General features: G+C 32.2%; 51 protein-coding genes, 2 pseudogenes and 1 riboswitch (1 of these 54 running past the window's edge). Of the genes and pseudogenes, 39 read left to right on the top strand and 14 right to left on the bottom strand.

The features are described 5' to 3' along the window. The 5 genes and pseudogenes from glmS to ER639_RS10550 form a co-directional block, all read left to right on the top strand. Positions 1 to 1,577: the 3' portion of a glutamine--fructose-6-phosphate transaminase (isomerizing) gene (gene glmS / locus ER639_RS10570; protein ID WP_129065760.1), read on the top strand. 226 nt of this gene lie to the left of the window's left edge; only the last 1,577 of its 1,803 coding nucleotides appear in the window; the start codon falls outside the window, past its left edge; its stop codon occupies positions 1,575 to 1,577. A gap of 292 nt (positions 1,578 to 1,869) precedes the next feature. Beyond that, positions 1,870 to 2,742 carry a helix-turn-helix transcriptional regulator gene (locus ER639_RS10565; protein ID WP_129065759.1) on the top strand — a complete coding sequence of 291 codons (873 nt, stop codon included), beginning with the start codon at positions 1,870 to 1,872 and terminating at the stop codon, positions 2,740 to 2,742. 31 nt (positions 2,743 to 2,773) lie between these two features. Beyond that, positions 2,774 to 3,454, top strand: a complete 681-nt coding sequence (locus tag ER639_RS10560; protein ID WP_129065758.1) for a DUF805 domain-containing protein — start codon at positions 2,774 to 2,776, stop codon at positions 3,452 to 3,454. A gap of 235 nt (positions 3,455 to 3,689) precedes the next feature. Beyond that, on the top strand, positions 3,690 to 4,535 hold the full coding sequence (locus tag ER639_RS10555) for a glycerophosphodiester phosphodiesterase family protein (RefSeq protein WP_164993429.1): 846 nt from the start codon (positions 3,690 to 3,692) through the stop codon (positions 4,533 to 4,535). A 21-nt stretch (positions 4,536 to 4,556) separates the two neighbouring features. Next, positions 4,557 to 4,796 (top strand): annotated as a pseudogene (locus tag ER639_RS10550) (oleate hydratase); the annotation flags it as partial. Between the two features lie 53 nt (positions 4,797 to 4,849). Here the strand turns inward: ER639_RS10550 and ER639_RS10545 are convergent. After that, positions 4,850 to 5,236, bottom strand: coding sequence for a hypothetical protein (locus tag ER639_RS10545; protein WP_129065755.1), 387 nt, complete (start codon positions 5,234 to 5,236; stop codon positions 4,850 to 4,852). Between the two features lie 89 nt (positions 5,237 to 5,325). Between ER639_RS10545 and ER639_RS10540 the strand changes: the two genes are divergently transcribed. From ER639_RS10540 to ER639_RS10525, 4 genes are all read left to right on the top strand, one after another. After that, entirely contained in the window at positions 5,326 to 6,444 is a 1,119-nt protein-coding gene (locus tag ER639_RS10540; RefSeq protein ID WP_129065754.1) for a glycerate kinase family protein, read from the top strand. Positions 6,445 to 6,703: 259 nt separating this feature from the next. Then, positions 6,704 to 7,552, top strand: coding sequence for a glycerophosphodiester phosphodiesterase family protein (locus ER639_RS10535; RefSeq protein ID WP_129065753.1), 849 nt, complete (start codon positions 6,704 to 6,706; stop codon positions 7,550 to 7,552). Positions 7,553 to 7,714: 162 nt separating this feature from the next. Then, a complete protein-coding gene (locus ER639_RS10530) occupies positions 7,715 to 8,752 on the top strand; it encodes a hypothetical protein (RefSeq protein ID WP_129065752.1) in 1,038 nt (345 codons plus the stop codon). A gap of 656 nt (positions 8,753 to 9,408) precedes the next feature. Next, on the top strand, positions 9,409 to 10,353 hold the full coding sequence (locus ER639_RS10525; RefSeq protein WP_240664056.1) for a PfkB family carbohydrate kinase: 945 nt from the start codon (positions 9,409 to 9,411) through the stop codon (positions 10,351 to 10,353). A gap of 450 nt (positions 10,354 to 10,803) precedes the next feature. Here the strand turns inward: ER639_RS10525 and ER639_RS10520 are convergent, their stop codons facing one another. From ER639_RS10520 to ER639_RS10505, 4 genes are all read right to left on the bottom strand, one after another. After that, entirely contained in the window at positions 10,804 to 11,214 is a 411-nt protein-coding gene (locus ER639_RS10520; protein WP_129065751.1) for a hypothetical protein, read from the bottom strand. Between the two features lie 18 nt (positions 11,215 to 11,232). Beyond that, on the bottom strand, positions 11,233 to 11,631 hold the full coding sequence (locus tag ER639_RS10515) for a hypothetical protein (RefSeq protein ID WP_129065750.1): 399 nt from the start codon (positions 11,629 to 11,631) through the stop codon (positions 11,233 to 11,235). A gap of 236 nt (positions 11,632 to 11,867) precedes the next feature. Continuing rightward, positions 11,868 to 13,592 carry a glycoside hydrolase family 3 protein gene (locus ER639_RS10510; RefSeq protein WP_129065749.1) on the bottom strand — a complete coding sequence of 575 codons (1,725 nt, stop codon included), beginning with the start codon at positions 13,590 to 13,592 and terminating at the stop codon, positions 11,868 to 11,870. Between the two features lie 2 nt (positions 13,593 to 13,594). Then, complete coding sequence (locus tag ER639_RS10505; protein ID WP_129065748.1) at positions 13,595 to 14,440, bottom strand: HAD family hydrolase; 846 nt, start codon at positions 14,438 to 14,440, stop codon at positions 13,595 to 13,597. A 54-nt stretch (positions 14,441 to 14,494) separates the two neighbouring features. Here ER639_RS10505 and ER639_RS10500 point away from each other — a divergent pair, with 54 nt between their 5' ends. From ER639_RS10500 to uidA, 8 genes are all read left to right on the top strand, one after another. Continuing rightward, the gene (locus ER639_RS10500; RefSeq protein ID WP_129065747.1) at positions 14,495 to 15,706 is read left to right on the top strand and encodes a helix-turn-helix domain-containing protein; all 1,212 of its coding nucleotides are present in this window, start codon (positions 14,495 to 14,497) and stop codon (positions 15,704 to 15,706) included. A gap of 385 nt (positions 15,707 to 16,091) precedes the next feature. After that, positions 16,092 to 16,730, top strand: coding sequence for a bifunctional 2-keto-4-hydroxyglutarate aldolase/2-keto-3-deoxy-6-phosphogluconate aldolase (locus tag ER639_RS10495; protein ID WP_129065746.1), 639 nt, complete (start codon positions 16,092 to 16,094; stop codon positions 16,728 to 16,730). Positions 16,731 to 16,734: 4 nt separating this feature from the next. Continuing rightward, positions 16,735 to 17,742 carry a sugar kinase gene (locus ER639_RS10490; protein WP_129065745.1) on the top strand — a complete coding sequence of 336 codons (1,008 nt, stop codon included), beginning with the start codon at positions 16,735 to 16,737 and terminating at the stop codon, positions 17,740 to 17,742. 16 nt (positions 17,743 to 17,758) lie between these two features. Next, positions 17,759 to 19,174 (top strand): glycoside-pentoside-hexuronide (GPH):cation symporter, encoded by a 1,416-nt coding sequence (locus tag ER639_RS10485; RefSeq protein WP_129065744.1) that lies wholly within the window; start codon positions 17,759 to 17,761, stop codon positions 19,172 to 19,174. Positions 19,175 to 19,186: 12 nt separating this feature from the next. Continuing rightward, on the top strand, positions 19,187 to 20,584 hold the full coding sequence (gene uxaC / locus ER639_RS10480; RefSeq protein WP_129065743.1) for a glucuronate isomerase: 1,398 nt from the start codon (positions 19,187 to 19,189) through the stop codon (positions 20,582 to 20,584). Between the two features lie 12 nt (positions 20,585 to 20,596). After that, positions 20,597 to 21,652: a mannonate dehydratase gene (gene uxuA / locus ER639_RS10475; protein ID WP_129065742.1), complete on the top strand. Its 1,056-nt coding sequence runs from the start codon at positions 20,597 to 20,599 to the stop codon at positions 21,650 to 21,652. Beyond that, a complete protein-coding gene (locus ER639_RS10470; protein WP_129065741.1) occupies positions 21,649 to 22,497 on the top strand; it encodes an SDR family oxidoreductase in 849 nt (282 codons plus the stop codon). Before uxuA ends, ER639_RS10470 begins: the two co-directional genes overlap by 4 nt. Before the next feature lie 17 nt (positions 22,498 to 22,514). Beyond that, positions 22,515 to 24,302, top strand: a complete 1,788-nt coding sequence (gene uidA / locus ER639_RS10465; RefSeq protein WP_129065740.1) for a beta-glucuronidase — start codon at positions 22,515 to 22,517, stop codon at positions 24,300 to 24,302. Positions 24,303 to 24,346: 44 nt separating this feature from the next. Here uidA and ER639_RS10460 read toward each other — a convergent pair whose 3' ends face one another. The 8 genes from ER639_RS10460 to ER639_RS10425 are packed head-to-tail and all read right to left on the bottom strand — an operon-like array spanning position 24,347 to position 30,484. Further along, complete coding sequence (locus tag ER639_RS10460; RefSeq protein ID WP_368665665.1) at positions 24,347 to 24,718, bottom strand: Na+/H+ antiporter subunit G; 372 nt, start codon at positions 24,716 to 24,718, stop codon at positions 24,347 to 24,349. Then, positions 24,693 to 24,971 carry a monovalent cation/H+ antiporter complex subunit F gene (locus tag ER639_RS10455; protein ID WP_129065738.1) on the bottom strand — a complete coding sequence of 93 codons (279 nt, stop codon included), beginning with the start codon at positions 24,969 to 24,971 and terminating at the stop codon, positions 24,693 to 24,695. Before ER639_RS10455 ends, ER639_RS10460 begins: the two co-directional genes overlap by 26 nt. Next, positions 24,971 to 25,453, bottom strand: a complete 483-nt coding sequence (locus tag ER639_RS10450) for a Na+/H+ antiporter subunit E (protein ID WP_129065737.1) — start codon at positions 25,451 to 25,453, stop codon at positions 24,971 to 24,973. Before ER639_RS10450 ends, ER639_RS10455 begins: the two co-directional genes overlap by 1 nt. Positions 25,454 to 25,457: 4 nt before the next feature. Continuing rightward, positions 25,458 to 26,918: a proton-conducting transporter transmembrane domain-containing protein gene (locus ER639_RS10445; protein WP_129065736.1), complete on the bottom strand. Its 1,461-nt coding sequence runs from the start codon at positions 26,916 to 26,918 to the stop codon at positions 25,458 to 25,460. After that, the gene (locus tag ER639_RS10440; RefSeq protein WP_129065735.1) at positions 26,911 to 27,240 is read right to left on the bottom strand and encodes an NADH-quinone oxidoreductase subunit K; all 330 of its coding nucleotides are present in this window, start codon (positions 27,238 to 27,240) and stop codon (positions 26,911 to 26,913) included. The genes ER639_RS10445 and ER639_RS10440 overlap by 8 nt, the downstream gene beginning before the upstream one ends. Then, a complete protein-coding gene (locus ER639_RS10435; RefSeq protein WP_129065734.1) occupies positions 27,237 to 27,659 on the bottom strand; it encodes an MnhB domain-containing protein in 423 nt (140 codons plus the stop codon). The genes ER639_RS10440 and ER639_RS10435 overlap by 4 nt, the downstream gene beginning before the upstream one ends. After that, positions 27,646 to 29,937, bottom strand: coding sequence for a hydrogen gas-evolving membrane-bound hydrogenase subunit E (mbhE, locus tag ER639_RS10430; protein WP_129065733.1), 2,292 nt, complete (start codon positions 29,935 to 29,937; stop codon positions 27,646 to 27,648). Before mbhE ends, ER639_RS10435 begins: the two co-directional genes overlap by 14 nt. 16 nt (positions 29,938 to 29,953) lie before the next feature. Continuing rightward, a complete protein-coding gene (locus tag ER639_RS10425) occupies positions 29,954 to 30,484 on the bottom strand; it encodes a tyrosine-type recombinase/integrase (protein WP_129065732.1) in 531 nt (176 codons plus the stop codon). A gap of 235 nt (positions 30,485 to 30,719) precedes the next feature. Here ER639_RS10425 and isaB point away from each other — a divergent pair, with 235 nt between their 5' ends. The 7 genes and pseudogenes from isaB to ER639_RS10385 all read left to right on the top strand — a co-directional run bounded on the left by isaB (position 30,720) and on the right by ER639_RS10385 (position 43,203). Then, positions 30,720 to 31,295, top strand: a complete 576-nt coding sequence (gene isaB, locus ER639_RS10420; protein ID WP_129065731.1) for an immunodominant staphylococcal antigen IsaB family protein — start codon at positions 30,720 to 30,722, stop codon at positions 31,293 to 31,295. Between the two features lie 114 nt (positions 31,296 to 31,409). Beyond that, positions 31,410 to 31,507: riboswitch (SAM riboswitch) on the top strand. Between the two features lie 50 nt (positions 31,508 to 31,557). Beyond that, positions 31,558 to 32,898: an amino acid permease gene (locus ER639_RS10415; protein ID WP_129065730.1), complete on the top strand. Its 1,341-nt coding sequence runs from the start codon at positions 31,558 to 31,560 to the stop codon at positions 32,896 to 32,898. Further along, positions 32,882 to 33,772: a homocysteine S-methyltransferase gene (mmuM, locus tag ER639_RS10410; protein WP_129065729.1), complete on the top strand. Its 891-nt coding sequence runs from the start codon at positions 32,882 to 32,884 to the stop codon at positions 33,770 to 33,772. The genes ER639_RS10415 and mmuM overlap by 17 nt, the downstream gene beginning before the upstream one ends. Before the next feature lie 76 nt (positions 33,773 to 33,848). Beyond that, a pseudogene (locus ER639_RS12590) lies at positions 33,849 to 34,375 on the top strand (glycerol-3-phosphate responsive antiterminator). A gap of 191 nt (positions 34,376 to 34,566) precedes the next feature. Beyond that, positions 34,567 to 35,712: an Ig-like domain-containing protein gene (locus ER639_RS10395; protein ID WP_129065726.1), complete on the top strand. Its 1,146-nt coding sequence runs from the start codon at positions 34,567 to 34,569 to the stop codon at positions 35,710 to 35,712. A 156-nt stretch (positions 35,713 to 35,868) separates the two neighbouring features. Beyond that, the gene (locus tag ER639_RS10390; RefSeq protein ID WP_129065725.1) at positions 35,869 to 38,622 is read left to right on the top strand and encodes a hypothetical protein; all 2,754 of its coding nucleotides are present in this window, start codon (positions 35,869 to 35,871) and stop codon (positions 38,620 to 38,622) included. A 3-nt stretch (positions 38,623 to 38,625) separates the two neighbouring features. Further along, a complete protein-coding gene (locus tag ER639_RS10385; protein ID WP_129065724.1) occupies positions 38,626 to 43,203 on the top strand; it encodes a DEAD/DEAH box helicase in 4,578 nt (1,525 codons plus the stop codon). A 125-nt stretch (positions 43,204 to 43,328) separates the two neighbouring features. Here the strand turns inward: ER639_RS10385 and ER639_RS10380 are convergent, their stop codons facing one another. After that, entirely contained in the window at positions 43,329 to 45,266 is a 1,938-nt protein-coding gene (locus ER639_RS10380) for a DUF2075 domain-containing protein (protein ID WP_129065723.1), read from the bottom strand. 63 nt (positions 45,267 to 45,329) lie between these two features. On the opposite strand from ER639_RS10380, the gene ER639_RS10375 reads away from it, so the two are divergent. The 15 genes from ER639_RS10375 to ER639_RS12325 all read left to right on the top strand — a co-directional run bounded on the left by ER639_RS10375 (position 45,330) and on the right by ER639_RS12325 (position 57,507). Then, on the top strand, positions 45,330 to 45,623 hold the full coding sequence (locus tag ER639_RS10375) for a nucleotide pyrophosphohydrolase (RefSeq protein WP_129065722.1): 294 nt from the start codon (positions 45,330 to 45,332) through the stop codon (positions 45,621 to 45,623). Between the two features lie 200 nt (positions 45,624 to 45,823). Beyond that, positions 45,824 to 46,345, top strand: a complete 522-nt coding sequence (locus tag ER639_RS10370) for a hypothetical protein (protein WP_129065721.1) — start codon at positions 45,824 to 45,826, stop codon at positions 46,343 to 46,345. Between the two features lie 228 nt (positions 46,346 to 46,573). Beyond that, positions 46,574 to 47,602: a MupG family TIM beta-alpha barrel fold protein gene (locus tag ER639_RS10365; protein WP_164993428.1), complete on the top strand. Its 1,029-nt coding sequence runs from the start codon at positions 46,574 to 46,576 to the stop codon at positions 47,600 to 47,602. Between the two features lie 4 nt (positions 47,603 to 47,606). Next, entirely contained in the window at positions 47,607 to 48,506 is a 900-nt protein-coding gene (murQ, locus tag ER639_RS10360; RefSeq protein WP_129065719.1) for an N-acetylmuramic acid 6-phosphate etherase, read from the top strand. Beyond that, positions 48,507 to 49,925: a PTS transporter subunit EIIC gene (locus ER639_RS10355; protein ID WP_129065718.1), complete on the top strand. Its 1,419-nt coding sequence runs from the start codon at positions 48,507 to 48,509 to the stop codon at positions 49,923 to 49,925. A gap of 18 nt (positions 49,926 to 49,943) precedes the next feature. Continuing rightward, positions 49,944 to 50,789, top strand: a complete 846-nt coding sequence (locus ER639_RS10350; RefSeq protein ID WP_129065717.1) for a MurR/RpiR family transcriptional regulator — start codon at positions 49,944 to 49,946, stop codon at positions 50,787 to 50,789. 226 nt (positions 50,790 to 51,015) lie between these two features. Beyond that, entirely contained in the window at positions 51,016 to 51,810 is a 795-nt protein-coding gene (locus tag ER639_RS10345) for an SDR family oxidoreductase (RefSeq protein ID WP_129065716.1), read from the top strand. 19 nt (positions 51,811 to 51,829) lie between these two features. Beyond that, complete coding sequence (locus tag ER639_RS10340) at positions 51,830 to 53,710, top strand: BglG family transcription antiterminator (RefSeq protein WP_129065715.1); 1,881 nt, start codon at positions 51,830 to 51,832, stop codon at positions 53,708 to 53,710. A 1-nt stretch (position 53,711) separates the two neighbouring features. Next, on the top strand, positions 53,712 to 54,167 hold the full coding sequence (locus ER639_RS10335; RefSeq protein ID WP_129065714.1) for a transcriptional regulator GutM: 456 nt from the start codon (positions 53,712 to 53,714) through the stop codon (positions 54,165 to 54,167). Further along, complete coding sequence (srlA, locus tag ER639_RS10330) at positions 54,168 to 54,722, top strand: PTS glucitol/sorbitol transporter subunit IIC (protein ID WP_129065713.1); 555 nt, start codon at positions 54,168 to 54,170, stop codon at positions 54,720 to 54,722. A 5-nt stretch (positions 54,723 to 54,727) separates the two neighbouring features. Further along, positions 54,728 to 55,723 carry a PTS glucitol/sorbitol transporter subunit IIB gene (gene srlE, locus ER639_RS10325; protein WP_129065712.1) on the top strand — a complete coding sequence of 332 codons (996 nt, stop codon included), beginning with the start codon at positions 54,728 to 54,730 and terminating at the stop codon, positions 55,721 to 55,723. A gap of 21 nt (positions 55,724 to 55,744) precedes the next feature. Next, on the top strand, positions 55,745 to 56,092 hold the full coding sequence (locus ER639_RS10320) for a PTS glucitol/sorbitol transporter subunit IIA (protein ID WP_129065711.1): 348 nt from the start codon (positions 55,745 to 55,747) through the stop codon (positions 56,090 to 56,092). A gap of 160 nt (positions 56,093 to 56,252) precedes the next feature. Continuing rightward, on the top strand, positions 56,253 to 56,495 hold the full coding sequence (locus ER639_RS10315; protein WP_129065710.1) for a hypothetical protein: 243 nt from the start codon (positions 56,253 to 56,255) through the stop codon (positions 56,493 to 56,495). Positions 56,496 to 56,810: 315 nt separating this feature from the next. Then, positions 56,811 to 57,188 (top strand): hypothetical protein, encoded by a 378-nt coding sequence (locus tag ER639_RS10310; RefSeq protein ID WP_164993427.1) that lies wholly within the window; start codon positions 56,811 to 56,813, stop codon positions 57,186 to 57,188. A gap of 172 nt (positions 57,189 to 57,360) precedes the next feature. Further along, complete coding sequence (locus ER639_RS12325) at positions 57,361 to 57,507, top strand: PTS glucitol/sorbitol transporter subunit IIA family protein (protein ID WP_164993426.1); 147 nt, start codon at positions 57,361 to 57,363, stop codon at positions 57,505 to 57,507. Positions 57,508 to 57,671: the final 164 nt, after the last annotated feature.

Below are 57,671 nucleotides of genomic sequence, written 5' to 3'. Positions count from 1 at the left end.
ACGGTGTGCCTAACCATGACAATTCTCACCCTCACCAATCTGAAACTGGTCGTTTCACTTTAGTACATAACGGTGTTATCGAGAACTACGAACAATTAAAGAAAGAATATTTATCAGACGTGACTTTCAAATCTGAAACAGATACTGAAATTATCGTTCAATTGGTTGAATACTTCTCTAAACAAGGCTTAGAAACAGAAGCTGCGTTTGTAAAAGTATTAGAATTATTACACGGTTCTTATGCATTAGGTTTATTAGATGCACAAAACCCAGATGTTATTTATGTAGCTAAAAATAAATCACCATTATTAGTTGGTTTAGGCGAAGACTTTAACGTAATCGCTTCTGATGCAATGGCGATGTTACAAGTTACAGATACATATGTTGAATTACATGACGGAGAAATCGTTATCGTAACTAAAGACGACGTTGAAATTAAAGACATTAAAGGTAACGTTATCGAACGTGCTCCTTACAAAGCTGAAATCGATGCATCTGATATCGAAAAAGGTACTTATGCGCACTACATGTTAAAAGAAATTCACGAACAACCAGGTGTTATGCGTAACATCATTCAAAAATACCAAGACGAAGCGGGTAACTTATTAATCGATCCAGCAATCGTTAAAGCAGTACGTGAATCAGATCGTATTTACATCGTTGCTTGTGGTACATCTTACAACGCTGGTTTAGTAGGTAAAGAATTCTTAGAAAAATGGGCAGGTGTACCAACTGAAGTACACGTTGCATCAGAATTCGTATACAACATGCCATTATTATCACAAAAACCATTATTCATCTACATTTCACAATCAGGTGAAACTGCAGATAGCCGTGCAGTGTTAGTTGAAACGAACCGTTTAGGTCATACATCATTAACAATTACAAACGTACCTGGTTCAACATTATCACGTGAAGCAGACCACACGTTAATCTTACATGCTGGCCCAGAAATTGCAGTAGCATCTACAAAAGCGTACACTGCACAAATCGCAGTATTATCAATCTTAGCGCAAGTAGTTGCTAAAGATGCTGGTATCGAAACAGGTGTTGATTTATTACCTGAATTAGCAAAAGTTACAGCAGCAATCACATCAATCGTAGATGATGCTGAAACAATGGAACAAATCGCTAAAGATTTCTTATCAACAACACGTAACGCATTCTTCATCGGACGTGGTATGGACTACTATGTAGGTGTTGAAGGTTCATTAAAATTAAAAGAAATCTCTTACATCCAAGCAGAAGGATTTGCGGGTGGAGAATTAAAACACGGTACAATCGCGTTAATCGAAGAAGGTACACCTGTTATCGCATTAGCAACACAAGAAAACGTGAACTTATCAATTCGCGGTAATGTGAAAGAAGTAGTAGCACGTGGAGCGAACCCATGTATCATCTCAATGGAAGGTTTAGAAGCTGAAGGTGACACATACGTAGTACCACACGTACACGAAATGTTAGCACCATTAGTATCAGTAGTAACAACACAATTAATCGCATACTATGCAGCATTACACCGTGGTTGTGACGTAGATAAACCACGTAACTTAGCAAAATCAGTAACAGTAGAATAAGAGGCAGTCGAACTTGCGTTCAGACACGAGTAAACTGGAAGAAATCCAAAGAAATCGTTCTTTGATTTCGAAAGGATTTCTGAAGTTTACCAAGTGTCTGCAAGAGAGACGCCGTTTGAATAAAAGTTGCTGCTTTTGTTCCGCTGATTATCGAACTTGCGAGTGAGATACTGAAATTATAAATCCGAGCCATTAGGCTCGGATTTTTTTGTTTTTATGTATTATAAAATGACAAATTTTATCAAGTATGTCATGCTATAAATGGTTATTCTAGTTTATGGGGTGAAATACGATGTACAGTCAAATCGTTAATGATATTATTACTTATTTAGAAACGCATATATCAGAAGATTTAGATCTAGATGATTATGCTGTGGAAATAGGCTATTCAAAGTTTTATTTAACAAGACAATTTAAAAAAGAAACAGGCACTTCAATTGGAGAATACGTGAGAAATCGTAAATTATCACTTGCTGCGAGTGATTTGATTCATACGAATGAACCAATCATTGATATTGCTGTGAAATATCATTTCCAATCACAGGAAGCTTTTTCACGAAGCTTCAAAGATCTATACAAATTACCACCTGGGAAATATCGCAATACGATGCGCAGTTTATTAATCATTGAAGATGATTATGAAGAGAATGATGTTAAAGGATGGTTCTTAAGTGGCTCTCACCCTGAGCATTTTGAAATTAAAACAGACAGTAAAGTCTTTCATTCAGGTAATCAATCAGGATATCTAGGTGCAACACACGAGAATAGTGATGAGATGTTTGGGACATTAATGCAACAATTCCAAGCAGAGCATTACAAAGGAAAACGTATACGTGTTTCATGCTATTTAAAGTCAAAAGACGCAACACGTGCAGCGATATGGACGCGTATTGATAATATTGAGAATCGCGTATTACAGTTTGATAATATGCAAAATAGACAAGTAACAGGGACGAAGGATTGGAACTATTATCAAAACGTTTTAGATGTACCAACAGACAGTGCAGTCATTAATTTCGGCGTCTTATTATATGGCAACGGAAGTGTTTGGGTTGATGGATTTAAAGTTGAAGAAGTAGATGAAGCCATTGAAACGACAACAGAAACACATCATATTCATTTATTACCACTGGAACCTACGAATTTAGGATTTGATGAATTATAATAAATCACTATAATAGTTGGAGGATGGAAAAATGAACGAACAAGAAATGAGTATGTTTGAGGCGTATAAACGTTATTGGAAAAATGCATTTAACTTTACCGGTCGAGCTAGAAGAAAAGAGTATTGGGGACCTGTATTATTTAACCAAATCATTGTATTCCTATGTATTGTGATTATGATGGCAATTGCTATCCCAACACTTGCAACATCAACAGAAAATAACATCAGCCCATTTTTCTTTATCGCACCAATTATATATTTACTCATGATTTTATTTGGATTAGCAACATTCTTTCCGACATTATCATCGTCAATCAGACGATTACATGACGTAGGAAAAAGTGGTTGGTGGATGCTGTTATTTATGCTTGCACCAATGATTATAGGATTTGTTTTCTCAACTGTAATGAATATTATGGTCATGATGAGTGGGGAAACAGAAACATTGCCAACAGGTGTTATTTTAATGATGGGATTATTCTCCCTAGCACTTATTGGTATTGGGATTTATCAATTAATCGTCTTTATAAAAGACTCACAACCAGGCGTAAATAAATGGGGCAACAGCCCAAAATATCTGGATCCAAATTACGTAGCACCATATCAGAATTATTATGGACAACCAAACCAAGGCTATCCAAATCAGCCAATGGATAATGGATATATTCAAGAAAACAATCAACAACATAACGGATATGACGATAGAAAATAAGAGTGGCAAACGCCGCTCTTATTTTATTTTGACAGTTTGATTGGAAATTCTATGCAACCATTAACAAGTTATATGAAATAATTACATTTATTTCAATGACTACTTATTTTATCATTAAATAGAGTGTATTATAATGTTGTAATAAATGGATTTTTAAATACAAAATAATGATAAATTAAATTACGAATAAATCTATTTTTAATATTAAATAAACATAATTGTAATGGAGAGACATATGAAAAAAATATTGGTTTTAGCATCTATTATCGGATTGATTGTTACTATACAAGCACAAGAAGCAGATTCTATATTTACGATTGCACATAGAGGGGATAGTTATTATGCACCTGAACATACTTTTGCTGCGTTTGATCTTGGTGTGAAGCGTAAAGCAGAAGTGATTGAGTTAGATGTTCGTTTTACAAAAGATAGAAAACTTGTAGCATTTCATGATAAAACGATTGATCGTACAACAAATGGAAAGGGCTATATTAAAGATAAGACTTTAAAGCAGTTAAAGAAATTGGACGCTGGTAGTTGGTTTAATAAAGCTTATCCGACGCGTACTTCAAAATCGTTTAAAGGTGAGAAATTAAGAACACTTGATGAAATACTTGCACGATATAAAGATAAAGCAAAAATTTATGTTGAAATGAAGAATCCTGAGACAAATCCTGGTATGGTTGAAGAAATGTACAGAAGTTTAAAACGAAATGGTATGCTTTCAAGTACTAGGTTAAAGCGTGAAAATATTGTGATAGAATCATTTAATGAGTCTTCTTTAAAAAAATTAAAGACGCTTGCACCAAAACTATCTATGCTTTATTTAGTTTATAGTGGCGATTTAGACAAGTTATCGGATAGTAAAATTACAAGTATTCGTAAATATGCAAATCATATTGCTTTTGATTATCGCGATGTGAGTGCTCATAAAGTTAGTAGATTTAAGAAAAAAGGTTTTATTGTGTCGACATATACAGTTGATAAGAAAGCGGATATGATTAGAATGCATCAATATGGCGTAAATGGCATATTTACAAATCGTCCATCACTTCATTTAAAAGTAAGGAATACGAAATAATTAAATAAGACATTTTGATGCGATACAGTATTCACTACAGAATACTCAGTACGTACAGCAATGGAAGCCGTGTATCGCTTATTAAATGTCGATCGTGGTGTACCTGAAGTGTATGCATCAAGCTATGATATTCGTAAATTATTATATGCAATGAACGTATTAAATGATGGTAAGAAAATTGATGAATTAGAAATGCCAAGATTTAAAAAACTTATTGAAAAACAAGCAATGAAAAAAGTGAAAAATACATATATCGAATAACTGTTACAAGAAGCAGGATTAGTATAAAAAGAAGCCGTCCAAAATGGCGGCTTTTAGTGTGATTTCTTAGTTTTAAAGAGGCGGAATAAATAAATACCAGTAAACAAAAACATGATGCAGATAACAATCACTTCACTACTGCTAATATCATTAGCGAAAAGAAGACTTATCATGATTAAAGTACAAATGATTAATATCATTGTGCTAATGAATGTAAAGCTCTTCTTGAAAGTAGGAGCATATGATTTATATCCTGTTTGCTGGTTATTTTCGAATACGCTAATTAAATAAAAGACATAGTTAGCAACGACTGTTGTACTCATCAATATTAACAAAGTACTCACTGAACCACTCTCAAAATAAACTTTTCCGACTGACACAAGTGAGTAAGCAATGAATAAACCGAAAAATGAAGCGACAAAAATTTGAAATGGTTTCATTAATTACCTCCAATAGGTTTTAGTTAAATTATACTGTGCGATAGAATATCGTCAATCTTTTTCTGATAAAATAGCTTTGAGGTGATTGTATGAAATTTATTGTTGCACCGGATAGTTATAAGGAGTGTTTATCTGCTGAACGTGTCGCTGAGGCGATGAAATTGGGAATAATGAATGTATTTCCTAATGATGAGGTAGTGTTATTACCGCTTGCGGATGGTGGTGAGGGTACGGTTAATGCGTTGGTCAATGGATTGAATGGGGAACGTCGTTCATTAAACACAGTGGATATGTATTTAAGGCCGATTGAAACACACTATGGCGTGATTGATGCACATACCGCAGTGATTGAAGTAGCAAGTATTATCGGTATGGAGGTCTCAAAAGAAAGAAATCCACATCTCGCAACAAGTTACGGTGTTGGTGATGTGATTGGTCAGTTAATGGATATAGGGTTTAAAAGGATATTAGTTGGTCTTGGTGGTAGCTTAACGAATGATGGTGGAGCTGGATTACTTGAAGCGTTAGGCGTTCAATATTTCCGTGGAAATGAAGTTATTCAAGTGAATGGTGGTAATTTAAATGAAATCACCCATGTGGATGTATCCCAATTAAATCCGAAGTTACAATCTATTGAAATTCAATTGATCAGTGATGTGAATAATCCTTTAATAGGAGAAAATGGTGCTACTTATACTTTCGGTAAACAAAAAGGGATTAATGATGATGAATTGAAGATGTTCGAACTAAATATTGAACATTATAGTGGTTTGCTTGAAGAAACAATCGAACAACATCATATTCAAACACAAGGTGCTGGTGCTGCTGGTGGCATTGGTTACGGCTTATTAATGTTAGGCGCAAATATGATGCCAGGCGCGGCATATATCATTGATTTACTAAAAGTAGATCAACATTTACAAGATGCAGATTATTTAATCACAGGTGAAGGGATGAGCGATTTTCAAACAGCATACGGCAAGTTGCCATCCGTCATTGCAAAGCGCGCCAATGCATTTGGTGTAAAGCCAATCTTAATTTCAGGAAGTTTAGGTAAAGATTATTTGTCATTGCTAGATGATTTTATAAGTGTGCAAAGTATCATGACGCATCCGATGACATTACAAGAAGCCATGCACAATGCTAGTAAATTGATACAAGAAAGCACTCAGAACACATGCCATATGATAAAGCGTTTAGAACGATAATGTTCTAAACGCTTTTTCTTTCTGTAAATCATTTATATTTAAATCCATTTGTAAAGGTAATCTCACATTTTGATTATATATTCACCATTTCTTAAAACACTTTATAATTCGTCCAAACAACTTCAAGAATACTTCAACAAACATTCAACTCCCTTTAATAAAATAAGCATACAATAAAACTGTAAATTGATTTTATAGCTGTAGTAACTGATTTATTTTTTCAAAAATTAATCACTCATACAAGGAGACTAACGAGCGAATGAAAAGAAAATTTACAGGGATTTTTTTAGGGACATTAGTGGTTTTATCAGTTGATGTGTTAACGACAGAGGCCGAATCGAACGTATTTACAATCGCACATCGTGGAGATTCGTACTATGCACCTGAACATACGATAGCAGCATTTGATTTAGGTTTAAGTAGAAAGTCAGAAGTGATTGAATTAGATTTACAAATGACGAAAGACAAGCAAATTGTTGCTTTTCATGATCCAACGTTAGATAGAACAACGAACGGTACAGGGAATGTGAAGGACAAGACGTTAAAGGAATTGAAACGTTTAGATGCTGGTAGCTGGTTTAATGAAAAGTATCCAAAAAGAGCAAATCCAGCGTATGTGAATCAAAAAATCCCAACGCTTGATGAAGTGTTAAAACGCTATAAAGGTAAAGCACGTATTTTTATTGAAATGAAAACGCCTGAGAAGAATAAGGGTATGGAAGAAGCGGTTTATAAAGTATTAAAACGTAATGGTATGTTAAATGCGAGCAGTTATAATAACCGTTCAATTGTTATTGAATCTTTCTCACCACAAGGGTTAAAGAAATTACAAAAACTTGCACCTGGACTGCCAATGACATATTCTGTATGGAATAAAGAATATAAGAAATTAACAGATCAAGAATTAAGAAATATTCGTAAGTATGCAGATATGATTTCTATCGATTATAGAGAGACAACACAAGCGAAAGTAAATAGACTAAAACGATTTGGCTTTACAGTGATGCCTTATACAGTAGACAAAGAACGTGACATGAAACGTATGATGAAATATGGTGTTCATGGTATTTATTCTAATAACCCACAATTATTGAATTCATTGAGATAATGAAGACGCAGTGGACTAATTTCCACTGCGTTTTTTTTGTTGTATATTAAGGCTGTTTTTACGATATTAGTATATAAAATTTACATACATATTTTTGAAAACTTGTATGGTTATAAAAATTTTAATGATATAATGGGAACAAATACAATTAGAGGTGGATTTATGAAGAAATTAATAGTATCAACATTGTTAATTACAAGTATTACTGGGACTTATTATAGTGCAACACCAGCTGAAGCTGCTTCGAGATGTGTGGATCAAAATACTAAGCTTGTTAAGTTGCCTAACTTTAAGAGTAAGACAACTTTAACTCAAATGAAAAAAGGTCAATTTGTTTTTAAAGGCTACAAGTACGCTGACAGTTATTCGAAAGCACTTCGTTCATTTGGACAGCCTGGCGAAATTACTGTTGAGCGAGCAAGTTATGGGACATTAGGTCAAATGAATTATGGTGATTTTACAGTTGTGATGTATTCAAAAAATCGTAACGAAAAATTACAAAATTTAAAAGGGCAAGAAATGATCTTCGAAGTAGGTGTTAAATCGAAAATATCTCAAGGTACAATTGAGCAATCTTTAGGAAAATCAACACGTACAGATATGACAACGAAATCTACGAAGTTTTTATCTTATGGTAAGCATACTGCAGTATCCTATAAGAAAGTAAAAGGTGTATGGATTGCGCAAGAGATTCACTATGGCATTGAATCTTCAACATCTGAGTACAAATCGAGTACAGGAAAACTGACTAAATTAAAAACAAAGCCATTATCATCTAAAGATTTAAAGGCAATGACTCAGAAGAAATATCAAATAAGTGGCGTTAAATTAGGGGCATCACCAGCATCAGTTAAGAAGTTGGTTGGATATAGCAATCATGAACTCAATACATTAATACCAGTGCATCAAGCATTAGTACAAGCATATGGCGATATGGATTGGGTAGAAATGTATTATGAAGCACCTAAATGTGACGAACAATATCGTTTAACGAACATTTTATTTGATTACAGCAACATGAAAGTACCATTTTCAAGCATTGAAAAAGTATTAGGAAAAGCTAAAAAAGTTGAAACTACTAGCTATATGGATGGCAAAACAAAAGTGAATCAAAAAACATATTATTATAAGAATATAGAAGTACATACTGAAGTGGTTGGTAAAAAGTATATGGTTAACTCAGTCATTTATGGTAGTTAATTTTTGTTTAAGTCCATAGCAAATCAAAAATAGTCCTACGCGTTGTAGGACTATTTTCCATTGCTTTTTGCTTTTTTGTTGTCTTTGAAAATAATATAGATGTCGAAAACAGCAAACAAAATAGTAACCAAAAAAGTGAGTTTCACGTATAGACTAATGTCTAAATTAAAAGTAGCTACACCGAGACCTAAAAAGACAATTAATGCAACAATACTAATGATTAAACGGATATTTAGCTTTTTTCTATCGAAGGCAAAATTATTTCTACGGGGGTTACCATAGTCTATTACCGAAGATAGCCAGTAATAAATAACAAAGAGTAACATCCCAACAGGTTCGAGTATATATAAATATTGATCATTCTTTGCATAAGATACTGACATGAAGATACAAATCAAAGTAATCAATGATAAGATGGCAAGGCACATTTTATTATAGAATGACATTAAAACACTCCCATTATAATATTCTTATTTAAAATATAACATTGTAATGAGATTTAATAAAGAATCATTACGATTTATCGTTTGCATTTACAAGTATGTTACATTAACATTTAAGTGTAAAAATACTCTACTTATAAGTGTTCACGAATATTAAGCACTTTACAAAAGAAAAAATATCAAATAGTCCTACTTATTGTAGGGCTATTTTTTATGGGTAAAATCAGCTATATTATGTTTAAGAAAACGAATGAAGGTGACATGATGGAAAAAGTACTTGTAATAGGATCAACGGTTTGTGACATTATGATTTATGTTGATCAATTGCCGACGACTAAAGGTGATGTGCATGTAAAAGAACAAGTGATGAGTGTAGGTGGGTGTGCTTATAATGTGGTGAATGTATTGCATCATTTAGAAGCGCCGTATACTTTCATTTCACCTGTAGGTACAGGGATGTACGGTGATTTTGTAAAACAATCATTAAAAGAAACGGGAATAGTCCCTGAAATAACAGTTGATGAAGCAAATGGTTGTTGCTATTGTTTTGTAGAAACAGGTGGCGAAAGAACTTTTATCTCACATCACGGTGTTGAATATACGTTTAATCCGGAATGGTTAAAGCATTTGGATTTAGATGAATATCGTTATGTTTATATATGTGGTTTAGAAATCGAGGAACGTGACGGTGATAAAATCATTGAAACACTCAAAGGAATAAAGGCAGAAATTATTTTTTGCCCAGGACCAAGAGGCCATTTAATAGAAACATCGAAGTTGGAAAATGTATATCAACTTAACCCCGTTGTACATTTGAATGATAGTGAAGTCATGACATTAACAGACACACATACGGTCGAAGAAGCGGTTGTCAAAATGTATGAGAAAACAAACAATAAAGTCATCGTGACACTTGGTGAACAAGGCGCACTTTATTATGATGGACAGTTGACGTATGTTTCAACATCAAAAGCTACAGTAGTAGATACAATAGGTGCAGGAGATTCACATGTCGGTGGCGTATTGGCAAGTTTATCTATTGGCAACGATATGATTGATGCTATTGCATTTGGCAATCAAGTTTCAGGTAAAGTCGTTGGCGTTCAAGGTGTTCAGCTTGGAAAAGAGACATTTGAGAAATTGAAAGCATTATTGTAGATAAGATGATATGGCTAGATGAAATGTCCGAAAAAGGTGTAGTTATCGGACATTTGGATTGAATATAGAGTGGATTGTGTGTTGAAATGTCCGAAAAGGGTGGTGTTATCGGACATTTGAGCTGAATATATAGCGAATATCAAATTGAAATGTCCGAAAAAGATGGTGTTATCGGACATTTGGACAAAATATATGGTGAATATCAAGTTGAAATGTCCGAAAAGGGTGTAGTTATCGGACATTTGGATTGAATATATGGCGAATATCAAGTTGAAATGTCCGAAAAGGGTAGTATTTTCGGACATTTGGACTGAATATATAGCGAATAACATGTTGAAATGTCCGAAAAACATATAGTTATCGGACATTATAATAGATATTTCGACAACCTATCACACCTTAGCAGAATTAAAATCCCACAAAAAAACACTCAAACTAGGATTTGAGTGTTTATCTTTTTGGTAAATTTTCACGACGTCTATACAATTCCGTGCTTAAGTAGAAACCACGAAGCAATCCGCCAATCGCGCTTCCGAGTAATGGGTATGCGATAAACATATCTTTTTTATCCCACAGAATGATCGATAAAAATAATAAAATAAATATACTACTTCCAACGACATAACCACGTGCTTCAATATTAAGCAATTTCATAGATTCATTGTGACTTGATTGATTTTCATCTAAAAGTTCTCTTTTCTTTCTAATGATTTCTATATAAGTCATGCTTCCCATAAAAACTTCTGTGACTAAAAATAATATCCAATCAATCTGTCCAGTCAACAATAAATAAATTAAAAATGCGCTAAATAATATAAAGAATATGGTATTGAGGATAATACTATCTTTTAATGTTTTCATTTAATTTCTCCTAAGTGTTTAAATATGACGACGTCTCGATAATTCAGATCTGAGTACTAGTCCTTTTATAAATGTAATGATTAATATAGTAAATATTGTGTAGCTAAATATCATCTCTAAAGATTCTCTATTAACTTGAAGGAAGAACAACACTGCAAAGATGATACTAGAAAAGATGTATCCATATGCTTCAATGCTCAATAAATTTAAAGTTTTCGCATCATAGGGCATTGTTTTATCTAAGCGTAATCGTTCATTTCGAATAATACTAAAGTAAACAGATAATTCAAAATAGCATATTGTAAGAACAAAAAATTGCCAATGAATTTGATTTGTAGCAAATAAATAAGTTAAAAATCCAATAAATAATACTGAGATAATGATACTAAGTATAGTGTTTCTACTTAACTTCTTCATTCGACCACTCCTTAAATGTATATTTATTTAAGCGCTTGATTAGCAACAATATGACTCCCATTTTTTCTCAATTGTATCATAATGGAAAACGCATGAACATACGAATCAAAATGATTACTAAAATATAACTTGAATTATTTGGAGTATAATTAGTTTTTAATTTGTACTAATGTTTCTAGAAGTTTGTTAAAAAATACGCGCCAATCACAAGATGGATTGGCGCGTATTTCATATTCTTATAATTTTGCTTGCCATTTTTCTGTCCAAACGTTGTCGTTTGGTACACCTTTAAATTCGCTCACACCTGTAATTTTATCAACTAATGCTTTAATCGTTGTTGGATTTGAATGATAAGCATTAATGTACGCTTTCACCATTGTTGCATCGTGTAGGTGTGTTGTGAAGTTTAATGATGCAAATACTGTTGGTACTTCATAAACGAACCAAGGAATTTCATTACTCATGGCTGTTGACCATTGGATACGATAGTTGTTTTGTGCGGCATAACCAACGATGTTTGCTATAACGATAGCTGCATCGACTTCTTTACGGTAATCTAATGTTTTACCTTTGACACGTGTTGAGCCGTCATTTAATGTCACTTCAAAGCCTCTGCTTTCTAATTCTTTAATGATATTTGCGGTAACTGTACTGTCTGATTGATAAATACCATCTTTTTCACTGTTTTCGATCATGTATAAACGAATGCGTTTATGTTTTTCTGGTGTGATTGGTAATTCATCTAATGTATTTTTAACTAATGTAATACCTAGATCTGCTGCTTCTTTTTGCATTTCTAAATGTTCTGGTTGTCCGATGACTTGTAATGCACTTTCAGGCATTAATAATGTGCCTTCTTGTTGTCTTTTGTGTAAGTTAAGTTGTGCTTTTAATCCTAATATACGTCTTACAGCATCGTTTAAACGTTCTTCAGTAATCACGCCATTTTTATAACCATTCAACATAAAGTTGAAGTCTTCTTCTAAGTCGTTAAAGAATAAGAACATATCACAACCTGCTGCAATTGCAAGTGGCACGTAGTCTTCACGACGCATTGCTGCTGTCATTCCTAACATATGTGATGCATCTGTTACGACCAAGCCATTAAAGTTTAATTCTTCTTTCAATAAATCTGTAATCAATTCTTTTGATAATGTTGCTGGTAAAATGTCTTTGTCTTCTAATGATGGATTAATGTGTTTTTGATATTCAGGTAATGCAATATGTCCTGCCATCATCATTTGAACGCCACGTTCAATATGGTTTTCATAGACTTTACGGAAGCTATTGTTCCAATCTTCAACACTTAATTCATTAACGCCTAATACTAAATGTTGGTCGCGTTCTTCTGTGCCATCACCCGGGAAATGTTTAATACATGTAATCATATCGCGTTCTGCGTTAAAGCCATCGATATACGCATTAGTATATTTAATCACTGTTTCTGCGTTTGTACCATATGCACGCGTATTTACGATTGTATTGCGCCAGTTTTGTAAAATGTCCACACAAGGGTCAAAGTTGATATGTACACCTAATGCACTTGATTCTCTTGCTGCAACCAATCCTGCATTGTAAGCAACTCTTGTATCTTGAGCCGCTTCACATTGTGCCGCACTTGCAATATAGGTACCGTCTTTACATGCACCATTACCACCTGAATCACAGTTTGCTGCCACAAGTACAGGAATTTTACTATGCGTTTGTAATTCATTTAATAAGTTTTGAACATCTTCTTTAGTACCACCTTCATAACGGGCACCACCAATATGATATTTATTTAAAATGTCTTGGTTTGTTAATTGTGTATTGTTGTAATCTTTACCGTTTAACATGAATAAGTTAAAGAAAAGTTGTCCGATTTTTTCTTCGTCTGTTAATTTACCTAATGTATGTTCAACCCAATCGATTTGTTCTTGGTTTAATTGATATGGTTTTGCTTTTAAGTCTACTAATGCCATGATTATTGTCCTCCGTTTAAGTTATTTTTGAATTCGTTGAATAAATTGCTTTGATCCTCTGCTGTTAAACTTTGAGATAAAAATTTGTCTAAATATGTTTCATTGAAAGCTTTCCATGAAGTTGATTCATGATTCGCTAATATTGGATAAAAGCATACGTCGTTTTGTTGTGCTGCTTCATAATCACCTAATGCATCGCCAAGCATAATCATATGTGTATGTTCATAATGTTGACGTAATGACTTTAAACAGTGTGCTTTTGTTCCTGAATCTTGTGCAAAGATACCTGTTAAATATGGTGTTAAGCCATTGATTGTCCATTCATGTTCTACCGCTGCAAGGTTCGCTGATGAAACAATCGCAATATCCGCATGTTTTGAAATTTTCTCTAATGTTGCTTTCACATTGTCAAAGATTTTTGCATCAGGTAATGCTTTAATTTTTTTATTCACTTCATTTGACCAGTTTAATGCCTTTTTTAGACCAATTTCTTCTGGGTATATTTCAATTTCACGCATTAAACTTTCATTTGAGAATTCATTCGTTGTATCTGTCCAACGTTTAATGCTGTCGTAACCTTCAATGGCAATGCCTAATTCATGTAATTCTGTGAGCATTTTTTCTAAACCTTTGAAGCGATTAATACCACGTGTGATTTCATACAAATTGAATGCATTCCAACGTTCTAAAATGGCTTTTTCGTGTGCTTCTAATTGCCATTCTTTTACGATCATCGGTCCGAAGACTTCGATGTGTTTAATATTCATTGTATCTATTGCACAACCATCCGAATCTACACATACTAGAAATGGATGCGTTGGTTTGTAGTTTTTTAAATTTGTAATCATATTTCATTGTCCTTTCAAATTTAATTTCATGTACAATAAGTTAGAGGTGATTTCATGAAATACGACGTTGTATCTATTATGCAAGAAAACGCAATGCATTTAATTGGTGTTCAATTAACAGAGTTTAAACTGTCTCAAATTAATAAATTGAAACGTATGTTGTCAACACCATTTACAAATACGCGTTCGAAACAATATCAAGAAAATGTTGAATCGTTCGTGCAAGAAATGCGACCGCAAACGATTTATCATTATAAAAATCATTTTGATGTGCATTATTTAATGTTTAAGCATAAAGCATTACAGTCTATTATTGTGATTGGGCCATTTTTAGAGCAACGACCAAGTGAAAAGACATGTCATGAAATGCTGCAAGCCTCTAATTTACCGATTTCTAAATTATTGAGTTTAAAGCAATATTTATTACAAGTACCTTTGTGCCAATATAAGAAAGCATTAACATTATGCCGTTTGGCCACAAAGTTCATTACAGGTAAAAAGAAATTATTTGATGTAGAATCCGTTGCATTTAAATTTCATCGCGTCATTGAAGCACAAATTGATCATCAACAACAGTATGAGTATGAATTATCGCTCGTTGAACATCGTTATAATATTGAAAATCAGCTGCTGATTGCCATTGAAAAGGGAGACGTTGAAGCGGCATATCAATTACATGCTGAAATGCAATTGCTTGTTTCTGGTATGAAACGTACGAAAAATGACATCAACAATGCACGCTATAAAACATACGTTTTAAATGTGATTAGTAGAAAAGCACTAGAAAAATCAGGTGCTAATGTACTGATCATTGATGAAGTTTCTGCGAGATATGCAAGACAAATTGATGATGCACTTACATATCAAGAACTTGATGAAATCGCAAAATCATTAGTAATAGAATATACAGAGCTTGCAAATCGAGCACAAGCGATGCATTACTCTCCTATAGTAAGTAAAGTGATTCAATACATAGAATTAAATCTAGATAAACCATTAACATTGCAGGAGTTGGCAGAATATACGAAAGTCTCAAATACGTATTTGTCAAAAGTCTTTAATCGAGAACTTAATCAATCCATTTCTGACTTTATCAATCATATGCGTATTAAGAAATCCATTGAGTTATTAGAAAGAACTGCAATGCCGTTATCTGATGTATATACCTATGTAGGATTTAAAAGCCAAAGCTATTTTACAAAGTGTTTCAAAGCATTTACTGGTCAAACGCCATTGCAATACAAGAAACAAATTGGAAAAATGTAAGCCTTAACACACCTTGATTATAGGCAAAGCAAATAGAGTAAACAATGATTTACAGAAATAATTTGCGATTTTTTTCACAAACTTCGCAATCTAGTATAATATTGTTATAAAAAGTTAAATATATTTATAAAATTTATGGAAAATCAGCAATTTTTTCTGCATGTGTGACGAAAATCTTTCACAAACTAAATATGATTCATCTTGAAAAAGATAAGCGATAAACGTTGGTATTAAAGCGTTTTCATCGTTTGTCTTTTTTCTTTTATTTGGCAATAAAATTTGGAATTTCACAAACTTTTTAAATTTAAATTGAAGAATTCGCTGCAAATTTTATAATGAGGTTGAGTTGGGAGACAAAAACAAAAAATTAAAAGGAGGAACATGAATGAAAAAGATGACGATATTGAATCAACTTCATCAAAATTATCTTGTAGCGGTCATCAGAGGTAAAAGTGAACAAGATGCAATCGATATGATAGAACAAATCATTAAAGGTGGCATATATAACATTGAAATTACCTTTACAACACCAAATGCCGTTTCAGTCATTCAATATTTCAATCAAAAAGAAGATCCGCGCTTATTAATTGGCGCTGGTACAGTAATGGATACAACGACAGCAAGTATCGCGATTCAAAGTGGTGCGAAATACATCGTTTCACCTCATTTTGATAAAGAGATTGCAACGATGTGTAACTTAAATGCGATTCCTTATTTACCGGGTTGTGGCTCTGTTACTGAAATTGTACAAGCTTTAAAAACGGGAGCAGACGTGGTGAAATTATTCCCAGGTAACTTATTAGGTGCTTCATTTATTAAAGATGTGCACGGACCAATCCCTCAAGTAGAACTGATGCCATCAGGTGGTGTATCTATTGAGAATATGCATGAATGGTACAACAATGGTGCATTTGCAATTGGTATCGGTAGTGCATTACAAAAAGGTGCAAAAGACGGAAAAGATGAAATCATCATTGAAAATACAAAACGATTTGTAACACAATACGAAAAAATAAAAGGGTGATGTTATGTTTTTAACTTTCGGAGAAATCATGATGCGTTTAACGGCACCTGATCATCAATTATTAAGAGAAACCAATCAACTGAATATCAGTTTTGGAGGTGCTGAAGCCAATGTGGCCATCATGCTTTCAGGCTTTGGTTTACAGACATCCTTTATGACCGGTTTACCTAACAATGATTTCGGTGAGAAAGCCATTCGAAAATTAAAAAAATATGACGTCAATACGACAGAAATCATTCAAAAAGAAGGTCGCATTGGGAGTTATTTTGTTGAAGAAGGCTTTGAATATAGACCATCAAAAGTCATATATGATAGAAATCATTCAGTATTTTCAACGTTGATGTTAGAAGATTTTGATTTAGAAAAAGCATTTCAAAACGTCACATGGTTTCACTTTACAGGCATCAGTTGTGCAGTGAATGATCAACTGTATAAATTGATACAACAAATCTTAAAATTTGCAAAAGCACGAGGCATTACAGTGAGTTGTGATTTAAATTATCGTGCAAGCTTATGGGACTTTCATCAAGCAAGAATCAAAATGTCTGAGTTACTATCATATGTCGACGTACTGTTTGGTTATGAACCCGTAACTCTACTCAATGCATATGGTCAAGAAATAAAAGACAATTTATCAAGATTTGAATCACCAGAAACATTGCAACCGATTCTTAAAAAAATTCATGAAACGTATGATGTGAAGTACATTGCTTACACCCAAAGAAAAATTTTTAACAGCTCAAGTAACCGCTTACAAGGATTTATATCAGATGGCAATAAAATATTAGAAACAAAAAGTTACGATACAAAAATATTAGATCGAGTTGGCACTGGAGATGCATTCACAGCTGGTGTGATTTATCAGCTGATTCGTGAAAGTGACCTACAAGCTACCATTGATTTTGGTATCAATAATATGATTTACAAACATACTGTTCGAGGAGATTATCAATTTATTCATCCAGAGACAATTCGATCTATTTCAAACAACAATAAAGAAATTAATCGATAAGAAAGAGGTTTTCATTATGACAAAAACCCTAGAATCAGTTAAGACAAGAAAAGAAGAAAGTTTCGAACACATTAATGAACCAAAGTTAAAGTTTATGGAGAAATTATCATATGGTTTTGGTGATTTTGGTAATGGACTGATGTTTGACTTAGGTATGATTTTCTTACTTAAATTTTATACAGATGTACTCGGTATATCTTCAGTTTATGGTGGGATAATATTTTTAGTTGCAAAATTATTTGACGCATTTGTTGATACAGGTGTAGGAACGTATGTTGATTCACGTACGAAAATAGGAAAACTCGGTAAATTTAAACCATTCATTTTATATGGAACGGTGCCACTCGCAATATTAACCACAGTGTCATTCTTATCACCAGACTTTAGTGACACTGGAAAAGTCATCTGGGCATTTGCAACATACTTAATTTTCAACGTTGCCTATTCATTTGTAAATATTCCTTATGGATCATTATCGGCATCTATGACATTAAATTCTGATGATAGAACACAATTATCTGTCTTCCGTAATTTTGGATCACAATCAGCACTTTTTGTTACTGGTATATCGTTAATTCCATTAGTTAAGCACTTTGATAACCCTGCGATTGGGTACCCGGTAGTTGTAGGTGCATTATCAGCTGCAGGTGTCATATTCCATTTATTATGTGTAAGAGGTGTTAAAGAACGCCATGTCATTATTCGCGAGAAGAAAGAAGGCGAACATGGTGTTGGTAGAAAAGCATTTATGAATTTAGTGAAGAACGGACCATTTGCAGTACTTGCAACATACACATTACTTACTATTACTGCAATGTTCTTAAAGCAATCAACACAACTGTACTATTTCCAATACATTTTAGGAAAAGAAACACTAGTTGGCTTTGTTAGTTTAGTGAATTTCATTGTACTGATTCCGGCATTATTCTTAACAACGCAATTAAGCAAAAAATATGGCAAAAAAACAACAGCATTAATCGGGGTGGCAGGGTTCATTGTATTTGAAATACTAAACTTCTTCCTGTCAGGGGACAATGTAACTTTATTCTTAACACTCAATGCATTATCAAGTTTCTTCTTTGTAATACCGAACACTGTGACATGGGCATTTATCGCAGATGTTGTTGAGTATGGTCAATGGAAATCAGGTGTAAGAACGGAAGGTATTATTTACTCAAGCTATAGCTTTACACGTAAAGTATCACAAGCTTTAGCTGGTTTCATTCCGGGGATAATGTTAGCAGTCATTGGGTATCAACCTAATCAACAGCAAACTGAAAGTACTTTAGAAGGATTAAGAGGAATTTACTTCCTGTTACCAGCAGGACTTTGTTTAGTGGCATTATTGCTCTTCTTATTCTTATATAAATTAACAGATAAACGTCATAAACAAATTGTTAGTGAACTTGCACTTCGAGACGAATTACATTAAGGAGGAAATTACATGAGTTTTATTCATAAAGATTTCATGTTACAAAATGAAACAGCAAAGCATTTATATCATGATTATGCAAAAGACATGCCGATTTATGATTACCACTGTCATTTAGATCCAAAGTTAATTCGAGATAATCATCACTTTGATAACATTACAGAACTTTGGTTAGGTGGCGACCATTACAAATGGCGTGCAATGCGTGCACAAGGTATTGAAGAACAATATATCACAGGAAGTGCAGCACCGCTTGAAAAGTTTATCAAATGGGCTGAAACATTAGAGAATGCAATCGGTAATCCACTTTACCATTGGTCACAATTAGAATTAAAAATGTACTTCGGCATCGATGAATTACTTACTAAAGAAAATGCGGAAGCCATTTATCATCAAGCAAATCAATATTTAAAAGACAATCATGTTACAACACAATCGTTGATTCAACAATCTAACGTTAAATTAATTTGTACAACAGATGGCCCGTTAAATCATTTAGAAGAACATGATGCAATTAAATCACAATCATTATCAGCAGCAGTATTACCTGCATTTCGTCCAGATGATGCATTTAATATTCAAGAGCCATCATTCAAAGCATTTGTTGAAAGTTTAGAAGCAATCACCCACCCAATTACAACGGCTGATGCATTCATTGAAGCATTACACAAAAGAATTGACTACTTCCATAGTAAAGGCTCAAAACTTGCTGACCATGGTATTGGTGAATTGAACTATCAAACTTATACAGAAGAAGCGATTCAAAGTATCTTCAAAAAAGCATTGAACAACGAAAGTATCTCACATCAAGAAATGGGTCAATTACAAACTTACTTATTGTTTAATTTAGGCAAAAAGTATCATGAACTTGACTGGACAATGCAAATTCATTTCGGTGCGATTCGCAACAACAATACGCGTCAATTCAAAGCTTTAGGAAGAGATACAGGATATGACTCAATTAATGATCAAAGCAATGTTGCTTATCATTTAAATAACATCTTAAATATGTTGGCAACTGAAGACAAATTACCTAAGACCATATTGTATAACTTAAATCCAATTTATAACGATATCGTCACAACAACGATCGCCAACTTCCAAGCACCTGGTGTGAAAAGTAAAGTTCAGCACGGTGCTGGATGGTGGTTCAACGATACAAAACGCGGCATGTTGAATCAAATGGCATCTTTATCAGATCAAGGAATGCTCATGCATTTTGTCGGTATGTTAACAGACTCTAGAAGTTTCTTATCTTACTCAAGACATGACTACTTCAGACGCATTTTATGTACACATATCGGACAACTCGTTGAATTAGGAGAAGTCCCAAATGACGATGTTTTATTAGAAAGAATGATTAAAAATATTTGTTACAACAATGCTTACAACTACTTTAAATTAATTTAGGAGGAACTCGTTATGAAAATGACATTTAGATGGTACGGGAAAGATGACCCGATTTCATTAGAATATATTCGCCAGATTCCTGGTATGAAAGGTATCGTATCAGCAATTTATGATATTCCAGTTGGAGAAGTTTGGCCATTAGAAAAAATTAACGAACTAAAATCAACAATCGAAGCAGCAGGATTAGAACTTTCAGTCATTGAATCTGTGCCTGTGCATGAAGATATTAAATTAGGTAAACCAACAAGAGACAAATACATCGAGAACTACTGTGAAACATTACGTAACTTAGGTAAAGCAGGGATTAAAGTTGTATGTTATAACTTTATGCCAATCTTTGACTGGACACGTTCAAAATTAGACTATGAATTACCAGACGGTTCAACAGCATTAATTTACGATGAAAATGATATTGCGAAAATGGACCCATTAAGTGGTGAATTAGCATTACCAGGTTGGGATTCAAGTTATACAAAAGAAGATTTACAATCTTTATTCGATGATTACAAACAAGTAGACGAAGAAAAATTATGGGAAAACCTAGAATACTTCATTAAGAAAATTATACCGGTAGCAGCCGATGAAGACGTTCTGATGGCAATCCATCCGGATGATCCACCTTGGAACATCTTTGGTTTACCACGTATCATTACAAATAAAGAAAACTTGGAACGCTTTATCAACTTATATGATTCAAAATACAACGGCTTAACAATGTGTTCAGGATCATTAGGTGCAGATAGAAACAATAATTTCCCGGAAATGCTTGAATACTTCGGTAAAAAAGACAGAGTTAACTTTGTGCATGCACGTAATGTGAAATTAGTAGGCGACAAATCATTCCAAGAATCAGCACACTTATCAGAAGCGGGCTCAATCGATATGTATGAAGTCGTAAAAGCAATGCACAGCTTCGGTTACGAAGGACCAATTCGTCCTGACCATGGTCGCATGATTTGGGGAGAAACAGGGAAACCAGGTTACGGCTTATACGACCGTGCATTAGGTGCGACTTACTTAAACGGTTTATACGAAGCAGTGAAGAAAAGTAACGGAGGGGAAAAATAATGTTACCATTTCAAGTGGACTTAAAAGGTAAAACAGCCGTAGTAACTGGTGGTGCAGGTGTGATTGGTTCATATATGTCACGTGCATTAGCTGAATGCGGTGCAAATGTTGTCATTTTAGGAATAAGTGCAGAACCAGCAGAAAAGTTAGCAGAAGAAATTAAAGTAGCAGGCGGAGAGGCATTATCAGTTGTCGCAAGTGTTACAGATAAAGCGCAATTAGAAGCAGCTAGAAAAGAAATCAACGAAAAATATGGCAAAGTAGACATTTTAATCAATGGTGCAGGTGGGAATCACCCATCTGCAACAACAGATGATGAATATTACACACCTGAAAGCACACAAGCAAAGATGAAATCATTCTTTGACCTTGATGAAAAAGGTGTAGGCTTTGTATTCGACTTAAACTTTTTAGGTACCTTCTTACCATCACAAGTATTCGGTCAAGATATGGTCGGATTAGAAGATGCAACCATCATTAATATCTCATCAATGAACGCATTTACACCACTAACTAAAATTCCAGCATACAGTGGTGCGAAATCAGCAGTAAGTAACTTTACTGAATGGTTAAGCGTGTATTTAGCAAATACAAACGTACGTGTGAATGCCATTGCACCAGGATTTTTATTAACAGATCAAAACAGAGCATTACTTAAAAATGAAGATGGTACAAATACACCACGTACTGAGAAAATCTTAGCAGCGACACCTATGAATCGATTCGGTGAACCAGAAGAATTAATCGGTGCATTATTATTCTTAGTATCTAAACAAGCATCAAGCTTTGTGAATGGTGTTGTATTACCTGTAGACGGTGGATTCCACGCATATTCAGGTGTTTAATAAGAGGAGGAATACATATGTTATATCCAATTCAAACAACAACGAGAAACTTAATCGATTTAAATGGTATTTGGCAGTTTGAATTAGAAAATGAACAAACAATTGATCCAACGAAACCATTAGAAACAGATAAAATTATCGCAGTACCAGGGTCTTACAATGACCAATCGATTCTAGCAGACATTAGAAACCATGTTGGAACAGTTTGGTATGAACGATCATTCATCATTTCACCATTATTTCAAAATGAACGCTTAGTATTACGATTCGGTTCAGCAACACATGAAGCAGTGGTATATGTGGATGGCAAAGAAGTCGTACGTCATAAAGGTGGCTTCTTACCATTTGAAGTTGAGTTAAATGATCTTCAACCAGGTAAACATCGTTTAACCGTGTCTGTGAATAACATTTTAGATCATACAACTTTACCTGTAGGAAACTACACAGAAGAAATGATTGACGGTAAAACTGTTAAGAAAAATTTACCGAACTTTGACTTCTTCAACTATGCCGGCTTACATCGACCAGTCAAAATTTATACAACACCTAAGACATACATTAAAGACATCACGATTGTTCCTTCTATCGTGGATGGTAAAGGGATTATCGATTACACAATAGAAACAAGTGATCAAGGCGTACAATATCACATCGAAGTGTTAGATAAAGAAGACCAAGTTGTAGCAACACATGACAAAGAGCAAGGACAAATCACAATCGAATCACCAAAGTTATGGCAACCCCTTGAAGGATATATGTATCAACTGAAAGTATCATTAATTAAAGATGGCACATTAGTTGATGAATACATCGAACCATTCGGTATTCGTACTGTAGAAGTGAAGGACGGACAATTTTTAATCAACAACAAACCATTCTACTTCAAAGGCTTCGGTAAACATGAAGATACATATTATAATGGACGAGGGTTAAACGAAGTTGCAAATGTGATGGATTTCAACTTAATGAAATGGATTGGTGCGAACTCATTTAGAACCGCACACTATCCATACTCAGAAGAAATGATGCGCCTAGCGGATGCACAAGGAATTGTCGTAATCGATGAAACAACAGCAGTCGGTGTACATTTGAACTTCTTAGTATCATTAGGTGGCACAGCTTCAGTGAACACATGGGAAGGTATCAAAACACATGATGCACATGAACAAGTCATCCGTGAATTGATTGCGAGAGATAAAAACCATCCATCTGTTGTGATGTGGTCAATCGCGAATGAACCCGCATCAAATGAAGCAGGAGCGAAAGCGTACTTTGAACCCTACGTGAAACTCGCAAAATCACTCGATCCGCAAAAACGTCCTGTAACCATTGTAACTATCTTAATGGCACAACCAGAAAACTGTGAAGTACAAGATTTGGTAGATGTATTGTGCTTGAATAGATATTACGGTTGGTATACACAATCAGGTGATTTAGAAGCGGCAAAAATTGCATTAAAACGAGAACTCGACGAATGGACAAAACGTCAACCAGGTAAACCAATTATGTTTACAGAGTATGGTGCAGATACCATTCCTGGTTACCATGCAATCGATGACATTATGTTTACAGAAGAATACCAAGTCAATTACTATAAAGCAAACCATGAAGTGGTCGATCAATACCCACACTTTGTCGGAGAACAAACATGGAACTTTGCAGACTTTGAAACAGGCAATGGCTACATTCGTGTACAAGGTAATAAGAAAGGTATCTTCACACGCGATAGAAAACCAAAAGCCGTCGCACATTACTTAAAAGAAAGATGGGAAAGCATCCCTGATTTCGGTTATAAAAGAAACTAAATATAAAAATACGCGCCACATCGTATGATGAATTGGCGCGTATTTTATTTCTTCTTCTCAATATTCAAATCGTTCAAATGTTTCCCTTTAGAAAAGCTTACTTTCATATCGACACCACTATTGTACGCTGCTCTTGTAATTAAGTGTCCTGCTACTGGCGACGTTAAATATAAGAACATAATACCAAGTAGTAACCTAAAGCTAACATAGCCGTCATTGACGATGAAATAGATAAATACCCCTGTTAATGTCAGTAGTACTGCGAGTGTAGAACTTTTTGTAGCGGCATGGCTTCTTGTATAAATATCTTCAAATCGAATGATTCCGATGGCACTGATTAAAGCCATGATGCTTCCGATTAAGATTAAGAGTGCTAATATTATGTGAATGCTATCGTTTACGTTCAAATATAACACCTCTTTCAATAAAGCGTGATGTTGCGATTGTACTAATAAATGATAATATCCCAAATATTAAAATGGCTTCTAAGAAATATTTTGTATGCATTAATAAACATAAAATACTAATACTAGACATGATCATCGCGCTCATCGTATCTAGTGCCACAATTCTATCAGGTAATGATGGTCCTCTAATAATGCGATAAGCGACGATACATATTGCAATGCCATATATCGCTAATGCCAATTTTATAATCAATATACTCATTAATAGCCAACCTCCTTTATAACGCGTTCATATCGTTTGATTGATTTAAGTAACTTTATATTTTCAGTCTCAGTTGCATGTAGTGTATGTATAAATAGACGCTTATTATCATGTGATAATCTTAATACAACAGATCCTGGTGTCAGTATAATTAGCATGATTAAACTGGTGATTTGCCAAGGTTTAGACAGTGACGTATCGTAAGTAACTACCCCTGGCTTAACACTGTTAGGCGTAAATAAGATGTGCTGCATTGTCGAGAAACTCGATGTAATCAACTCATAATTAAACAATAAAATCAGTTTCGTAATCGTAATGAGTTTCTTTAAGTAAAATTCATTACCTAAAAACAAGTGGATGATATATAGCACAACGAGACCGATTAAATAACCTTTAAAAAATGTAGACAAGGTCACTTGATCTTCATCAACGAGCAATACCCATATCAATGCGATGAATAAATTTAAAACGACTTGTGCGATAATATCACGCTCCTAACTTAAAGTTTTGAATGTATGATGCTGCATCTTGATTAGTCAATATTGAGTCGAAATAATGAGCAGTAAAAATAAAGCTATTAGAAACAAGTAATAAACTTAATATAAGTAACCACTTGGCATTAAATTGCTTCTGTAATTGTTGGATTTGTATTGAATCCGTTTGTTCTTGACGTGCACTTTCTCCAAAAAATAATTTAATAAACAAGCGCATCATCGCGAGCATTCCGATGAATGGTCCAAGGATTAAAGGTACACTCAAAAGCATATGATGTGTTTGTACGGTTGCGCTTAATATCATTAATTTCCCTGGAAATCCCCCGGTAAATGGCATGCCACCAACGGTAAACAATATGAATAAAAAGCTGAATGCAACGCCTGGTATGTAACGATATAAGCCATGATATTTATCTAATCGTACAATGCCGTATCTTCTAATTAACAATCCAGCAAATAAAAACAAGATGGCTTTTAGTACCATATCATTTAACGTATATAAGACAGCACCATTGATACCACTTGTATTAAATGTTGATATCCCATAAAAAATCACACCGATAGAGATAATGATTTGATAACAAAACATCATTTTAATGTCACGATAACGAATCACACCAAAAATACCGATGAAAATTGTAATGATCGCCATCGTTAGTAAAATCGGTGATAGCATCTCTTGATAAGGTACAAAAATAATCGTACTCGTACGAATCATTGCATAAACACCAACTTTAGTAAGTAGTGCCGCAAATAATGCACCGTTTTCAAAGGATAAGACACTATACGTTTTCGGTAACCAAACAAAGATTAATAAAGCAGACTTTAAACTGAATACAATGACAAACAATAATACGATAATTCCATGTTCAGCAATAAAGCCTTTCTCTAACATACGCTGACCTAACTGTGCAAAATGCAATGTTCCGTAAACACGGTACAATAAACCAATCGCAATTAAGAATACCCAAGACCCGATTAAGTTTAATACGACATATGTAATGCTTGCTTTAAACTGTTCTTTTCTTTGACCTGTCACAATTAATATGAATGACGCAAGTAACATCACTTCAAACATGACGAACAAGTTAAAGATATCTGACGTTAAAAACGAGCCATTCACACCGGCTAAAATAAACAACATAAATGGTACTTCAAAATCTCTTTCATGATTGATATATTGAAAAATTAAAATCGACATCACAACAATTGTACTGATTATCACAAAGAGTAAACTCATTAAATCACCGTACAATTGAATGCCATAAATACCATGGCCACCAAGGCTTACAATCAAAGGTTGCTTGATTGCAGATGCTAGTAAATAAGTGTTAATGAGTAAGTTCGCTGCTAAAAACGATATCGCGATTTTATAAATACTTGTATTTTTAATATATGTAAGCACACCGATAAGAATCGGAATGATAATAGGTGAAATTAATAAATTATTCATCAAGACCTCCTAAACTTTCAATTTGGCTATCTTTATTCTTTTGATAGTTTTTATACACTAATACGAGGAGTAACGCTGTTGTCGCAAAGCTAATGACAATCGCTGTTAATATTAAAGCTTGTGGGATGGCATCAACATTTGGCAATTTACCGTCATTAAATGGTAAATCTTGACCTTTAAACGACATTGAAATCAAGTAAAGGTGTGCAGCATGGCTCAATAAACTCGTACCAAGTACAACACGAATTAAACTTTTAGATAAAATCAAATGAATTCCGACATAGACTAAGACAACAGTGATTAATATAAGTAATAGCATCATTGATCACCACTAATCGCTAATAATATCGTCATAATGACACCGACAACCGTTAATAAAATGCCAAATTCAAACACCGTAACACTGGATACATGAATTTCTTCAATTAAAGGAAGGGTAATGTAAAAGTCTTCGTGCTCTAAAAGATGATGTCCAAATAATGTTGGGATGATCAGTACGCTGAAACTAATAATGACACCAATCGTAATTAATTTATGAAATTCAAATGGTAACAATGCTTTAATACGTTTCGCATCAAACGTTAAAAACATTAAAATAAATCCTGATGTAAACACAAGTGCACCAACAAAGCCACCACCAGGAGCATGATGCCCATTAAAAAAGATATAAAATCCAAAAGTTAAAATAATAACGATGACAATCTTTGAAATTTGCTCAAGTAATAAATCATTTTCTCTCATAATTAGCTCCTTTCTTTAAAATCGTATAGACACCGAAGCCCACAATCATAATCACAACGCCTTCTAAAATCGTATCAAAGGCTCTAAAGTCACCAAGAATCGCATTAACCACATTCTTAGCACCAGCAAGCTCGTAACTATTGTTGTAATAACTTGAAATCGAATCAAATACATTCATATCTGCACTATTCAGCATTAAATAACCCACCAATAAAGCCATGACAAGTGCAATGATATGTTTCATCATTCGTCCTAGTAACGTATGCGTTTCTTTCTTTAAGTTCGGCATATGATAAAAACATGCTAAGAACAATACCGTCGTGATCGTTTCAATGACCAGTTGTGTTAATACAAGGTCAGGTGCTTTCAAATAAATAAAGCAAATCGATACGCCATATCCTACAATACCAATCAATACAACTGCTGACATACGGTTTTGTACAAATAAGAGACTGATTGCACTCGCCATCATTAAAATACCAATCACAACAAAGTAAAACGGTGCATCGAAGTGAACCGTTGGCATTGAAAAGTAGCGAATGATAGACGGCAATAATAAAGCAATGATGAAAATGTACATATACGCAACATACGTATTAAGACGTTTCGTTAAAATACCTTTTAAAATAGAATTTGAAATAAAAGACGCAAATGAAACCATATTTTTATAAACAGCATCCAATGAGAATCGCTCAAAAGACACATACTGATAAACTTTAAACTTCACACATAAACTACCAACAATATAAATCAACAACGTTATAAACAACGGCACTGTAAAGCCATGCCAGGCATGAATCGACTTTAAAGTGACTTCCGTTGATTGCTCATTTACAATCGGTGCAATCAAATATTGCTGCACGAGATTCGGAATAAAAAACAATACAATCGTCATGACAGTAAGTAATAACGGACTTCCTAAAATAGCGCGCGGTAAACGTGAAATTTGCACCGTTTGTTTACCGAAGAACGTACGAATAATGAGCGTGAAACTATAAATAAATGTTCCAATACTCGCAACAACAGCAAGTATCAGCACCACTAAAAACAAAGGACTCACAACATAAATCTCATAAATCGCAGTAATAAATAACTCTTTTGCGATAAATCCACTTAAGAAAGGTAATCCCGCCATCGACACCGCTGAAATACTCATCACAATAAACGTTATCGGCATTACTTGACGTAAACCACCAAGTTCGCGCATATCACGAGTACCCGTCATTAAATCAATCATGCCAGTGCCCATAAATAACGCCGCTTTATAACAAGCGTGACTTACGATTAAAAGGATTAAGCCATTATATAAATAACTATCAATCTCAACAGATTTCATTGATGCTGGCAGTGCCAATAACCCAATCATCAACATCATCATACCGAGCTGACTGATTGTAGAATAAGCAAGTAACGCCTTTAAATCATGCTTTGTAAACGCAACAAAGCTACCAACAAGCATCGTGATTAAACCAAATGAAACAATAGTCATTGAAATCACAAAGTCACCATCATAAATCGTTAACAGCTTTAACATCAAATAAATACCTGCTTTTACCATCGTGGCAGAATGCAATAACGCACTGACAGGCGTAGGAGCTTCCATCGCACTAGGTAACCAAATATGAAAAGGAAATTGCGCTGATTTTGTAAACGCACCGAACATAATGCAAAACATGCTGAAATAAAACAAAGATGTATGAGGTAGAGAAGCGGATAAAATATGATCAATCTCAAACGAATCGGCAAGAAAACCGATACCTATAAAACCAATCAACATAAACGTGCCACCAATAACCGTAATGATTAAAGACTTTAACGCACCCATAAAAGATTTAAACTTCTCATAATGAAATGAAATCAATAAGAAAGAAGCAACACTCGTTAACTCCCAAAATAAATAGAGTAAAACCAAGTTATTAGTAAGCACCACACCATTCATCGCCAAAATAAATAACAACAATGCACTATAAAAATAAGCGTGACGTGGGTACTTCTTCATATAAAAATAACTGTAAATCATCACTAAAATACTAATTGCAGAAATCATGATGAGGAATAAATAAGATAAAGCATCTAATTTAAACGACAGGTGAATATCAAAAGTAGGTAACCAAGGTAAACTTGTAACAGTGCCAACCTTAGTCGATAAAACAACATATAAAGTAAAGACAGGATATAACAAACTGATCGCAGTAATCATCTTATTCGATAAGAACCGACTAAAACTCAAAATCAAAGCAATACATAACAAACCAAATATAAAAATACTCAATAACATGATTCAAATCCTTTCATTAAAGATTTAATTGAATGTCTCGTTTAGACTCAGGTAACACATCTATAAAAGCAAACGTCTCTAACTTCGATTGATGACCTAAAATATGTTGAATATCCATAATATGAATACCCTGCACATAGGCATGATAAGCAAACGTCTTCTTTAAAGCATTCGGACAAAGTGTATATGGAGATTCAAGTTGTTTCGCAGCAGCAGATAAAATGCGATTAAATTGCTGCCTAGATAAAGGGGCTTTCGTTCTAGAAGATTGAAATAAATATTCATCTTCAGAAAGAGGCTGAATATAATCAGAGAGTAACGCACTATCTGAAACGTTTAAACGAATCTTGAAATCATTCACAAAAAAAATAAACTGCGCATCCTTCATCACAAGATCACGCGGCGTTAATAATAAAATGTCCTTCACCTTTAAAGGCACATTTAAAGCAATCATAAACAACAAATAATCACGCGTACTCTTTGACTTAAAATACGATTTATAATCATTTAAACGATCAAGATCTTTAATCGGATAAGATTTATTCATAGCTACCTCCTTATGTTACATATTTATTATATCATATAATTATGTAACTTTAAAGGATGTGACTTATCTAAAGATTCAAATAGAATTATTAGTATAAAATAACAACAAATGCAGTAATTTAACATATTATCATTAAAAATACTTTTGAAAATAAATAAAAATTTATTAGTTGGTATTCTATTTAATGTAAAAATTTAATATAATTAATAAAAATATATAAAATAAGGAGAACTTTATGAAGCATTTTAAACTTATAGTCTTGGCACTACTTATCATGATTACAGTGATCCAACCTACACAAGTCAATGCAGCAGGATACTACTACAAATGGAAAGGACACAGTGGGAACAGCTATCAATATGTTACTACTAAGGCATTTGTGAATGCTGTAAAAAAAGGGCGTGTGACAGTTAACGGCAGAACTGTAGAGAAAAAAATAAAGGCAGAATCACTGAACAAGTCAGCAGAAGTGATATTGACATATGCATTTGAGAACAAAAAGGTTAAATCTAAATACATTAAACGTCAATATGATACAGTCATTTTCCTAAATGACAAGTATAAAACATATACCATTGAAATGCCGGTAAAAAAAGGAAAAATTTCTAAAAAGCAATTCATTAAAACTTACGGTAAACATTACTCAGAAATACAAGAGGTAGAAAACGAAACAAGCATTTACTATAAATTCCAAAATCACTATTTCGAAGGTATATTTAACAAAAAGAATCAACTGATTGGCGTATCGTTCAGTTCACATATCGCTGGGCAAGTAGGAAAAGATGTCGATGAATTTTTGTTTGGGGAATAAGTTAAGATAGTTATCACAAATTATAAGTAATCATATATATTTAAAAGAATTAGAACTTTCAGAATTCTATTGACGCTATATCATGAAAGTGCTATGATTTAAAACAATTAAATAAACTTATAAAGAGAGATGGAGGGAATTGGCCCTTTGAAGTCTCAGCAACCGGCATTTGCACGGTGCTAAATCCAACAGGTTATCCTGAAATATGAGTGTAAATCGATGTTACCCTTCCTATTTTAGGAGGGGTATTTTTTATGGAGGAATGCAGATGAGTCAGTTTAAAAGAGGTATGGAATCACGTCATGTGATGATGTTAAGTTTCGGAGGTGTGATTGGTACAGGGTTATTCCTAAGTACGGGTTATACATTGCAACAAGCTGGACCAGTAGGGACGATTATCAGTTATATTATTGGTGCTTTGCTCGTTTATATTGTGATGAAGTGTATGGGCGCACTTGCTGTCAGTCATCCTGATGTGGGTGGTTTTCACACGTATGCAAATATTTATATCCACCCGTCTATTGGTCATGTGGTTGCATGGAGTTATTGGTTATGTTGGACAATCGCACTAGGGTCAGAAATCACTGCGGGCGGTATACTATTTCAAAAATGGTTCCCAGAAGTTCCAGTTTGGCTGTTCAGTTTAATCTTTATCGTTATTATCGTATTGATCAATTTCACGAGCAGTAAAATTTATGGAGAAACAGAATTTTGGTTATCTTTAGTAAAAGTATTAGCGATTATGATGTTTATTGTGATTGGATTACTCGTATTATTTAACGTATTACCATCAGAATTAAAACCAGTCACACAATCTGAAAAACTATTAGATGTACCAAACGGTATGTTTGGCATATTCGTCACGATGTTAGCAGTGAACTATGCTTTTAGTGGTACAGAATTGATCGCCATTGCTGCAGGAGAAACGAAAAATCCTGAAACAGTCATACCGAAGACCATTCGTGCAACAGTTTGGCGTCTAGCATTACTTTTTATAGGAACGATTATTGTGATGGTGTTATTACTTCCAACAAATAAAGCCAATTTATTGGGAAGTCCATTTGTATCAGTATTAGATAGTGTCGGTATTCCATATGCCGGGGATATTATGAACTTTGTGATATTAACAGCATTACTATCAGCTGCTAACTCAGGATTGTACGCAAGCAGTCGCATGCTTTGGAGTCTTTCAGAACGAGATCATGTATTCAATATAGCGAGAAATTTAAATAAGAACGGTATGCCAGTCAATGCTACATTGATTAGTTTAGTAGGTGCTTTGCTCAGTTTGTTATCAAGTGTTATTGCTCCAGAAACCGTTTATTTAGTACTCGTGTCCGTTGCAGGATTCGCTGTCGTTGTTGTCTGGATGAGTATATGTGTGGCAAGGTTTAATCAATTGAAACGAAGTGGCGAGACAAAAAGTAGTGCTTATATCTTACCAGTAATAGGCTTTACACTTTGTTTAATCTCTACAATTGGCGTACTCTTTGATCCGAACCAACGCCTTGCGACATTGATTGGCTTACCGTTTTGTATCATTGTTGGATTGATACATTATATTGTGAAGAGAAGAGGTGTATTCAATGCAGCTACAAGATAAATTAAAACAAGACATTACAATACTAGATGGAGGATTTGGTACAACCATCGAACAATTCGGTTATGACATCGCCCATCCATTATGGTCATCACATTTACTGACGACGCACCCAGAAGGAATTTATCAAGTACATCGTGCTTTTGTTGAAAATGGTGCAGATATTATATTAACCAATACTTATCAAGCATCAGTACAATCGTTTTTAAACATTGGATTGACTAAAGAAGATGCAACAATTGCATTGATACATTCCGTAAAGCTCGCTCAACAAGCAGCAAATAAAAACACACTAGTAGGTGCGTGCCTAGGACCCTATGGTGCATTGCTAAGTGATGGCTCAGAATATACAGGAGATTATTCTATTACAGAATCAGACTATATACAGTATCATAAAGAACGTCTAGATATATTATTACAAGCAGGGATTAACGTTTTTGCATTTGAAACCATACCCAAGCTTGAAGAAATCAAAGCAGTGAAGACATTACTTAAAGACTATCCACAAATAGAGGCTTGGATAAGTGTGACTTTGAAAGATACACAACACCTATCAGATGGTTCAAAAATAGAAGAAGTTTGTAAAGTAGTGAATACCATTGATAACGTATATGCGTTCGGAGTCAACTGCACAAGTGTAAAAATAATAGATGGCGCCTTAGACACCTTGATAGAACATAGTGAAAAACCATTGATACTTTATCCAAACGGTGGTAGAAAGTATGATGGCATCAAGAAAATATGGATTGATCAAATAGACGAGAATTTATATGAAGCGGCTGTAAGGTGGAAGCATAAAGGTGTCAAAATCATCGGTGGATGTTGTCAGGTAGGCCCTAAGGAAATAGGAGAGTTATGTCGGGTGTTGAAAGGTTGAAATTAATATCATTGGGTTCTCATTGAGATAATAATATAATGATATTAATAAGTTCAATACGAAAGGAACCTTTGACATGCCAATGAAATCAGATAAAAAAGTGATTGCTTCAATTGTCAGGCATAAAGATATTGAAAAAGTAATAAAGTATAAAGAAAATATAAAATCTGTGTTTATATTAATCAGTGATTTTATAAATATTAAAGACATCGTTCAATTGTTTCATGATAATGATTTAGAAGTATACATTCATGTAGAAATGATTAAAGGGTTAAAATTAGATGAATTTGGATTTAAGTATTTAAAGAATGTCGTAAAACCAGATGGTATTATTACTACCAAAAGTAGTCATGTTAATTTGGCAAAGAAAAATAACATTTATGTGATTCAAAGGTTTTTTTAGCGGACTACAATATGTTTGATAATATCATTTCAACAACAAAGAAATCTAAACCAGATGCGATAGAAGTTATGCCAGTGTTAACATCTTATCTGTTTAAAGATATTTATAAAGCTACAAAAATACCTATTATTTCAGGTGGACTAGTTGATCGAATAGAGCAAGTTGAAGATATTAAGAAAGTTGAAGCATATTTAAATTAGATTGACTCCTAGTCACAATATAAGACGATAATTTAGAAATTCACTTCTATCAAAAGATAGAGGTGGATTTTTTTATAAAAAATTGTACAAAACGATAAATGATATATTGTACAATCCACTTCCATAAAATACAATAATAGTATAGTGTAAGATGTAATTGTAATATATACATTTAAAAGGAGAAATTATAAATGAAGAAAATAATTTTATGTTTAATCGTACTATTTTCGTTGAATTTTAAATTTGCAAAAGCTGAAGAAAATTTCCAGTTATTCACTAGTGGTATTTATGATGGAATGGAAAAATTAAATTTCCAAATACACAAAATTAACAATATATCTATTGTAATTAATGAAAACGAGGTCTCTAATGTAAATTATGGTGATTTTGATGGTACACTTTCAACATTTATAGAAATTCCTAAAGTAAAAGAAAATGACATTGTAAAAATCAATTTATTGGATAGAAATAAGATTAAAACTCAAAAAGTATACAAAGTTGAAAAACTAGTGAATGGATTTACAATTATACCTCAAGGTGGCAGAATAACTAATGTTGATTCACAAGTATTAATCATAGGAACAGCGCCTTATAACTGGGGGGATAAAAAATTTTTTTTAAAAATGTATGACCAAGCTGGGAAGGTGCTTTATAACACACCGATTAGTAAAAAGGGAGATAGTAGTTATAATGGTAAAGTTAAATTTCCAAAGCAAAAACTAAACTCTAAAGTATACTTTTCAATTTCAGATGGAAATGTAGAATCAGTAAAAAAAGAGATTAAAATAGAAAATGGTATACCGCCAAAACCGCCAATTGTAAACACAATTAAATTATCAAATGGCATTGTTTCTGGGAAGTATGAAAAAGGTGGAAGTATTACTCTATATATCAGATCATCTACAAATTCATGGTATGCTCATTACCAACAAACAGTGAAGGTCGATAGCAAAGGTAACTTCAAAACTAAAATACCTAAATACAATCCTAGAACAAAAGAACTGATGTTAAAGTATGGTGGAGTTGTAATATTTGAAGCAGTTGATGCGACTAAAAATATGAGTAAAAATATCACTAAAACAATAACAGATGATGTACCACCAACTAAACCATCAAAACTTATTATAAGTAAAGACAGAAAGAAGCTATCAGGTTATGGGGAAAATGGAACAACTGCTTATGTTTATAGAAAAGATATTTTAATAGGAACAGGTATCGTTAATAGTGAAGGCAAATTTTTTGTAAGGATGAGTAAGCAGCCAAAAGGTGTAACTTTAGAAGTGCATCTGGAAGATCAATCTGGGAATGAAAGTAAAGTTGTTAAAAAGAAATTTTAACTTGATAAGTTTTTTAAAAACCAGCTCTATGAAGTGCTGGTTTTTTTAGAAGGAAATATAAATCTAATAAAAATTATATTTTTTCAATATTTATTTAATAAGTTTTAGTAATATAAGTGTAAGGTAGAATAAGTATATAAATTAAAAGGTGATGGGATGATACAATACGCACAACAATTACTAGATAAAATTTCGGAGGAAATTAAAAAAAGTGATAACATGTTCGTTTACGGACAGGTGAACATTGATTATGAAAATTATCAACAGTTAATGAGTTTTATTCGAGATATTATTCTTAATCCTAGAGAATATCCGTTTAATACTAATGAAAAGAATCGGTTAATTACCTTTTGTTTAGTAAATTTCGCTTTTTATGATTACGATGATGACAATGAGATAACAGATAAACTGTTTGTTTCATTTTTAAATAATATAAAATTGAGTAGCAAATCAAAAAACATAAATTTAATCAAGAATAGTATACAAAGTGATTTAATGAATTTAGGTTCATTAAAAGTTCTAGAAAATGATAATACGCGCTATAAGGATAGTATATTACTACAAAATATTCTATTTACTGATAATGCGGAAAAAATGTTTGATATATTTGTAGAAATTTATTTTAGATATTTAAAAGAAAACGGTAGTTTAAATAACTTTAAAAAATTTATGCAGCAGTTGAGAAATACCTCAATTGATTATCTAAAAAATGGATATAGTATTAGAACAAAAAAATATACAACTATTATACAAAGGCTACCCAAATATTATTTATATGCTCTAGAATATTCACCATATTACGTCGTTAAATATACTTATCATTGGATAAAATACATACATGATATTAATTATGGAAAATGGCCTGTATATTTGGATAAAAAATATTCAGCGTTATTTGACAGAGTTAAACAAGAACAAATCATTGAACGACGTTATAAGCAACCATCCACAAAAGCATCTAATGATAATTATCATGAACATAAAGGATTGGAATTAAAATCAAATGGTATGATTGTTCACGTTCCAGAATATCAAATAAAAGAAGAGAATATAGAAACTCATAAACTCAACATTTTCGTTAATGGTGAGAAATACACTACAAAAATGCTTGAAATTGTTGAAAATGAAGGATTCTATAGTACACAATCAATGCAAGTACATATTGATAAATATTCAACAAATATCAATTATGAAATAACGTATTTGGATAAAAAGGAGAATAAGCAGAAAGTATTATATGATTCAAAAGAATCATTTTCTAAAAATTTCTTATTATTTAATGAGAAGAAGAAATTCATTAATACGAGCACTATAAAAGATAAAGAGAAATTTTATATTCTTTCAGAATCACCAATTAAATCAATAGGTAATATTGATAATGATTATTTATATTATGAAAATGGTATATATTATTTTGAATCCATCATGAGTGAAGAGAAGGTCATATATGTTGATGGTTATTACATTAGTTCACAAAAACCTATATTTGAAACAGGATTTTCAGAAGATACCTTTATTAAAAATGTTGTACTAAATAAAAATGATAAGAATTACAAGTTACTTTCAAAATGGAATGAATTTTATATTCGTTTAGCAAAAGAAGAACATATTTATGATTACTCAATTGAAATTAATAAACAGTTATATGATTTATCTAATATTGACTTTTTAGAAATGAAAAACAGATATGGAGACAATAAAGAAATATCATTTGATTTTAAGAAATTTATGAAAATAAATGATATTCCTTATGATGAAAAATTTTATGAAGTTAATTTAGTTAGAAAAGGTAGTCAATATTATGTTTACCATATAAATATTGTCTATGTTGGAACATTAGATTATACATTTGATAGAAAAATTTATAAAAATGATACACATGCCACACTTACAAAATGTTTGTTGAATGATAAATCTATATTAACATCAACAAATTGTATACTACCGCTTAATGATAAAGGGACTTTTAAATTAAAACTAGATCGAGAAGCTAGTTTAGTATTTACTCTACCTACAATAAAGGTAAACAATACCGTCAATTTTGAGGATAAATATTGGATAGAAGATTTTAATTTAACTTCACTAGAAACAATTGGGATAGATGGTAACGTTGTTTGGAAAATAGGAGAAAACAAACAACTATTGAGGTTAGGTAAAAATAAAAAGCAATTAGATAATAATTGGATTGAATATTCACTAGCACGATATCATGAAAATTTTAGTAAGCAATCACTTTATTACAATATTGACGGTGATGATGTATGTTTATTTGAAGTAATAAAGACGCCTGAAATATGCGATGTAATTGCAGTTCCGTTTAGGGAAAAACTTTCAATTAGTACAATTTATTATGGTGGTAAAGATTTAAAAATAGCATTATCAATACCTTCAAAAAATATTTATGAAGAGAAAAAATTAGCACCTAAAGTAGAATTTGATTTTCCTGATGTAGAACATATTGTATTTAATATTGAAATATTTAAAATGAATCAATTTTTCTCCAAGGAAAAAATAATCATTTATAGCAACTCATTTCATAAAGGAGATAAGTTTCTTGCAGAATTCGAAAGGGGTATTTTAATTAACGCTGTTCTATGTAATGGTTCAACAATACCTATTGAAAACACCTATATTAAATTTATTAAGTTTACTAAAGAGGGAAATTATCGTGGTAAATTATATTTCGAGAATCAAAAGAATAATGAAAAACCTATATATCTAGATAGTATAAATCCATTGACTTGCAAAGTCCGAAATAAAAAGAAAAAGAAAATGTTTTTCGAAGCGGTTGATAAGTTTGGAGAATATTTAATATTAGATGCATATACAAGAAAAATCCATACATCTTATGATATTACAGATTCCAAAAGGTATGTCATTATTGATGAATTTATTATTGAGAGGAGATAATCTATGTTCACACCATTAAAATCAGTCGATGAAATATTAATCAATTATAAAAACTATATTAAAACATCTAGATTTATTAATGACTCTGAAATTAATGAATTATTTATAAAAGCTTTAGATGAAGAACAATTAGGGAATGGACCATTTCTTGATGTTACAGACTCATTTTTAAAAGGTAAAACTTTAAATGAGTTGATTGATTTAAATGTATTAAGCAGTGAATATAGAAAGTTGAATACTGAACAAAATAAAGCTATATATTTAGATAGACCTTTATATCTTCATCAAGAGAAAGCAATTGATTTAATCTCTACAAATCAACGCAGTGCAGTTATTACAACGGGTACAGGTTCAGGTAAAACGGAATCGTTTTTATATCCTATATTGAATGAATTGATGAAAGAAAAAGAAGCAGGTACACTTTCGCCTGGTGTAAGAACGCTGATTATTTATCCTATGAATGCACTCGCAACAGACCAGATTAAAAGGATAAGATCTTACTTAAAAAATTATCCTGATATTACATACGGTATTTATACTGGTGAAACAGAGAATACTCAAAAGAAAGCTTATGATGTATATAAAGAAATTGAAGGTAAAGAACCACTTAAAAATGAATTAATCTCAAGGGAAGCAATGAAAGCTGAACCACCAAATATAATAATAACAAACTACTCAATGTTAGAATATCTACTTCTTAGACCTGATGACAAAACATTCTTTGAAGGAGAAAATTCGAATCATTGGAGAAATATTGTATTAGATGAAGCCCATACTTATTACGGATCACTAGGAATTGAAGTATCTATGCTACTTTCTCGCTTGAGAGTAGCAATAAAACCTCTGCACCCTATCAAATATATATTAACGAGTGCGACTTTAGGCGATAAGAATTCTGTAGATAAAATTGTAGATTATGCTAATAATTTAACAAACAGTAATGCTTTTGATCATGATTCTATATTATTTGCAGAAAGAGAAAGTATTGAAGCACCAGAAAATGTAGAAATGTTACCAGAAGAATTTTATAAAGAAATTCATAGTAAAATTGAAGATGTTAAAGAAATAAAAAATATTTATAAAAAACATTTTAACAACGATACAATATACGACAGTATTTCGGAAATTTTATTTGATATTGTAACGAAAGATAAGTTCTACTATGATGTTAGAAATACAATTAAAGAGAATCCTTCTATTAATTATATTATTGAACAACACGATATAACAGATAAACGATTAGAAATATTTGTAGATATTGCATCGAAAGCAGAACGCAATGGTGTGAAACCTTTCGATTCAAAATACCATATGTTTATTAGAACGCTTGAAGGCTGTTTTGTAAAATTTGGTCCAAATCCAGAAGTAAGGTTAAAGCCAGTTAAAAATGATAGTGATGGAATAAATTTTTATGAAATCTCTGTTTGTCAGTATTGTGGACAAATCTACTTAACGGGTAATATAGAAACTGGAAAATTTGTACAAGATAAAGAATTAGAGAATCCTCAAACATATATGCTAACTAAAAATATTGATTATCTATCAATCAAAGAGTATGAAATTTATCATTTCTACACTGATAGAGGTCAAGTTGTGCCTATCAAACAAGTTACAAACAATGAAAAATCAACTGAATACTACTTAGTTAAAAAAATAAAAAATAATGGCGAAAAAATTTCTACATGCATTTCATGTAACGCTTTTAATAATAAAGGATTAGTACAAAGTTTTTATTTCGGGAAAAGAGCATCAACGAGTGTTGTTGCTTCAAGCTTGTATAAAATAATTCCAGGAAAAATAAAAAATATTGAAAATAAAGTGATGAAACCTTCTATTTTTAGTCAAAATCAAAAAAATATAGTAACAAACAAAGTAGAATATCCTAAGCAGTTTTTAGTGTTTTCTGATAGCAGACAACAAGCAGCGCATTTTGCATCGTATTTTGAAGATAGACATAATGCGATATTATCTAAGAAATTGTTGTTAAAGTCATTAGATATAGCAAAAGAAGAAAAATTAATAAACACGAATAACGCTTATAAATACGTTGATATTAAAAATATACTTTCTAACCAAGTAAAAGAGCATATGAAATTTTATGATATTAATGAAAATGTGGAAATCATTGCAGATAAAATATTATTATATGAGTTCGTTGCTCGTGACAGAAATAGTTTGAAAAATTTAGGTTTGATTGACATGTATATTGACTTTGAGACAGATGATTTTATGGAACTCAATGAAAATCTCAGTAGAGAAGAAAATATTAGAATATACAATTATATAATGAAACCTTTTATAGATAAGCATGCAGTGACAACGCCTGTGAATTTTTCAGATAGTGACTTAGTAGATATATTTAGAACGAAAAATAGTAATGGATATAATTTTGAAATTGATTCATTTAAAAAATCTAAAAAATTTCTAAAAGGTATGAGAAATTTACTTAGTGAAAATATGAATGAACAAATATTTGGGACAGAAACGAGTCTAGAAGAATTTTTGAATGGTTTTGTTTATCATTTTAGTAATACACATAATCAATTAGAACAGTTTAATGAAAGCAACTATAAAATTAATCGTTTTAAAATTATTATTAGAGATAAAAGAAATGCTGAAATATTTCAATGTGATACTTGTAGAAAAACGCAGCATTATAAAATGAATAACATCTGTATCCATTGTTTAAATGAAGGATTAACAAAGAAAGAAAGTCCTATGTCAATTTCTGAAAACATACATTATAGCAACATCTATTCTGATAATTATTTAGAAGGATTGATTATTAAAGAGCATACCGCTCAAATAGATCCTCATACTGCTAAAGAATATCAAAGAAACTTTATCGATAAGAAAATCAATATACTAAGTTGCTCTACAACTTTTGAAATGGGTGTAGATGTTGGTGACTTAGAGACAGTTTTTATGAGAAACACTCCACCTTCACCTGCTAACTATGTTCAAAGAGCTGGAAGGGCTGGAAGAAGTGCAGACGCAGCAGCATTTATATTGACTTTCTGTGCAAATTCGAGTCACGATTTAAATTATTTCAAATATCCACTTGATATGATTAGAGGGAAAATAACACCACCAATATTTGATAGAAACAATAAAAAAATATTGAATAGACATTTAAATGCAGTCGTTCTTTCTGAGTTTTGGAGAGCAAATCCTGAATCATTCTCTAAGGTAAAAAATTTATTTGATGAAAAGACAATCACATTATTATTAGAATTTATTAAAGAAAACGAGAGTGTATTAAGAAAAAAGATGAAATCAGTTTGTCCTGAGAAATCTTTGGATTACTTAGATGTATATTTTGAAATAATAAAAACAGATGAATCATCTATAATGCAAGAATACATTTTATACAAATCAGAAATAGAAGAATTAGAAAATATTATAGATGCACACATCAATTCTAAAAATAGAAAATACGATATTCTCGAAATTAATAATGTGGAAAAAGCAAGAAGAAGTCTTGAAGAAGAAAGAATAATATCATATCTTAGTAGAAAAAATGTATTGCCTAAATATGGATTTCCAGTTGATACAGTAGAATTGAATACAAATAACAATTTGAAAAAACTAAGGTTAACAAGAGATTTAAGTCAAGCAATCAGTGAGTATGCTCCAGGTTCTCAAGTTATCGCAGATGGAAAAATCTATACAAGCAGATATATTAATTTACAACGAAACAAGGCTATAAAGTTAGAAGAATATGCACTTGTACAATGTACAAAGGCTAGTTGTAAGCACATTAATATTGCGTTATTAGAAAAGAAAGATAATCTAAAGACTTGTCGTTTATGTGGATCTAACTTAAATGGTCGATTAGAAGTAATGCTAGTTCCTAGACAAGGATTTACAGCAGAATACGAATCAAAAGTAGCAAAAGATCTACCACCTATTTCAAGTCCAAGAAGTGATGTTTTTTATGTAGGTAATTCTTCGGTGGAAGTAGAAGAAAAATTCTTGAAATACGGTATAAAAATTAAGTCTTCTAAAAATGATGAATTAATGCTAGTTAGTAAAGTTAATTTTAGAACTTGTGAAGAATGTGGTTACACAGTTAATCATGAAAAAGGGGTTAAAAGTCATAAGAATAAGTACGGATATAAATGTGATGGTAAAGTAACGAAAGATATTCAATTAGGTCATATTTTTAAAACAGATGTACTAGTAATAGAATTAGACATTGTACTAGATATTACTTCGAGAATCGGTTTACTGCATGCGTTGCTTGATAGTATTAGTACTACTTTACATATTGAAAGAAAAGACATTTCAGGTACTACTGAAGTATTCTTCGATAAAGATGTACAAAAAACTAATATTGTTTTGTTTGACAATGTTCCTGGCGGTGCTGGTCATGTAAAAAGATTATTTGATTCTAAGAATGAATCACTTATCGAAGAAATATTTAGAACTGCTAAAGACAAATTGAAAAATTGTGAATGCGATGAAGATTCATCATGTTATCATTGTTTAAGAAATTATCAAAATCAGAAATTCCATGATAAATTATCAAGAAAAGAAATTATCAAAACAATTGAATCGATTACAGGGGAGATGTTTTAATTATGTAATAATTATTTATTAATATTGCTATATAGTTTATCTTCATAATAAATTACTAATTTTAAACCTACTAAGATATCATATATTGAATCTTAGTAGGTTAATTTTATGCATTATATTTGTATTTAATATTCCTCAAAATCTTCTGCAACGTACATTGTCTGGCTAAATAATTGGTATGTATATTGCATTTGTTTGATTTTCGTTTGTATATGTTGGTTGAGTGCATAATCTGTACAATAGATAAAGCATCCTTTTTGTCCTCTTGTGAGTAAGGTTCTATATGTATTTCTAATGATATCATCAGCTGCTTTTGTATAGTATTCTTTATCTTTTTTTATACCACTTTTGATTCCATTGAGCGATTTATCTGTTTTAGCACGTTTTGTGAAATCAGTAATGACTTTACCATCTTCAAATCTTAAATCATCACCAATGATTACACCAACATAATCAAATTCTAACCCTTGTGTGGTATGGATACATCCGATTTCATTAACTGAATTTTTACCAATTGCCCATGGTTCTTTACTAGATAAGTTCCAACTCATTTCAAAATTGTATTCTGGAATTTCTATGTCTTTAACATTTGAGTTATCTTTACCTTCTTTTTTCCATTCCCAACAATATCCTGCTAGCATTCTTGCTTTATTATTTATTAAATTAAGTTTTTGGATTTCTTCATACATTAATTGTGGGTTATCAAATACTCTTAAATCATAGTCAAAACCTTCGAATCCATTATCATTTGCTGTTTTTCTGATTTCAAGTAAGTTATCTACCCATGCTAAATAACCGTCTGAGCCATTACATCTGAATTGTGATTGTAGTTCCATTTCTGTTATTTCACTGTTCAATTCTTCCGCATACTTTTTGATGTTTTCTATTGATCCGATATCTTTTAGAGTTACTTTTTGATGTTCATCTATAAAGAAAAGTGAGAATTTGGATGAAAAGATGATTTCTTTAATTTGATTTTCACCTAGATTTGAAAATAGGCCGGATTTTGCATTTAATCGATGTGATTCATCGACTATTAATGCATCAAATTCACTTTCTGGTGCATTATAGTAACTGCCGCTGCCTTTGAATAGGTTGTCTATTTGTGTTTTTCGATAATCACCTTTCAATTTTATTGAATATACATCTCTTGGTGCTGAGTTTTTTGTAACATATTGTACGACCATTGATCTACGAGTTAATTCTACGAGTAAATTAATTGCTAATACTGACTTACCTGTACCTGGACCACCTTTAACAACTAATGTTTGTCTTGTATTTGTTCTAATAGCTTTATTTGCAAGTTGTAAAGCTGTTTCATATATTAACTTTTGGTCATCAATCATAATAAATTCTTGATTACCTTTTAACATACTTGATAATGTATCCTGTAGAGATTTTGAAGGCTTGATTTTCCCATTTTCTATTTTATAAATACCTTCTTTATTATCTCCGTATTTAATATATTTTTTAATAAAAGCTCTTAATTTCGCAGACTGTCCTTTTGTAAAGATTGGTGCTTTATCAACATAGAATGAATAACTTTTATCTAATAATGGATCACCTTTTTCTATATCAGATATATAGTTATGTAAATATGCAGATGGTATTAGTTTTATGTTTTCATTTTGTACAGTTTGGTTATAGTCTTCAATTAATGAAGCATAAGACCAAGCTTGATATGATGGGTGTGTTGTTTCCGCATAACCATGTTGGAATCTAGTGCGAACGATGCCTTCTTTATCAACTTTTTCAACGCTATTCCATTGTTTTAATTCTACAACTACTACATTAGCGTTGATATCATCTTTACCACTGATTAAAAAATCAACACGCTTAGATGTATAGGGGATTTTGAATTCGATAGCAACACCAGAGTCTTCAGGAATTTCAGGATCCATCATAACATTGTGCATATATTGCATTGAATTATCCCATGAACGTACTTCTCGTTCATTTATATTCCCGATTTTTGCTTTGTAGTTATTGATAATATTATTTACAAGTGTTTCATCATAAACATCTTTTAAAAACTCTTTTTTTGTCGCTTCATAGACTATCATTCAATCACTCCTGTAAATTTCAGTTAAAAATATTATATAATATTCTAAAAGGATGTGTAGATAATGAATAAAGAAATAATTGATTTAATCAATCAATTTAGAGCAGAAAGAAACTGGAATCAATATCATAATCCAAAAGACTTATCACTTTCATTGTCATTAGAAGCGGCTGAGTTATTAGAAAATTTTCAATGGATCTCAAGTGAAGAGGCTGTTGAAAAGAATAGAGAAAATATTGCAGAAGAATTAGCTGATGTATTTATCTATGGCATTCAATTGGCAGAAGAAATGGGCTTTGATATTGAAGAGATAATTAGAGAGAAAGTTAAGAAGAATGGGGAGAAGTATAAAATTTAAATGCTATGTTAATTTACTATTAATAATAATAAGAGTGCAAAAACGGCTTAAGTATTTGATAAACAAAAAGTAGAAATTATAGAAGTTTGTATAGTAAACAGGAGTTCAAATTTGAACTCCTGTTTATTTTTTTTATTACTAAGACGAATCAATAACACACCTTGTAAATTGTGATATTATAAATCAAAAGGAGGAATATTATGGAATATATTCTAATTGCAGTTGGTATCATTATATGCAGTTTGTTCATTTTTTTAGTCGCGAAACTTATGCACAAATTAGCAAAACTGAAAATAAAATTACAAACATTTTATATGATTATTATGTCGATATTGTTACTGCCAGCACTAACAATATTAATTTATAAAGAAATCGGTAATTATTGGTCAAGTCCGACTGAAGAAGATTCAAGACGACTAGGGGAGATGACTGCTAAAACGATTTATAGCCCAGATTATAAAAGAATTGAACGTGAAGAAACCATTTATGGAATCGCACCTTTAATCTCAAGATTTAACCGACCGAAAGATAGCTATATTTATTACGTAAATGTATATACGAACAAAGATACTTATATGTTTTCGTGCGATGAAAACACTTGGGTGAAAGTACCTAAATGTAAAAAAGTTAGTATTGGTAGCTGGAGTGGCGTAACGGACTATGAGGGTGGAAAGACATTTTTCAAAGGGTATGAAGGGTTTAAGGATGGGAAAGAAGAGTAATCAATTTTTAAATATTTGATTCAAAGGTTTATAAGAAATAATTTTTAGAAATATTAATACAAGAATAAATGAGTTTTGTTTCCGTTTTAAAGATCCATTTATTTGGATCTTTTTTATTGGTTTTTATTGAAATATTATTTCTTTTTATAGTTAAATAAAAACATATATTGAAATTTAATTTCTTGAAATGTTATAATGTAACCGATTACAAACGTAGGAGATGATTACTTGCTAGGATTCTCAGTTTATTTAAGTAACATAGATACAGCGTACATTCGAAAGATGTTAGACAAGGGATTTAATACAATCTTTACTTCATTACAAATTCCTGAAGAGGATATCAATGACAAGTTTCAATTATTGAAAGATTTAAAGAATTTCGTTGGGAATGAAGCGACTTTAATTGTTGATATTAATCCTAGAATTTTTGATGAAATTGAAGCAAGAATAAATGATGAAGATCAGTTAGGGTTTGATGCAGTTCGATTTGACGAGTCTGATGATTTGGAGCGAATTGTAAATTGGAGTAAGCATTCAAAAGTTGTTTTAAATGCAAGTACAGATGCATTAAGTGTTCTCAGAGGTTTAAAGGATATGCACTTTGATTACTCGAAAGTGATTGTGATGCATAATTATTATCCACGTCCTGAAACTGGGTTGGATGCTGATTTCTTTTATAAACAGAATGCTGAATTGAAAAGGGATTTTCCTGATGTGAATCTGTTAGCGTTTGTTTGTGGAAGTGATTTAAGGGGTCCGGTTTGTAAAGGGTTGCCTACTGTTGAGAATCATAGAGATTTGAAGCAGATTATTGCATACAAACAGTTAAAGGATATGCTTGTTGATATCGTTGTGATTGGTGATACAGCAATTAATGATTTTGAGATGGATGTGTTAAGTGATTATATAACTGGTGATTGTCTAATGTTGAGAGCTGAGATTGATAATGGCTATGATTATTTATTTGATATGGTTCATTATAATCGTCTGGATGTTGCTCGTGATGTTGTTAGGTCAAAGGATCACAGAAAGTTATTTAAAGATGAAGTTGTTCCAAATCATTGTATCGAACGTAGTAAAGGTTCAATTACTTTAGATAATCATTTATATGGCAGATATATGAATGAACTTCAAATTACGAAATGTGATTTACCTGCAAATGAAGCTGTGAATGTTATTGGAAATGTAATTGAAGAAGATTTAGATTTAATCGAACTTATTGATAGTGGTACAAAATTTAAATTTGTAAGGAAGTGAGCATATGGATTTAAACAAGTTAGCGACAGAACAAAGAAATGAGCATACGATGGCGCTTGATACGTTAAGTCCACTTGAATTTGTCACAGTGATGAATCAAGAGGATCAAAAGGTTGCAATTGCTATTGAGAAAGTGAAACATCTCATTGCTGATTTAATTGAAGAGAGTACGAAAAGGTTTAAAATGGGTGGTCGCCTAATTTATATGGGGGCTGGTACTAGTGGACGTTTAGGTGTGTTGGATGCTGCTGAATGTGTCCCTACTTTCGGTACAACGCCAGATCAAGTGATTGGTTTAATTGCTGGTGGTGAGAAAGCTATGACGGTTGCTGTTGAAGGTGCTGAAGATGATGCTTTACTTGGTGAAAGTGATTTAAGACATTTAAATATTACGAGTAAAGATATTGTCATCGGTATTGCAGCGAGTGGTAGGACACCATATGTTATTGGAGGTTTGAATTATGCAAATAAAGTTGGTGCATTAACAGGATCAATTTCATGCAATCCAGATTCAGCTATCGGCAAGATTGCAACGCATCCTATTGATGTGTCAGTAGGTCCAGAGATTCTAACTGGTTCAACAAGATTAAAGTCAGGTACTGCACAGAAGTTGATTTTAAATATGATATCGACAGGCATTATGGTTGGTATTGGTAAGGTTTATCAGAATCTAATGATTGATGTACAGCCTACAAATGAGAAACTTGTAGAAAGAAGTATTGGCATTATTGGTGAGGTAACGGGATTAAACAAAGGTGAAGCAACTGAATTGTTTTATGAAAGTGATAAACAAGTAAAAGTTGCGATTGTGATGGGATTAAATCATGTTTCTAAAGTGGAAGCAATGAATATTTTAAATAAAAATAATGGATTTATTAGATCTAATGAGGAAGGAATGAGTTAGATGACGAAAGAACAAATGATTGCTAAAGGGATCCTAGAACATGTTGGTGGTAAAGAAAACTTAGAAAAAGTCATTCATTGTATGACACGTGTTCGTATGAGTATTATTGATTATTCTAAAGTGGATATTGAAGGTTTAAAAGCTGTAGATGGTGTGATGGGGATAGTTGAAGATGACATGCTTCAAGTTGTTGTTGGCCCGGGAACAGTGAATAAAGTTGCCAATGAAATGAGTAGTATGATTGGTGTGCCACTAGGTGAAGAGATTCAACATAAAAGTAATAAAGAACGTGTAAATCATGAAGCAAAACTTGTTAAAGAAGATATTAATCGACGCAATGATAGTAAGTTTAAGAGGATATTGAGATCCATTGCTAATATCTTTGTACCTTTAATTCCAGCATTCGTAGGTGCAGGTTTAATTGGTGGTATTGCAGCAGTTTTATCTAATATGATTGTTGGTAAGCAATTAGATGCCGGTACTTGGCAAATGTATGTTGATGTATTGAATATTATTAAAAATGGCTTATTTGCATATTTAGTAATTTATGTTGGTATTAATGCTGCAAAAGAATTTGGAGCAACACCTGGATTAGGTGGTGTCATTGGTGGAACGACATTATTAATGGGCATGAACCCTGAAAGTCCAATTAAAAATATCTTTAACGGTCAACCATTAGCACCAGGTCAAGGTGGGATTATTGGTGTTGTATTTGCTGTATGGATTTTATCTCTTTTAGAACGTAAATTACATAAAATCGTTCCAAATGCAGTAGACATTATTGTGACACCTTTCATTACATTACTCATTATGGGACTTGCTACAATTTTCTTAATTATGCCTCTTGCTGGATTTGTATCAAACGGTCTAGTAGGAACAATTAACTGGGTATTAGCCATTGGTGGTCCAATTAGTGGATTTATTTTAGGGGCGACATTCTTACCACTTGTTATGTTTGGACTACACCAAGTTTTAACACCTATTCATATTGAAATGATTAACCAATCACATGCGACTTATTTATTGCCAATCCTAGCAATGGCAGGAGCTGGTCAAGTTGGAGCAGCAATTGCTTTATGGGTTAGATGTAGAAAGAATAGTAACTTAATCAATCTAATTAAAGGTGCATTACCGGTTGGTATATTAGGAATTGGAGAACCGTTGATTTATGGTGTGACATTACCTCTAGGTAGACCATTTATTACGGCTTGTATTGGTGGCGGTATTGGCGGTGCAGTCATTGGAGGGATTGGTAAGATTGGTGCAGTAGCGATTGGTCCAAGTGGTATTAGCTTATTACCATTAATTTCTGATAATATGTATTTAGGATACATTGCTGGTCTACTTGCAGCATATGCAGGAGGATTTGTATTCACTTATTTCTTTGGTACTACAAAAGAAATGAGAGCAAAACAATAAACATATTGGGGTAGAATCATGAATCCATTAATGTATATTAAAGAACATATGAATCAATTAACGAAACAAGAACAACGTGTAGCAAACTATGTCATTGATTATCCAGATGAAGCGGTGCAACTAAGTGCTCAAGAAATAGGGGATAATACGAATACAAGTTCAGCAACAGTCATCAGATTTATAAAGAAGATGAATTATAAGGGATTAAGTGATTTCAAAGTCACAATATCAAGACATATTCCTGATGATGAAGTAAGTGTTTTTAAACGTATTGAAAAAGATGAAACGATTAAAAGTTTAAAACATAAACTAATGTCTCGAGCGACTTATTCAATGGAAATGACAGAGCATACGATAGACGATGATTCAGTTGATCAAATAGTCAGCGCGATAGAACAAGCAAAAGTAATTGTCGTTTTTGGGATAGGAGCATCAAATTTAGTTGCACAAGACTTCTATCAGAAATTTTTGAGATTAGGATTAAATGTTCAACATTCATTAGACACACATTTAATCTCTGGAACAATTGGTTCATTTCAAGAAGACGCATTATTTATAGGGATTACAAGCGGCGGAAACAATAAAGAAGTTGAGAAATTAATGCATATTTGTAAAACATATAATGCAAAAAGTGTATGTATTACAAGCAATGAAGAAAGTAAGTTGGCAGAACTGGCTGATTATCAAATCATTCACGATGCCAGTACAGAAGAGAGTCTCAGATATGCAGCAACAAGCTCTTTAATGGCTCAACTGTTCACAGTGGATGTGATTTTCTATGCGTATTTAGTAAAGCATTATGAAGCAAATAAAAAGATGATTAATGCGACAAAAGAAGCGGTGCAGGAATTTAAGAGTAAATAATAGATTTGAAATAAAGTGCACTCCTAAAGTTGATTATTTAGATTCAACTTTAGGGGTGTTTTTTAGTTTTGAGTTTTTTCTTCTTAAAATAAAGTATTTAATACGAAGTATATTTCTTAAATAAAATGAATTATTTTTTCAAATTCAAAATTGTGCACAAAAGATGATATTAATTATGAAAGCGTTTCATTCTATACTGAGCTTATCAAATAAGGAGGTCGTAGAAATGGAACAATGGTTAGGTTTAAATGAAAAAGTAGCAATTGTTACAGGTGGTAGCTCAGGTATTGGACGTCAAATTGTTTTATCATTATTGGAACAAGGTGCATATGTTTATAATGCAGATTTAAATGATCAAACACTAGAAAATTCCAATTATCGATTTATCAAAACAGATGTGTCAAATTATGAAAATGTTGTGTCAACAATCCATACTATCTTGGAAGAACGAAGCAAAATTGATATTTTAGTTAATAATGCGGGTATCAATTTACCAAGAATGCTTGTCGATGTTAAGGGTGAAAAACCACAATACGAGATAAATGAGCCAGATTTAGATTTAATGTTTAATGTTAATTTGAAAGGACCAGTCTTCTTTGCTCAAGAAGTAAGTAAATATTTTGTACAGAACGATGGCGGTGTTATTGTTAACGTAGCGAGCGAAGCAGGTCAAGAAGGTTCTGAAGGTCAAAGTATTTATGCAGCTACTAAGGCAGCGTTAATCGGATTTACGCGTAGTTGGGCAAAAGAACTGGGCAAACATAATATTAGAGTTGTTGCTATCGCGCCAGGAATATTAGAAGAAACGGGTCTAAGAACACCTGCCTACGAAGAAGCATTAGCATACACAAGAAACATTACAGTTGATCAATTAAATGGTGATTATTCGAAATCTATTCCAATTCGACGAGTAGGTAAATTACAAGATGTTGCTGATTTAGTATGTTATTTAAGTTCTGAACGTTCAAATTACATTACAGGCACTACGATTAATATATCTGGTGGTAAATCAAGAGGCTAAAACAGAAAGTAGGGAGATTATGGAGTTAACTAAAAAGCATATTTCAATTATTGAATCTCTATTTTCTCAAGATGTTCCTGAAGAACGTTTAGCCTTTAATCTTAATATTTCAGTTAGAACTTTAGGGAATTATTGTTTACAAATACAAACGTATTTTGGACAGATTGTTTCTATTGATAAACGTTTTGGTTCATATTGTTTAACGATTGTGGATTCAAATCAGTTTAAAACAAAGTATCAAAAATTAGTTGAATCAATAGAACTTGATGCACAAACCTTACTGAGAAGGAAGGGGCAAGTCTTTCAATATTTATTATGCCATGAGATATCAAATATTGATGATATTGCAGATGAATTATTCTTAAGTAAAGCTAGTACTGTGAAAGTCATTCAAAGTTTAAAATCGGAACTTGGTCCATTTCAAGTTGACATTAATGGCATAACAAATGTAGGTATTTTACTTCATGGTGAAGAATATCAAATTAGAAAAGCAGTAATTGAGATTTTTCCAGAGATCATTGCAAATCATTCGATTTCAGAAGAGGTAATGCATTGTATTAAAGAAGTAGAAAAGAAATATCATTTAGAAAGTACTACAATTGAAAATTTACTTAATGCAATAAAAGTCACTGAAATGAGAATGGCAAGTGGACATTTTATAACCAACGCTTTACAAGTTGACCCATTTGTTTATCATTCTGATTATTTTAATGATTTTCGAGAAGTTTTAAACATTTGGAAATCTACTTTTGAAAAAGAAGATCTCATACAAGAATTAATGTTAGTCGTTCTACAGTTAATTGGTAGACGTGCTACGATTATGGACCAGTTAAATAAAACGAAACAAAATGAAGTAATAGATATTATTATTCAGGAGACGATTAAGGATATCAATTATTTTTATCAAATAAAGATTGATGATGCATTATTTTCTCATGACATTAAATTACATTTGATTCAAATGATTAACCGTTTAATCTTCAAAATTGAGTTAAAGGATAATACGATACAAAACATTCAATTTAAATATCCTTTTGCATATGAATTATCGAAGGTACTAGCAGATCAAATTAAGAAACAGACAGAAGTTGACGTACCTGAAAACGAATTAAGCTTTATTGCACTATACTTTAGTGTCTACCTTGAAGAAATTGACCGAGCACTCAAATCTATTGAAAAAGTTGCTGTTATTACAGATCAAGGATTAAGTACAACTAAATTGATAACTTCTTATTTAAAGAATATTTTTACCACGAATACACAAATCGACGTATTTCCTCAAGATGCATTAACTAAAAGTTTAGTCGATCAATATAAGTTGGTTGTTTCGAGTGTGCAGGTTCATCAAATGTTTAATAAAGTTGTTTATATTGATGATATATTAGACCAGGCATTGTTGAAGTCTAAAATTGAGCAATTTTTAATCTATAAGGATGTTAACAACAAGAAATATAATAACCATAGTACAATATTGTCTCATTTATCACCTGATGATTTTTATTTAGTAGAAAGCGATAATTATGAAACTGTCATTAATACATTATGTGACGAATTAATAAATGAAGGTCATGTTAATGAAACGTTTAAAAGTAAGTTGATTAGTAAGGAAAACGAGCGCTCAACAATCAATGGTGCTATTGGTTTCCCGCATACTGATTATGATGGGAATGCACTCTTAGTGAAAATTGCTTTAATACCATCATCAATAAAGTGTGGTCAAAATTTAAAGATGGTAATTTTAATAGGTATTCCGAATCAGAATGTAAACGAAGCTGTACTGATTCGAATTTATGAGGAAATTTTATATATTAGTTCAAATGACTATTTCATTAACAAACTTGATGGTGTAAAGCATTATGTTGATTTTGTAAAACTAGTAAATCAGGAAATGAGGTTGTAATATGTTTTTTATTCTATTGATAGTAATGTTAGCAATTGGATTTGGTGTTCAATATGTATTAGGTATCTTTCAAATTAAAAATTTCAATAAGAACTACATTGAAATGCGTGAAAAGGGTCGTGTATCGATTGGTAGAAGACCATCTATATTTAAATCAGGTACATTAGTGCTCATTCAAATTAATGGTAAGAATGAAATTGAAGAAATGCGTTATATGCAAGGTGTCACAGTATTTGCAAAATTTAAGAAGCTTAAAGGGCTTGAAGGTAAAAAAATTAATCAAATTAAATGTCAGGATTTATCACACTATAATAAATTACTTACGAAAGCTATTTTAGATGCACAACACACATTTAATGTGATTCAAAGTGGCGGAGAAATTAAATCAATTCCATCGCCTTTAATGCGTGTTGTTAACAACGTAAATGGCTTAGTAAAAAAGAGAGGGGTCAATTAGATGGATTTTATCGTTAAGTTAGCAGAAGGATTTATCAAGTTATTCCAGACAGGTGCGGATACATTTATTAGTTGGATGACATCTATCGTGCCTTTAGTTTTAATGCTATTAATCGCTATGAATACATTAATTCAATTAATCGGTGAGGAAAGAATTAATAAGATTGCACAGAAATCAGCAGGAAATCCGTTTTTGAGATATTTAGTGTTGCCTTTACTAGGATCATTTATGTTAGCAAACCCAATGGTTCATTCATTAGGAAGATTTATGCCAGAGAAATACAAGCCGAGTTATTTCGCTTCAGCAGCACAGTTTGCACATACGAGTAATGGGTTATTTCCACATATCAATCCGGCTGAATTATTTATATTTTTAGGTATTGCAAATGGGATTAAACAACTCGATTTACCTATGACAGACTTAGCAGTGCGCTATATGATCGTCGGAATTATCCTCAACTTTATTGGCGGTTGGGTAACAGATTTCACAACAAGTTTTGTAGAGAAACAACAAGGTGTTAAATTAAGTAAAGAAGTTCACTTAGAAGGGAAGTAATGGTTATGTCAAATAAAGCTAGAATCGTTAAAGGGTCTGGCGGATTCGGTGGCCCATTGGAAATAGGTGTAAACGGTGAAAAAGATAAATTAGTTTATATTACAGGTGGCCATAAACCAGCGATTGTAGATAAGATTTGTGAAATTACTGGAGCAACAGCTGTAAATGGATTTGAAACTTCTGTGCCTGAAAGTGAAATCATGGCTGCGGTAATTGATTGTGGTGGTACTTTAAGATGTGGTATCTATCCTCAAAAAGGGATACCAACTATCAACATTATGGCGACAGGTAAAAGTGGTCCTTTAAGACAATATATCACTGAATCAATTTATGTATCAAATGTAGATGTAGATCAAGTAAGTGTAGCAGGGGATAATGATACACCAGTTACACCGGTTGTTGAACAAAAGACGGTTCAACCTAAATATTCAGCGGATAAGAAAATCATGGAAACAAGAGCTGAACAAGAAAATAAAAGTTTATTAACTAAAATCGGCTTAGGGGCAGGTAAAGTTATTAATACATTTTATCAAGCATCACGTGATGCAGTTGAAACAATGTTACATACGATTATTCCATTTATGGGATTTGTAGCATTATTAATTGGTATCATACAAGGATCAGGTATTGGTGATATGTTCGCGCATGTTATGTCACCATTGGCAGGCACGATTTGGGGCTTGATGGCTATCGGATTTATTTGTTCATTACCATTTTTAAGTCCTTTATTAGGTCCTGGAGGGGTTATCGGACAAGTATTAGGAACATTAATTGGTGTTGAAATTGGTAAAGGTAATATACCACCGAATTTAGCATTACCAGCATTATTTGCAATTAATACTCAAAATGCTTGTGATTTTATCCCCGTTGGTTTAGGATTAGCTGAAGCAGAAACAAAGACAATTGAGGTAGGTGTGCCATCTGTACTTTATTCTAGATTTTTAAATGGTGCACCGAGGGTATTTATCGCTTGGTTAGCAAGTTTTGGATTATATGATTAGCAATAAGGAGGCAATATAAAAATGTACCAAACTGTAGTGAAATCAATAGGAAAAGATGCGACTGCATTCAATGCTGAAAAAATGGTTATCTTATTTGGGGAAAATGCACCGCAAGAATTAGTAGATTATTGCTACATCATTGAAGTAAATAATGTCGATACAATTACTGAAGAACAAAGATTATATATTGATGGTGAATCATATGAAATTACTAAAGTAGGGAACTCAGTAATTAAAAATTTAAATGATTTAGGACATATTACATTGAAGTTTGATGGTAGTACTGAAGCAGAACAATCTGGGACATTGTATTTGGAAGATAAGGCATTACCTACGATTACAGTGGGAAGCAGTATAATAATTAGATAAGGTGAATCGTTTGTAAAAACCCAAAACACTTAAATTGGTGTTTTGGGTTTTTCTATTTCATATTATCAATTTATATTTACTAGTCTATTTCTATAGTTTATGATTATTTTAATGTTATAAAATAGAGCATCATAAATTGGGAACAAAGAGGGGTTAACTTTTGTTTGAGTTATTTCAAGAAATATTTTGGGGATGCCTACTGAGTGCATTGTTATTAAGTGTTAGTTTTGTGATGATTTTTAGAGAACGTTTTTCAAAAGATTTCCAAGAAAAATATTTGTCATATTGGCAATTACGTCAGACATTTATGGCATGGATTGTGTTCTTGCCTGTAGGACTAATGTCATTCTTTCATACTTTAAAACGAGTAATTCAATTCATAAAATTAATGTTGTATTCTTAGGTTTCTTACGCATTTACAAAATAACTTAGAAAAGCATTCTTTAAAGTGATAAAAAATTAAGCAAAGTAGCATATAAAATTTAAAAATCACTAATCTTGAATGAAGTGAAAGAGGGCGTATTGATTGAAGTATAACATTGATGAAATTATTAGTTTTTCAGGTGAAGACAAGACTTCGGAATCAAAAGTAACTAGATATGCTATTCGTGTGTATTTTATTCTATCATTTATATTTCTGTTTTGGATGATTGCAAAATACTCGGAACATTTTCTATTATGGATTACGATATACGTTGTAGGTAATATATTGGTGTTTATGGTATCTCTATTTTTTATTATAAATATTAGTAATAGAAGATATTATTTAAGCCATGTGAAGCCAATGAATGATGCAATTAATCAATATAAGAAGGACAAGGATCCATATATGCTTCTAGATAGTTTGCTATCCATTAAAAGTTTAATAGATAGTAAAAAATATTTAAATATATGGAAATTGAACATATATACCGCTTTGTATGAAATGAAAGAATATGAAGATGCTTATAAATTACTTGATAGTCTACAAGAAAATAACGATGATTTAAATGATACTATCATATTAGAAAAACAATTATGTAAGAAACAGTTAATACAATCATTGATATTCAAATTAAAGGATATCGAGTCTTCTAAGCATTTTTCAAGTTCGTAACAAGGTACACTAAAAGAATTTTAGAGACATATAGTTGTATCATCATTAATATAGTTACTTTATAAGGGTAGTAGAAATGATGTTAGACTAATTAACGCACAAAGTGAATTGATAATAAATAAATTATAATAATATCAATTTACGGGAGTGTCTGTCATGACTAAAAGATGATATGATCATAATTTTAAGACTGTGTCCGACTGAAGAACAAAGTTTATATATTGATGGTAGTACTGAAGCAGAACAATCTGGGACATTGTATTTGGAAGATAAGGCATTACCTACGATTACAGTGGGAAGTACGATAGAAATTCAATAAATTAAATGAAAGAAAAATTAAAGCCTGGAAATAATTTTGAAGTGCACCCCTAAAGTTGAACCTTAAAATTCAACTTTAGGGGTGTTTATTTTGAATAAAAAGCATGAACTTGATTTTAAATTAAGACTTATTAAAGAATATAAAGACGGAAATAATGGCTATGA

Origin of the sequence: Macrococcus sp. DPC7161, from assembly GCF_004117835.1 — a bacterium.
Classification (GTDB): Bacteria; Bacillota; Bacilli; order Staphylococcales; family Staphylococcaceae; genus SDSC01.
Note: the sequence above shows the minus strand (reverse complement) of the source record. Positions and strands in the feature narration are given on the sequence as shown.

Excerpts from the sequence above, each read along its gene's own strand:
- ER639_RS10565 (WP_129065759.1), top strand. The coding sequence starts at position 1,870 with ATGTACAGTCAAATCGTTAATGATATTATTACTTATTTAGAAACGCAT.
- ER639_RS10560 (WP_129065758.1), top strand. The coding sequence starts at position 2,774 with ATGAACGAACAAGAAATGAGTATGTTTGAGGCGTATAAACGTTATTGG.
- ER639_RS10555 (WP_164993429.1), top strand. The coding sequence starts at position 3,690 with ATGAAAAAAATATTGGTTTTAGCATCTATTATCGGATTGATTGTTACT.
- ER639_RS10545 (WP_129065755.1), bottom strand. The coding sequence starts at position 5,236 with ATGAAACCATTTCAAATTTTTGTCGCTTCATTTTTCGGTTTATTCATT.
- ER639_RS10540 (WP_129065754.1), top strand. The coding sequence starts at position 5,326 with ATGAAATTTATTGTTGCACCGGATAGTTATAAGGAGTGTTTATCTGCT.
- ER639_RS10535 (WP_129065753.1), top strand. The coding sequence starts at position 6,704 with ATGAAAAGAAAATTTACAGGGATTTTTTTAGGGACATTAGTGGTTTTA.
- ER639_RS10530 (WP_129065752.1), top strand. The coding sequence starts at position 7,715 with ATGAAGAAATTAATAGTATCAACATTGTTAATTACAAGTATTACTGGG.
- ER639_RS10525 (WP_240664056.1), top strand. The coding sequence starts at position 9,409 with ATGGGTAAAATCAGCTATATTATGTTTAAGAAAACGAATGAAGGTGAC.
- ER639_RS10520 (WP_129065751.1), bottom strand. The coding sequence starts at position 11,214 with ATGAAAACATTAAAAGATAGTATTATCCTCAATACCATATTCTTTATA.
- ER639_RS10515 (WP_129065750.1), bottom strand. The coding sequence starts at position 11,631 with ATGAAGAAGTTAAGTAGAAACACTATACTTAGTATCATTATCTCAGTA.
- ER639_RS10510 (WP_129065749.1), bottom strand. The coding sequence starts at position 13,592 with ATGGCATTAGTAGACTTAAAAGCAAAACCATATCAATTAAACCAAGAA.
- ER639_RS10505 (WP_129065748.1), bottom strand. The coding sequence starts at position 14,440 with ATGATTACAAATTTAAAAAACTACAAACCAACGCATCCATTTCTAGTA.
- ER639_RS10500 (WP_129065747.1), top strand. The coding sequence starts at position 14,495 with ATGAAATACGACGTTGTATCTATTATGCAAGAAAACGCAATGCATTTA.
- ER639_RS10495 (WP_129065746.1), top strand. The coding sequence starts at position 16,092 with ATGAAAAAGATGACGATATTGAATCAACTTCATCAAAATTATCTTGTA.
- ER639_RS10490 (WP_129065745.1), top strand. The coding sequence starts at position 16,735 with ATGTTTTTAACTTTCGGAGAAATCATGATGCGTTTAACGGCACCTGAT.
- ER639_RS10485 (WP_129065744.1), top strand. The coding sequence starts at position 17,759 with ATGACAAAAACCCTAGAATCAGTTAAGACAAGAAAAGAAGAAAGTTTC.
- uxaC (WP_129065743.1), top strand. The coding sequence starts at position 19,187 with ATGAGTTTTATTCATAAAGATTTCATGTTACAAAATGAAACAGCAAAG.
- uxuA (WP_129065742.1), top strand. The coding sequence starts at position 20,597 with ATGAAAATGACATTTAGATGGTACGGGAAAGATGACCCGATTTCATTA.
- uidA (WP_129065740.1), top strand. The coding sequence starts at position 22,515 with ATGTTATATCCAATTCAAACAACAACGAGAAACTTAATCGATTTAAAT.
- ER639_RS10455 (WP_129065738.1), bottom strand. The coding sequence starts at position 24,971 with ATGAGTATATTGATTATAAAATTGGCATTAGCGATATATGGCATTGCA.
- ER639_RS10445 (WP_129065736.1), bottom strand. The coding sequence starts at position 26,918 with ATGAATAATTTATTAATTTCACCTATTATCATTCCGATTCTTATCGGT.
- ER639_RS10440 (WP_129065735.1), bottom strand. The coding sequence starts at position 27,240 with ATGATGCTATTACTTATATTAATCACTGTTGTCTTAGTCTATGTCGGA.
- ER639_RS10435 (WP_129065734.1), bottom strand. The coding sequence starts at position 27,659 with ATGAGAGAAAATGATTTATTACTTGAGCAAATTTCAAAGATTGTCATC.
- mbhE (WP_129065733.1), bottom strand. The coding sequence starts at position 29,937 with ATGTTATTGAGTATTTTTATATTTGGTTTGTTATGTATTGCTTTGATT.
- ER639_RS10425 (WP_129065732.1), bottom strand. The coding sequence starts at position 30,484 with ATGAATAAATCTTATCCGATTAAAGATCTTGATCGTTTAAATGATTAT.
- isaB (WP_129065731.1), top strand. The coding sequence starts at position 30,720 with ATGAAGCATTTTAAACTTATAGTCTTGGCACTACTTATCATGATTACA.
- ER639_RS10415 (WP_129065730.1), top strand. The coding sequence starts at position 31,558 with ATGCAGATGAGTCAGTTTAAAAGAGGTATGGAATCACGTCATGTGATG.
- mmuM (WP_129065729.1), top strand. The coding sequence starts at position 32,882 with ATGCAGCTACAAGATAAATTAAAACAAGACATTACAATACTAGATGGA.
- ER639_RS10395 (WP_129065726.1), top strand. The coding sequence starts at position 34,567 with ATGAAGAAAATAATTTTATGTTTAATCGTACTATTTTCGTTGAATTTT.
- ER639_RS10390 (WP_129065725.1), top strand. The coding sequence starts at position 35,869 with ATGATACAATACGCACAACAATTACTAGATAAAATTTCGGAGGAAATT.
- ER639_RS10385 (WP_129065724.1), top strand. The coding sequence starts at position 38,626 with ATGTTCACACCATTAAAATCAGTCGATGAAATATTAATCAATTATAAA.
- ER639_RS10380 (WP_129065723.1), bottom strand. The coding sequence starts at position 45,266 with ATGATAGTCTATGAAGCGACAAAAAAAGAGTTTTTAAAAGATGTTTAT.
- ER639_RS10375 (WP_129065722.1), top strand. The coding sequence starts at position 45,330 with ATGAATAAAGAAATAATTGATTTAATCAATCAATTTAGAGCAGAAAGA.
- ER639_RS10370 (WP_129065721.1), top strand. The coding sequence starts at position 45,824 with ATGGAATATATTCTAATTGCAGTTGGTATCATTATATGCAGTTTGTTC.
- murQ (WP_129065719.1), top strand. The coding sequence starts at position 47,607 with ATGGATTTAAACAAGTTAGCGACAGAACAAAGAAATGAGCATACGATG.
- ER639_RS10355 (WP_129065718.1), top strand. The coding sequence starts at position 48,507 with ATGACGAAAGAACAAATGATTGCTAAAGGGATCCTAGAACATGTTGGT.
- ER639_RS10350 (WP_129065717.1), top strand. The coding sequence starts at position 49,944 with ATGAATCCATTAATGTATATTAAAGAACATATGAATCAATTAACGAAA.
- ER639_RS10345 (WP_129065716.1), top strand. The coding sequence starts at position 51,016 with ATGGAACAATGGTTAGGTTTAAATGAAAAAGTAGCAATTGTTACAGGT.
- ER639_RS10340 (WP_129065715.1), top strand. The coding sequence starts at position 51,830 with ATGGAGTTAACTAAAAAGCATATTTCAATTATTGAATCTCTATTTTCT.
- ER639_RS10335 (WP_129065714.1), top strand. The coding sequence starts at position 53,712 with ATGTTTTTTATTCTATTGATAGTAATGTTAGCAATTGGATTTGGTGTT.
- srlA (WP_129065713.1), top strand. The coding sequence starts at position 54,168 with ATGGATTTTATCGTTAAGTTAGCAGAAGGATTTATCAAGTTATTCCAG.
- srlE (WP_129065712.1), top strand. The coding sequence starts at position 54,728 with ATGTCAAATAAAGCTAGAATCGTTAAAGGGTCTGGCGGATTCGGTGGC.
- ER639_RS10320 (WP_129065711.1), top strand. The coding sequence starts at position 55,745 with ATGTACCAAACTGTAGTGAAATCAATAGGAAAAGATGCGACTGCATTC.
- ER639_RS10310 (WP_164993427.1), top strand. The coding sequence starts at position 56,811 with ATGGTATCTCTATTTTTTATTATAAATATTAGTAATAGAAGATATTAT.
- ER639_RS12325 (WP_164993426.1), top strand. The coding sequence starts at position 57,361 with ATGATCATAATTTTAAGACTGTGTCCGACTGAAGAACAAAGTTTATAT.